We start from the raw sequence: 57671 nt of genomic DNA on the forward strand, positions 1-57671 counted from the left end.
AGTTATCGCTCCGGAAAGAAAGAATATTGTCCATTTTTACAATTCCCACATTCCTCTACTCGAATATTACAACGTTGAAAAACAGCTTAAACAAAGCTTTGGAAAACACGTTAATATTCCAAGTTCAAAAGGTGCTTATCTTGTCATAGAACATACAGAAGCCCTTCACGTCGTCGACGTCAACTCCGGAAACAATATTACAGCCGGAAATACAGCCAATAAGGAGCATGCCCTAAATGTAAACAAAATGGCATCCACAGAGATCGCAAGACAACTTCGTCTCCGCGATATGGGAGGGATTATCGTGATCGATTTTATCGACATGCCCAACCCTGAACACCGAAGAGATCTGTACGAACACCTTAAGGAAGAAATGAAACGTGACAAAGCGCGTCACAAAATTCTACCCCCGAGCAAGTTCGGATTGATACAAATTACCAGACAGAGAAACCGTCCGGAAAAACAGATCGAAACTAAAGAAGAAAACCCTAATAAAGACGGAGAAATTGTAGCTCCGATCGTTATTGTGGAAAGAATGGGAGAAACCCTGAGAACGATTATGCAAAAGGAAAAAGGAAAACTTTACCTGCACGTTCATCCTTTCGTGGAAGCGTTCCTTACTAAAGGAATCAACAGCATCCAGATGAAATGGTTTATAAAATACAAAAAATGGGTAACCATTATTCCAAGGGATTCTTTTAAATACTTAGAATATAGAATTTATAATGCCAACAAAGAAGAGCTGATTGGATATTCTAATTAATACAAAAAATTTAAACCTTCAGTTTACTGGAGGTTTTTTTATATATTTGCTAAATATTACAAATAGATTTTCTTTTTTTAATTTTCTACTTGTACTATTTAAACACAATAATTTCGAACACAATGAAAAAAAATTTATTTCTTGTGCTACTTTTTGTAGTACAGTCTGCTTTTGCACAGATCGTTTCTTATGACAACACCTTTGCTTCAAATGGGAAATACACCGTAACAGCAAGTATCAACACATCCTATCGGAAAAGAATTGTTCAGAATACGGACGGAAGCATCTATTTTACCTATGCCAGAGAAAATGCGTCTTTAAACAGCCCGGAATGTGTTATTTCAAAACTCACTCCTGCCGGAGCTCTGGATTCTTCCTTTGGAAACAATGGCGAAACTATCATCAGCAATTATTATGCAGGTGTAGACAGCTTTTTAACAAAACTGGCAGACGGTAAACTTCTTATTTATGGTTTTGACTCAGACGGAACCGTTATTGCCAGACTTCTTCCCAACGGACAGCCTGATACCAGCTTTGGTACTAATGGAATCGCAAAAATTTCAAACGTTTATACTGATTTTAACAGCTATGGATATGGACTGTACCTTCAAAATAATAAGATAATTATTTACGGTATGTCGTCTGACGGACCCGGGGATTTTTATAAAAGTATTTACAGATTAAATACGGACGGAAGTATTGACACGACTTTTGGGAACAATGGTTCTATACGTACTATGGGGAATTTTGTATTCTTAGACAGTCAGTTAAATATCATAAGCCTTATCAGTGATCATAGCCATCCGGGATCAAGTACTGCCTACCCCAACGGAGGGTTGGAAAAATACAACAGCAACGGGCAACCTCTTACAAGCTTTGGGAACAACGGAGTTTCAGTATTCACAACCAGCCCGGGGATGATCGGAAGTGCCATCATGGATAAAAATAATAATATTGTTTGTTATAATATGAACAATGAAATCTTCAGACTTAATTCTAATGGTCTCCATAATAGTTCATTTACATTCAACAGCAGCTCTTACCCTTTTACAATCAGCAGCTTATCTTTAGTAACCGAAAATAATAACAATTATTATATAGCAGGACAGACGGGTTCAATGGGGGAAACATTTTTTATCTCCAGACTCACTCAGACAGGAGCTGTAGATCCTGTTTTCAATTATTATTCGGAAGCCACAGCCACCTCAGACGGAATCGGTGAAATGATCATAAATAATGACAATATCATCGCAGAAAGAGGAACTCAGATTTTAAAATTCCTGTTAAGTAATCCTACTTTAGGAACAGCAAACAACCTCAAACTTACTCATGATATCGCATTTGAAAACCCCATACAACAAGATCTGGTTTACCAAACGAAAGAAAAAGTAACCAAAATTGAAATATATTCTGCTGATGGCAAATTTGTAAAAACAGTAAAAGAAAACAATTCCGCAGTTTCAGAATTATCAAAAGGATTATATTTTCTAAAAGTTAGTTTTGAAAATGGTAAAACCGTTCATAAAAAGGTACTGAAGAACTAATCCAAATGAGTCTTCATTCTTTATCAAAAAAGGATTTGCTTATCTTTAGCAGATACTTTTTTAATACCATTAAAGAAATGAGTAAAGAGCATCATTACAAAACGACAATTCAATGGACAGGCAACAAAGGTACGGGAACCAGCAATTACAGAAACTATGAAAGAAGCCATGAAATTCTGACCGATCAGAAAGTAAAAATTGAAGCTTCTTCAGATCCTGCGTTCCGGGGTGATAAAACCAAGCACAATCCTGAAGATCTTTTTTTATCTTCTGTTTCTTCCTGCCATATGCTCTGGTATCTTCATTTTTGTTCTGAAGCCGGTATTATCGTGACAGATTACATTGATCATGCAACCGGAATTATGGAAGAAAAAGCTAATGGCAGCGGTCATTTTACAGAAATCACCCTAAACCCTACCGTAACGGTAACAGAAGAATCAATGATCGAAAAAGCTAAAGAGCTTCATCACAAAGCCAATGAATTTTGTTTCATTGCCAACTCTGTTAACTTTCCTGTAAAACATATCCCTATTGTGTTAGTTAAATAATTTTAACATTAATTAAAAACATCAAAAAATACCATAAATAGACATCATACATTAAAATAACTCCAATTTTCATAAACAAAACTCCACAAAAAGGGATTTATTTAGCAAAAAACCAACAAAACAAGGTTTAAATTATCAATTAAATCAATAAATTTTGTTATTTTTTACATATTTATATAAAATGTAACGTTTTTTTTACTATTTTTATATAAATAAAACTAATCATGATGAAGCCTAGATTGACCATCTTTGATGAACCCATGTTATACACTGAAGGATTATCAAAACTTCTTACCCAGAGTAAGATTTTTAATTCAATAGACATTTGTAATTCTTACGAAAACCTTTCAACACAGCTCAATACATCACCTCCGGAGTTTCTGATGATAAGCTCAAATATGCTTATGCTGACGGAGCTTTGCAAATCTGTAGAAAGTATAACCTCTCAGAATAAAAACATCAAAATCATCATTATAGGAAACAGTTATGATGTTATCGATATCCGGAAGTTATTCAATAAGGGAATTAAAAGCTATCTTGATAAAAACAGCAGGTATGATGAATTCATGAGATCGATTCAGTCTTTGCTTTCCAATGAAATTTATATTTGTGATTATGCCAAAGAGAGGATGCTCAATTTTATCAGTCATGATCAGGGGCAGCACAAAATCCACATCAAAGATCCTCTCACCAAACGTGAAATGGAAATCTTAAAACTGATCTGCGACGGGCTCAGCAGTAAAGATATCTCTGAAAAACTTTTCATCAGCATTAATACTGTAGAAACCCACCGTAAAAGAATTCTTTTAAAACTTAATGTAAAAAACTCCGTAGGGGTCGTAAAATATGCACTTGAAAATCATATCATTGACTAAAGTAACCAACCTTAATTAATCGAAAATTCCAAACCTTAAAGGTTTGGAATTTTCTTATACCATGAAAAAAATCTGAAAATATTTTAATATTATTGATAAACAGTTAAATAAAAGTCAATGAATGATTTTTCACCATTGACTTTTACTGTTCATATAAAATCATTCATAATCCGGCATTTCACCGTTACTGAAAAGAGCAGCTCTCGAAAGATCAGTCAGAGAGCTGTTCAGATCAATCACCGTAACATTTCGCTGGGAAATATTATCATTTGAAGTATTCATGAAAATAACCTGTGCATTATTGGGCGAAAATCTTGGATCCAAATCATTTGTTCCTGCTGGCTTATCACTTTCCAAGGAAATGTCTGTATTGACATCATTCGTTAAGTTATACATAAAAATATGGGAATCCAGCTGGCGATAATTTCCGCTCCCATCCTGATAACCGGAAATATCACGGGTGTACAAAAGAAGCTGACCGTCAACAGAAAAATTAAGGCCTCCACTTGCCCCGGGAGAGCCTGTGAGAACATTTTTCAGCGTATTCCCTACCATATCAATAATGTAAATTTTTGTATTATAACCATTAAAATCATTGGTTTTAAGAGCAACTTTACTTCCGTCATAGCTCCAGTCACATTCAGAAATCATACTTCCGTCGGGAGTCGTATATACGAGATTCAAACCGCTTCCATCCTTATTGATACGATATAGTTTATTAAAATTTGAATACAGAAGCTCCTGACCGTTTGTACTCCATGCAAAATCCATCTCATAAGCATTAAAACCAGCCACCGGAACTGTTGTTACTTTAAAAGTATTGGAACCATCCGGATTAGCCGTATAAAGATGCGTACTTCCTCCTTCTGTTCTTAAAAAAGCAATCAGTCCTGCATTATTATTTTTTCGCGGCCGCCAGCTGTTATAGGATGAATTGGTGAATTGGAAATTATTTCCCAACTGATCGCTTGATAAGATCACAAAGTTTCCGTTTTGCTTTTGAACGTAATGATAACGGTTGGCAGGAACCGTATTGGTGGTAAATTTACTGATTGAGCTTAAAACTGGCGGGTGAATGCCGTCCGAAACAGACACCTGCCAGAAGTAACTTACACCAAACTTTAAATTTGAAAGCGTATAGTGTTTCGCCGTCAAATCATTAACCTGAATCACGTTAGTGTCAAGATTATTCTTAATTGTCAAACTATATTTCAAAACATCGATTGTATCTGCATCTGTGGCATTCCACGTCAGCTCAACATTTAATGGCTGATTCACCGCGTTATCAACCGGACTTAGCAACTGCGGTGTAGTAGGTGGAGAGTTTAATGATTCATCATCATCCATCTCAAATACAACGGTTACAACCTGATTCTGATTCTGTATATTAACCCCTTGGAAATTGGTAACATACCCTGATAATTCTGCTTTTACAGAATAATTTCCAACAGGCATTTCGCTTATTTCAAATGTACCATCGGTACCGCTGAACACAGTTTTTGTCGTGGGTGCTGTGAAGATCTTCACATTGGAAATAGGTTCATTTGTTCCTCTCTTCACCACTTTTCCTTTTAAAATTCCAGTCTGTGCCTGATCTACGAGATCTTCATCACAGGAAAATAGACATAGAGAAAAGATAAATATGCTGAGTATTTTTAGTAGAGTTTTCATAGTTTATGTTTTATTTGTTTCCGATATAAAAATTGATCCCCAATGCAAATCTGATCGCCTGATCTTTTCTTTTTCCGTTCACCATCCCTTCCCAGTCATCTTTAAAACCAAGATCATATTGTGAGGATACCCTGATGGCCATATTTTTGTCGATAACATACTCCAGTCCACCTCCGAACTGACCTTTATACTGCGGTTTCACTTCAGAATACAATGCTCCTGCACCACCATAAATAAACGGACTAAGCTTGTATTTAGGAAGAATAAGATATTCGAGATTAAGCTCTGGACCGTAATAATTACGCTTGATGATGTTTTCATTTTCAAGAGTAAAATAATTACCATTAACTTCAATATTGAAATTAGGATTTAGGAAGTATTTAAAACCTACTTTTCCCCCTATATTCATTTTGGGATTTACATAATCGTCTTTTATTTTTTGCGCTTCAACCTGCCCAAATACTGAAAATTTCTGTCTGTAATTATTGGGAAATTTATTGCCTATTACCCGGTTTTCATTATCGTTCTGTTCTTCATTATATTCTTTAAGTACGGCCTGGTAACCTGCCCCGTTATCTTCTACAGATTTACCCCATATTTTATCTCTGATCCCTTCTACAATTAATGATTTTACCGCTTTTTCAATCGCTTCAGTTACAGCAAGCTGAACAGGCTCATTTTGAGTCAGTCCAACCTCAGCTTCCAAAAGTCTTTCTGTATCAATATATCTGAAAAAACTTCCGTTAACGCTTGTTGAAAGAATGGTTTTTGAAGTATAAACAGTTTTAAGGATTTCCCCGTTTAAGGTAGATACAGCACGCAGATAAATCGTAATTCTGTCCTGGCGATACTGTGTAGATGCCCCGATTCCGAAATATCTCGCTCCAAGACCACCTGTCATAATATTGCTGTCATAGGAAATCACCCCGCCTTCCAAAAGAATTCCGGCGTATAAAAGTGGCGGCAGAGCCTGACTGTTTTTATCAGCTTCTTTTAAATATTCCTGTCTTGTGGAACGGATAATCTGTCTTTCATTCAGAAGATTGGCAATATTTTCTCTTTCAATCGGAATAAACCAGCGGCTGTCTTCAAGCGCTTTTATAAGTATCGTTGTCGTACCCTGCGGAACAGCAGTACTCCAGTTATTTCCGTTTTCAGAGGGTTTATATTGTCCTGTCTGATCCCTGAATTTATAAACTCCTATTACAATTTTTTCTTTGGGTAAAGGCAGATTTTTCAGTTCGGTAGTATAGGAGGTATTTTCTCCCATGGTCGATTTTTCCGGATTGGAAGGCAATCCGAACAGAGAGCTGCAGGCTTGTATAATACACAACAAGGCAGCACAGAAAAAGATTCTAGTGTAAGTGTAGACTCTCATGATAAGTTTGGTTTTTAGTTACTTTTTTTATTTCGGAATCACGATCTCGGACTGATCGCCTGTACTGGTATCCAAAATATTAATAAGAAGTCCCTTAGAGGTCGTGGTCACCTGTAAATAAAGTGATCCGAAAAGATAGTTTCCGGGTTGTATACTTCCCTCTCCGAATTGATCTTCAAACAATTTTCTTGACAATTCGCTAAGCACCTGTCGGTTTAAGCTTTGGCTGAAACTGTCTACGGAATTCAGATTATCCAGCAAATCACTGTAAGAATTTTTTTCATCAAACTGGTTTTGTGCATTTGCTGAACTTAAAAGCCATTGATAATTGAACGTATCTCCGCCAAAGGCAGGATTTATCGGCTTATAAACGAGCTGTTGAGATTTTCCGAAGAACATCCCTGCAGCGAGGCTCAGAATAATTAAAAAAGTTTTCATGGCGGACGTTTTTAATATATAAATTCATTTTTTATGAGATTTTTCCTGGCATTAAATTCTTTGATATATTTTAAACTGTTGACCAACTGCTCTTTCAGATAATCTTCACTGGGATTGGTCATAAAACTGTAGATCACTTTATCATCTATTTCTATTGTAATCTGTCCGGAATTCCCTCTAGTAGGAAGCTCCGTAATAGTGATCGCTGCATTGCTTTTATCAGGAAGCTGGCTATACTGTAAATAAAACAAATCATAAAAATCTTTTCCTATCTTACTTTTTGTTTCGTCTATCGTGAGACCTTTAAGCTCAAAAACCACATCTTCTTCCACCTTGCTCACCTTTTGTCTGAAGAGATCATGATTGATTTCCAGACTGTCTTTTGCCACAAGCTTTTGAGTTTCTTCATCCTTTACATAAAGAAAAACCTTTAAGGCATCTTTTTTTTCGTAATTAACATTGATCTCGGATAAAGCTTTTACTTCATTGGGATTGATAGAAAACTTTCCGCTTTGCTGATTGTTTGAGAGATTTCCGCTGTCTCCTTTTTTTATGGATACCAAAAGATAATTGAGCTCTTTATAGATAGACGTATTATTGGTAACAACAGCTTTTAGTTTGATCTGATTTTCGAGAATGCTGCTTTCAATTTTCGCAGATACTTTTTTATCTTCCTGTCCGTAACACAAGACAGACAGGAAGAATAAAATTGTACACAAATTCAAAGAGCATAATTTTTTCATTATTCCTGTTTTTAATAATTTCTCATGAAAATCGTTTTGTTATCTCCTTTCACTTTAATCTCCATACCATCTGATATGCTGTTGCTTCCTGTGATATCAATGATATTATTGTTACCTTGGGCGGCAACCGTTGCTTTTGTTTCTGTATCAGTAAATGAATTAATAAAATAAAGTGTGTTATAATCTCCCGCCTGCATTACTGAAATATTAGTTTTTGCATTAAGGGACAATTCAGTATTATTAAAATCACCTACCTGGATAACAGTAGAGAAAGAATCATTCTGATCAGGATTTTGTTGAGCTATAACAGAAAGAACTGTCTGGCTGTTCACCTTATCCCAGTCAACCTGCTGTGCATTGACAGACAGAGAAAAAACAAGTGTAAGAGCACTGTATCCCAGCTTAAACATGGCATTAATTTTACTTAAAGGTACATCAATAAAGGGCTGAAGAAAACACGTCTGGCAGGTAGAAATTAAAAATCACGGTTTTCAGGTACTCTTTTTTTTAAGACAAAAAAAAGGGGAAGCAAAAGCCTCTCCCTTTAGAATAAAAATTTATAGTTTACCTCTTAAGCGATTAGTTAGACTGAGTAATGGTCATCGAATTGCTGTTACCCATCTGAACTCCTAAATGCATATGAGCGTCACCACTTTGACTTACCCAGGTAAAGTTATCATTACCCATTTGTACATCAAGAGCAGTATTAGAATTTCCTACCTGAATTTGATACAACTGGTTATCTGATCCCATTTGTAATCCGGCAGCAGTGTTATCATTTCCGACCTGAGCTGCCACTGCAAGGTTATCATCTCCTAACTGTACGTGAGCCGCTACGTTGTCATTACCATCCTGATACTGAACAAGAGCATTTCCAGAGCCTACCTGTAAAGCAGTAGCTTCATTTCTTCGGCCAAGCTGTACCTGAGCTGCCCAGTTATCATCTCCTACCTGAATAGCGGTAGCACTATTTCTTCTACCATCCTGATACTGAATAATCGTATTGTCTACTCCTAGCTGTATAGCCGTAGCTTCATTTCTTCTTCCTATCTGCCATTGATCTACTTCATTAGTAAGACCGATCTGTAATGTCTGAGCTTCATTACGGTTACCCACCTGGCTTACTTCATTGGAGTTTCCTATTCCCAACTGATCTACATCTATTGAGTTTCTGTTTCCAATACTTTCGGCAGTATTGCTGTTTAAAATACCCACCTGATCGATATCAGCGGTATTACGATTCCCATCTTGTGTCAAAGAGTTCATGTTCAAAAGACCGGTTTGGTCTACAGTAGCAACATTTAAGTTTCCGGTTTGAGTAGTTACATCAATATTTGCTTGTGCAAATGTGAAACCCATGGCCATTAGTGTAAATACACCTGTAATAAAGTTTTTCATCTTAGTAAAAATTAATTGGTTAATAGTAAGACAAAGGTAGCTTCTGAAGGTACTTGAGAAACCACTGCAAAAGTGCAAATTTTAAAAATCATGGTTTGCAGTATCAAATGTCACTGTTTACCGTTTTTGTCGTATCACGGAAAATAATTACGTAGAAATACATAAAAACTTTACATAATTAATCCCATAACCCATTTGGTGAATTATGATTAATTAACATGCTGTGCTCTTCTTTTCTTCGGGATATATTACTAAATTTGAAGTATGAGTTTTGGAAAAGATTTATTACGAAAAATAAAAACCGCGGAACTGCCTGGTATAAATGCTCATGGAGTATTTTCACCACCGTCCCGTCCCGTATTTACTTATGATGAGGTTTTGGAAAAAAATCCAAAATTTGCTGCCGTGAACATTGTTTTGTACCTGAAAAATGATGAGTGGCATTTTCCGCTGATCCAAAGAACGATCAATGAACATGACAGACACAGCGGGCAAATCTCTTTGCCTGGTGGGAAGCGCGAAGAAATGGATAAAGATTTTGCTGAAACCGCAGTCCGCGAAACTTCAGAAGAAATCGGTATCGAAAAACATTATGTAAGAATTATCCGGGAGATGTCACCAATCTATATTCCCCCGAGCAACTTCTATGTGTATACTTATATTTCGTATACCAAAAAAAATCCTGAATTCATTTTACAGCAGAGTGAAGCCGTAGAAGTGATTGAGTTTCCGATTACGTCCTTCTTAAATCTTCCTGATCAACCTGAAATAATGGCACTTCCAAGTGCTGCCGGACATGAAGTACCGGTTATCAATTTCAACGGATATATTATCTGGGGAGCTACAGCAATGATTTTAAGTGAATTCAGCCAGTTGCTGAAAAAAATGTAACTTTGCACAATCGTGTTTAATTGAAAGATGGCGAAGAAAAATATTTTCACTGATGCATTCGGTACACCCTATTTTTTAAAAAGGGTAATCATTTTTATTTTAGGATTTGTTTCTTACAGAAGATTCAATGGCTTTAATAAATTGAAAATAACAGGTACTGAGCACCTTGTGGATCTTCCGGATTCCAATGTATTATTTGTATCAAACCATCAAACTTATTTTGCTGATGTTGCCGCAATGTACCATGCATTCTGTGCAGTTAACAACGGATATTTAAATACGATCAAAAACCCGATTTATCTACTGAATCCGAAGATTGATTTTTACTATGTGGCTGCTGAAGAAACCATGAATAAAGGTATTCTTCCAAAAATTTTTAAAATTGCAGGTGCTGTAACAGTAAAAAGAACCTGGAGAGCTGAAGGCAAAAATGTCAACAGAATGGTAGATCTTACTGAGGTTGATAATATTATGAAAGCCTTAGACAATGGCTGGGTAGCTACTTTCCCTCAAGGTACTACATCTGCTTTTGCCCAAGGAAGAAGAGGCACAGCGAAACTGGTAAAAAACCAGCGTCCGATTGTAATTCCCATTAAGATCAATGGGTTCCGAAGAGCATTTGATAAAAAAGGGCTTCGTGTAAAAGTAACGGGCGTAAAACCTACCATGGAGTTTAAACAGCCTCTCGATATCGATTACGATAAAGAAAACGCACATGAAATTTTGTTGAAAATTATGACTGCCATTGAGCAGACAGAAGATTTCAATTTATTACACAGTTATGATGAAGAACTTAAAGCTAAAAAATTAGAACAAAAGGACTCAGATAATTAAAGTAAAATATATGAAAAGAATAATAGGGATCTTATTCGCAATCATAGTATTAGTTTCATGCAATAGCCAAAAAGTATATTCAGATTTTGACGTAAGTTATTCTAAAAGCGGAGGTTATGCTCCTATTTATGAAAATTTACTGATAAAAGGTAACAATGCCCATTATTCTTTTGAAGGTCAGGGGAAAAAGTACAAACAGGATTTTAAAGTTTCTGATGAAGATTTAAAAAAAATAACAACTACTCTTTCTCAAAATAACTTCAGAAGAATACAGGAAGATCGTAAAAAGATCTATGATATTGTAGCGACCACGATCAATATAAAGACAGGTCCGAATGAAGGCAGTAAAACCGATGCCAGCTCGATCATGCCTAACTATAAAACGAACTGGAAAAACATCACCACTGTCTTTCAGGAGATCATTAATAATAATGTAAAAAACAGTAAATAAAGTTGAAGACCCATTTTATCGCTATCGGCGGAAGCGCGATGCATAATCTTGCGATTGCATTAAAAGACAAAGGATATCAGGTTACAGGTTCAGATGATGCTATTTTTGAACCTTCAAAATCAAGGTTGGAAAAAAAGGGAATTTTACCCGCAGAATTGGGCTGGTTTCCTGAAAAAATCACTTCCGATATTGATGCTGTCATTCTTGGAATGCATGCTCATCAGGACAATCCTGAGCTGGCAAGAGCAAAAGAACTGGGTTTAAAAATTTATTCCTATCCTGAATTTCTTTACGAACAGTCTAAAAATAAAACGAGAGTTGTGATCGCCGGTTCTCACGGAAAAACAACAATTACATCAATGATTCTTCATGTTCTGAATTTTCATCAGAAAGATGTTGATTTTATGGTGGGGGCTCAGCTGGAAGGCTTCGACTGTATGGTAAAACTGACGCAGGACAACGATTTTATGGTGCTGGAAGGTGACGAATATCTGTCTTCCCCTATTGATCTTCGTTCAAAGTTTTTATTGTATCAGCCCAATATCGCTTTAATAAGCGGCATCGCCTGGGATCATATCAATGTTTTCAAAACATTTGACGATTATATAGAACAGTTCAGAAGATTTGTTGCAAGCATTACTCCGGGCGGAATTCTGGTATACAATGAAGAAGATGCTGAAGTAGTGAAAGTTGTGGAGGCTGCTGAAAATTATTTCAGAAAAATCCCTTACAACACTCCCGAATATGAAATCATGAATGGAAAAGTTCATTTAAAAACAGAAATGGGTGATGTACCGCTTTCTGTTTTCGGAGCTCACAACCTGTTGAATCTGGAGGGAGCAAGACATATCTGCCAGCATTTGGGGATTATGGATGAAGATTTCTATGAAGCGATTATAAGTTTTAAAGGAGCTTCTAAGCGTCTTGAAAAAGTAGAAAGAGAAGATCAAGGAACACTTTATAAAGACTTTGCACATGCTCCAAGCAAAGTGAAAGCAGCTGTAAAAGCCTTTCAAGAGCAGTTTAAAAAAGATAAAAAATACGGTTTCCTGGAACTTCATACTTATTCAAGCTTAAATCCTGCATTTTTAGAACAGTACGATCATGCAATGGATGGCTTGGATGAAGCCATTGTCTTCTATTCTGAAGATGCCTTGAAGATCAAAAGAATGGAACCCATTTCTCCTGAGTTGATTAAAGAGAAATTCAAAAATGAAAACTTAAAAGTTTTTACCAGTGCTGAAGAACTTCACGCATACTGGGAACTATTGGACAAAACACAGGGAGTATTTCTGATGATGAGCTCTGGTAACTTTGGAGGTCTTGATTTAACAAAATAAATATTTACATAAAAATATAAGAGCTGTATTCATACGTGAATGCAGCTCTTTTTTATTGACTTCATTTTTCTGTGTGTATTTATTCCGTAGAATTTTCTCCGTTTGTTGGGATGCCGTTTTGATTCACTTTTTCTTGCTCCTGCGTACTTTTTTCATCTTCCGTACTCTCTGATGCCTCAGCAGAATGGAGTATATTTTGATAAATACTTTCTAAAGTTTCTGCAGAAGTTTCTTCTTTAGCACCTTCATCAGGGTGTGCAATGGGATCTGTAATTTCTGTTGGATTTTTAGAAATCATAACTTATTTTTTTGTGATTATTATATTTAAAGATAAACTTATTTTTTGATTTCTTGTATCCAAATTCATAAAAAAAGGAAGCTCTCATTAAAGCTTCCTTATAATATTTGTAAAAAATTCTGATTAAATATCTGCTACAGAATTCAACATTTTTTCTTCCCAAGCCGGATCTTTAGGATCAAAGAATAATCTTTTCCCAGTGTCTAAAGAACGAACCACATTCATTTCATCTTCTGTAAGCTCAAAATCAAAAACATTGAAATTTTCTTCAATTCTTGAGGGAGTTACAGATTTAGGTATTACACAGAACCCTTCCTGCAAGTGCCATCTCAGGATCACCTGAGCCACCGTTTTGTTATATTTGGAAGCAATATTTTTCAGCTCTGCATTATCCAGAAGCCCTGCATTTCCGTTTCCAAGCGGGCTCCATGGCTGAGTAATGATATTATTTTCTCTGTCGTATACCTGAAGCTCTTTTTGCTGGAAAATCGGATGTAGTTCTATTTGATTAATTACCGGAAGAACCGTAGAATTTGCTTTTAATTCCTCCATTTTCTCAACCGTAAAATTACAAACTCCTATTGCTTTTATTTTTCCTTCATTGTAAAGTTCTTCCAATGCCTTCCACGCTCCTGTAAAATCCGAATACGGCCAGTGAATCAAATACATATCCAGATAATCCAGCTGTAATCTGTCCAACGTTCTCTGAAAAGCACTTTTCGCTTTGTCATAGGTAGTATCCTGAACCCATAATTTTGAAGTGACAAACAAATCTTCTCTGTCTACTCCACTGTTTTTAATCGCATTTCCAACTGCTGTTTCATTTTGGTAAATAGAAGCCGTATCGATCATTCTGTACCCTGTTTCAATGGCTTTGATCACAGCATTTTCACATTCCTGTAAATTTTCCATCTGCCAAACTCCGAAACCTAAAGCCGGGATGTCAACTCCGTTATTTAAAGTAATCACAGGCTGCCCTGTGTATGTTTTTTGTTGCATACTATTTAGTTTAATTATTATTAAGGTTAAACAAATTTGCAACAAAATTTTGGAATTCCGGGCTACCAATTTTACTTAAAATTAAGTTTCATCTGAAGATTCCTAATTCAAGAAATTTACATTTTCATTTCCACAAAACTAAGGTCTAAAGTCTAGCTTCTAATTTCTATTTTTTACTTTTGTTCAAAATTTAAAATTATGCCACACCCAATCAGAATTGCTACTTCAGAAGATTATCCAAGAATCATGGAAATCTGGGAATCTGCTGTAAAAGCGACGCACGATTTTCTTGCTAAAGATGATTTCGATTATTTTAAAGAAATTATTCCGAGAGATTATTTGCCGAATCTGGAAGTATATTTAATTTCTGACAACAATAATCTGCAAGGTTTCGCATCTGTTGCTGAAGGAAATTTAGAAATGCTTTTCATTCATAATGATGCGCGTGGAAAAGGTTTGGGTAAAGAACTATATCAATTTATGAAAGAGAAAACGAATCTAATAAAAGTTGATGTAAATGAACAAAATCCACAAGCCATTGGCTTTTACGAAAAGCTAGGATTCAAACAGGTCGGAAGATCTGAAAAAGATGGTTCAGGAAAAAATTATCCGATTATTCATATGAGTTTATAGATGGAAAATTTCATTTTTTATAAGATAAGATCAAAATCGGAAATCCCTTATGAATTACTTTTATTAGCGGATGAGACGAAAGAGGCAATTGACAAATATATTTTTGAATCTGATATTTACATTTTGAATGATGGGCATCAGGATATTGCTGTCTTAGCTTTATACCCGATAGATGAAACCCAATTGGAAGTAAAAAATATAGCCGTTATTGAAGCTCACCGAAGCCAGGGAATCGGAAGTATTTTAATTGATAAAGCCAAAGAAATTGCTAGACAAAATCATTATACTCGTTTAATCGTCGGAACTTCAGATACCGGGTTTCAGCAAATAAAGTTTTATGAAAAGAATGATTTTATAAAAAGTGGAGTCAGTAAAAACTTTTTTGTAGAAAATTACCCATTCCCTATTTTTGAAAACGGCTTACAGATGCAAGACATGATCATCCTTACTCATCATCTTTCTGAATAAGCCTTTGATATGATCGATTTCTTCCTGATACATTGTTTTTTTCCGGCATCCGAAATATAATGTATTTTCTAATTTTTGTTCTCCTTCCCAAATTAATTTCACGTCACCGTTTTCGATTTCATTTTTGCATAAAAAATCAGGAACGACCGCCAATCCTGTTCCGCCCTTCAGACAACGGATAATAGAGTTTAGATTCGGAACAATATAATTCGGTCGGAAATTCGGTTTATGTCCAAAATTCAAAATCCAGAATTGAAAAAGGTGCTCCATATCTCCGGTTGTTCCGTACCATTTTTCCTGTTTCAGCCATTCTTCGATATGTTCGGTACTTTTTGTATTCGCTACTTTATTGAAACTTTCCGTATCGACATCTTTTCCGCCAACCAGAATAATTTGTTCAGAAGAAAACGCTTCATGCAAAATATTAGGTGAAGTCCCTTTTTTAGGAGTAATAATTAAATCTAAAATCCCTTTATCCAGTTGATCCAGCATTTCAGGATATTCTCCGAAACTGATAATTAAATTAAAAGGTAAGGTTGAAACATACTGCTCCAAAGTCGTCTGAAAAGTTTCAAAACACATTCCCACGCTTATGGTTGGAGTATGTTTTTCTGTAGATTTCTGGAAGTTTTTCTCTACATCTTCCAATTTGGTCAATGGTTCAGAAATCGCGTTGAATAAAACCTTTCCTCTTTCAGTAGGAATCATTTTCCTTCCTGTCCTGTCAAATAATTTATATCCGACATAGGCTTCCAGAGAACTAAGATGCAGACTGACTCCCGGCTGCGAAATAAACAGAGAATCAGCAGCTCCCGTTAAAGTTCCTGTTTTATAAATCGCTTTAAAAGTTCGGTACCATTCTAAATTGACCATGATTTTACTTATTAATATTCTGATACAAATTTACAAAATAATCAGATTACTAATAATTTTTCATTCCTCAGAAAAGAGGCATAATAATCAGGAATTTCACTTTTCTCGATTTCAAGGGCAACTTTTTCAATTGGATAATTTAGCTGAACAATTTCAGGAATAATTTTTTCTTCATTTAAAGTCAGAATAACATAAGAAGCTAATCTGTTTTTTTCACGTGAACGCCCGACAGAACCTCCGTTAATCGCCCATTTACCATCAAAATGTTTTGTAAAAGACATGTGAGTGTGTCCCATAATAATTACATCTGACTGAGATTCTTCCAGCATATTTTGAAAAACCTCATCTGTTTCATCTTCATACAGATAAGTATCATTGCTTTCCAGGCTGGAATGAACCAGTTGAATATCCCAGTGTTTACTACCCACCTTATAGTTTAATTTTAAGTGAAATGGCAATTCTGATAAAAATGCTTTATTTTCCTCTGTGATATGTTTTTTTGAATGATCAATGGCAATAAACCTGGCTTCGGTTTCTTCTTGTGAATGCTTACTTAGAGGAATAACAGGAATATCAAAAGCAATTCTTTCATCATGATTTCCCATGAGACAGGGAATATTCAGGCTCTTTATTTTTCCAATGACTTCATTTCCCCAGGGTGCAAAATCCACAAGATCTCCTAAACAAAATTTCTGCTGTATTCCTCTATTCTCGATATCATTCAATACTGTTTCCAATGCTGGGAGATTCCCGTGCACATCACTAAAAACTGCAATCTTTATCATTTATCCTTCAATTTTAATAACAAAGTTAGGAGACAGAAAATTATTCTGTTTGAATGGGAATATGATTTTGAACATAAAACAGAAATTTAATATAGGCTGCAAGAAGGAAGCAAGAAGTCGAGGTTACAGCAATGAAATTTATAAATAATAATTTTTTTACGAAATTTCGCCATCTTAATAACAATTGAAACAAACTTCCTTGCTGCTGCTTTCAAAACTAAAAGATAATTTTAACTTAATTTCAAATCGAAGCGCTCCTCCACAAGCAATTGCCCCCACTGTAAAGATTCTACAGATTTTGTTTTTGTAAAACCTGCTTTTTCGTACATCGTAATAGCTTTCTTCTGCACGTCGGTTGTTAATAAATATAGATTTTTATATTTTCTTTCTTGACAATATTTCAATGCATTATTTAACAGTTTTTTACCGATACCTGTTCCCCGAAACATCGGTAATGTAAGAAACCATCTCAATTGAGCCTCTTCATCAGATCGTTGTAATATAGCTATACATCCTACAATTTGCTGATTGTACTCAGCCAACCAGATTTTATCATTTTCGGGAGAATAGTTGTCTAGAAATTCAGAAAAAGTTTTTATCACATATTTTTCAAAATCCTGGCTGTATCCGGATTCTTCACTGTAAAGTTTACCGTGAAGATAAATCAAATAACCAATATCTCCAGGTTTTAAACCTTCCCTAAATTCAATATTTTCCGCAAGGCTAGATTTATTATAGTCTGCAACCAATAACTTTTTAATACTTCGCATGGAATTTTTAAGCAATTCTTTTTCATCAGAATTTAGTTTCTGTACGATTTCTTCAATCTGTTTATCCGATTTTAACTGTAATATTTCCAATAAGCGGCTGCCACTTTCTGTAAGCTTAATATAAAAAGCCCTCCGGTCTTTTTCAGATTGAATTTTTTCTATGATTTCATCTTTTAAGAATAATTTTAAAACACGGCTTACATAGCCTTTATCAAGGTTTAAAGACTCTCCAAGCTGTTGGGAAGTTATAGGTGAATGCTCTCCGATCTCATACAACAGTCTTACTTCTGCCAAAGTATAACGGCTATCCAAAAAGTTGCTTTTAAGCATTCCGATATGTGCAGTATAGAATCTGTTAAAACCTCTAATTTGTTGAATTATATTTTCCATATAACAAAAGTAACAATTAGTTGACTTAGTCAACTAATTTAAATTCAGTTTTAACATCTATCATTTTTATAATACTTAACTATAATTTACATTATTTTTATTATACAAACTACCACCATAACTTTGCATCATAAAATTTAAACAATCATACAACAATGAAAAAAGTATTAATCATTAACGGTGGACAAAACTTCGGGCATTCCGGAGGAAAATATAATCAAACAATCGCAGACAATACTCTGGAAGCTCTGAAAGAATTCGGAAACGTAGAAATTAAAATAACCAATGTAGGAGATGGCTATGATAAAAATGAAGAGGTTGAAAAATTTGTCTGGGCCGATTACATTATTTATCACACTCCAATCTGGTGGTTTCAGCTTCCGAATGGCTTAAAAAAATATATTGATGAAGTTTTCACGGCAGGACACGCTAAAGGAATTTATATGAGTGACGGAAGAACTGCTGAAAATCCAAAAATTAATTATGGAACTGGAGGAATGCTTGGTGGAAGAAAATATATGGTAACAACAAGCTGGAATGCCCCGGAAACTGCATTTACGCTGCCCGGAGAATTTTTTAATGAAACAAGTGTAGATAATGGACCATTATTCGGGTTCCATAGAATGAATGCCTTCGTTTCATTAGAAAAAATGGAAAGTTTTCATTTCCACGATGTCGAAAAAAATGCAAATATTGACCGTGATATGAAACTTTACAGAGAGCATCTTACTACAGTTTTCGAAAAAGAATTAAAACCAGAATTAGCCTAATGAAAATTTATCTTACTGCAATTATAAAAACCAAAGAAGAACACAGAACCGAAGTACTGGAGGTTCTTCAGAATATGGTTAAGGAAACTCAAAAAGAGGAAGCCAACGAATTATACGCCCTTCATCAAGGAATTGAAGACAAGAATCAATTTGTATTTTATGAAATATGGAAAAGTGAAGAGGGATTAGCTTTACATAATCAGCAATCATATATTCAGGCTTTTGGAGGTTTGGCTGATGAAAAATTACAGGAAAAACCACAGATTTATTTAACTGAAATTATCTAATAATTTTCTTCAATTACAATTGATTCAAAAATGAAAAAAATAGCATTTTTAATTTTAGCCATTTTCACCATTGGATTTGTTCAGGCGCAAACCAAAAAATCTAAAGATATGAAGAAGAAAATTCTATTTGTCGTGACCAGCCATGATCAAAAAGGAGATACAGGCGAAAAAACCGGATATTATCTTGGTGAGGTTTCGCATCCCTGGGAAGTTCTTCATAATGCCGATTTTGAAATAGATTTTGTAAGTCCGAAAGGAGGTACTCCTCCGGTTGACGGGTTCGACCTGAAAGACCCGGTCAACAAAAAATTCTGGGAAAATAAGACGTATAAAAACAAAATTGACCATTCCTTAAAGCCTTCTCAGATCAATCCGGATGATTATTCAGCCATTTTCTATGCAGGAGGTCACGGTGCGATGTGGGATTTTGCAGATAATTCTGAATTGGCTGCTATTGCTTCAAAAATTTATGAAAACGGAGGAATTGTTGCCGGTGTTTGCCATGGCCCAGCAGGTTTGGTTAATATTAAACTGAATAACGGCAAATATTTAGTCGATGGTAAAAAAATAAGTGCTTTCACCAATGAAGAAGAATCTGAAGTAAAATTGACAAATGTCGTCCCTTTCCTTCTGGAAGACCAACTGAAAGAAAGAGGAGCAGAATTTGAAAAATCTGGACTTTGGCAGAATCATGTCGTGACAGATCAAAAAGTCATTACCGGACAAAATCCTCAGTCTGCAAAAAGTGTTGGTGAGGCTATTCTAAAAGAATTAAATAAATAAAACAAAAATGGAATATAGAAAATTAGGAAACACTGATTTAGAACTTTCAGTGATTACTCACGGAGCGTTTGCAATCGGCGGAAATATGTGGGGTGGAAATGAAAAAAAAGACTCTATAGATTCTATTCATGCATCTATTGACAATGGGGTCACTTCTATTGATACCGCTCCGTTCTACGGTTTTGGACTGAGTGAAGAAATGATCGGAGAAGCCATTAAAGGGAAAGACCGTTCAAAAATCCAGTTACTGACAAAATTCGGTTTGGTTTGGGATGGCAGCAATAAAGGAAAAGGTGAATTTTTCTTTGATGCAGAAGAGGATGGTGTAAAAATTACTGTTTACAAATTAGCTTCAAAAGAGAATATCATCAAAGAAGTTGAAGAAAGTTTAAAAAGATTGGGCACAGATTACATAGACCTTTTACAACTTCACTGGCCGGATGCCACAACACCGATAAGCGAAACAATGGAAGCGTTGGAATTATTAATTCAACAGGGAAAAATAAGAACTGCCGGAGTAAGCAATTATTCTGTTGAGCAAATGGCAGAAGCAGAACAGACCCTAGAATTAGCAAGTAATCAGGTTTCTTACAGCATGCTGAATCGTGCCATTGAAAATGATCTCGTACCTTATTCTTTAGAAAACAATTCCGGCATTATCGTTTACAGTCCCATGGAAAGAGGATTGTTGACCGGAAAATATTTTAAACAAGATCAATTAAAAGAAGCAGATCACAGAAATGGATATTTTTCTCAGTTTGATCTAAATAAAGTAAAAAATTTCTTAGATAAAATCGAACCGATCGCTCAGGAAAAAGGGGCTACTCTTTCACAACTGGTATTGCGATGGACAACTTTACAGCCTGCGATTACTGTAGTTTTAGCTGGAGCCCGAAATGCACAGCAGGCGATTGAAAATGCAAAAGCGATGTCGTTTGATTTATCTGCAAAAGAATTAAGTTTTATCAATGCTGAATTAGCTAAACTTTGATAAGTATCTAATTTTTGTGAACGTAATGACGTAATATCAGGTTTAAAATAAAAGAGCTTCCCAAAAATTTGAGAAGCTCTTTTCGTAGATAACTTTAAAATAGATTGTTGTTTATTTCGCGATCGGTAAATGTGTACTGATTCCGATTCTGTTCCATGCATTGATTGTAATAATGGCCATAATAATCTGCGCAATGGTAGCTTCGTCAAAAAGCTGCTTTGCTTTATAATATGTTTCTTCAGTCAGTCCTTTTTGACTGATCAGTGTGATTTCCTCAGTCATTTCCAGCAATACCTGTTCTTCTTTTGTGAACAATTCTTTCGCTTCTCTCCAGGCATTTAAAAGAAAAATTCTTTGTGGCGTTTCTCCATATTTTAGGGCGTCTTTAGTATGCATATCAAGGCAGAAGGCACATCCGTTGATCTGGGAAGCTCTTATTTTGATCAGTTCTTTTTGAATATGGTTTAAAGAAATCGTCTGAAGGTATCCTTCCAATCCTAACATTGCTTTATAGGCAGCCTTATCGGTTGTTGCCATATCAAATCTTGTACTCATAATATTTTATATTTTTAGTTGAATGATTTATTATTTATCTGTCAGCTTTCTATTGTCCATTGCAAACGAGTATTTCTCCTGATTTGCCAATAAAAATGCGGCTGCACTACCCACCCAAACCGAATAGTCCAGAGGAGCCTTAACGCCTAATGCCAGAGTCATCGATAAAGCAAAGATGAGTAATAAAAATCCTGCTCCAAACGCTCCGATTTTAGTTTTAAACCCTAGAATCAGCATCAACGGAAAAAGAATTTCTAAAAATGTCGCGGCATAAGCAGAAAACACACTTAAACTTTCAGGAAGAAAAAAAGTAAGCTGCCTGGTATATTTTTCAAAATTCTCCCAGTTTCCCCAAGCAGAATTTTTGCCCCAAAATCCGAATCGGTCAGCGACAGCAGAAAGCATCGTTACTGAGATTGCCAATCTTAAAAATAACTGTGGAAATTGAATATTTTTGCCTGTCATTGCATTTGTTTTTATGAACAGGACAAAGTTGCGATTTCTAAATTGTAAAAATCTTAAACTGGTTTAAGAACGTAATTTCGCTCTTATTTCACTCAGATATTCCGGGGTAAAACCAAGGAAAGATGCGATCAGATACTGAGGAATTCTCTGTATAAACCAAGGATATAGCGTGCTGAAGTGGATATAGTATTCTTCCTTCGTCATTTCATAAATAAAACGGATCCTTTTCTCAGCTGCTGCGTAAGCTGTTTGATAGACCATTCTGAAGTAACGCTCCATAACAGGATGTTTTTGCAGTAAAAGTTCCTGAGACGGAAAATCAATCGCCAAAAGGCTGGAATTTTCCACAGACTGAATATTAAAACTCGATTTCATCTGCTTTTCGAAAGCAAAAGTATCCGTCATCCACCAATTTTCTATAGCAAATTCGGTAGTCTGCTCTACTCCTTTTTCGTTGATAAAAAACTTTCTCAGACAACCTTCCAAAACAAAGTATTTGAATTGACAGATATTACCTTCAAGCATTAGATTTTCTTTCTTTTTAACTTTTAAAACCTGAAAAAAAGAAAGAATAGAAACAAACTCCTCATCGTTTATTGTAATAAATTTATCTAAATGTGCCTTGAAAGTTTCCATTTTTGAAATTGTGTAACCAAACTTAACTTTATTTTTTTAGTTTTACAATGACAAAACATTAAATCATGGAAATTGTAGCAAAAATTTTAATCGCAGTTGTTGCCATCGAACATCTTTATATTCTCTGGATGGAAATGTTTGCATGGGAAACGAAAGGAAAAGAGGTTTTCAAAGCAGCCTTACCTGCAGAAATGTTTAAACCTACAAAAGGATTAGCAGCCAATCAAGGACTTTATAACGGCTTTCTTGCCGCCGGACTTATTTGGTCTTTTCTAATTGAAAATCTGCAATGGCAAACTAATATTGCTTTATTTTTCTTAGGATGTGTTGCTGTAGCAGGAATTTATGGTGCAATTTCAGCCACTAAGAAAATATTTTTCGTTCAGGCACTTCCTGCTATTTTAGCAATCATAGCTGTTTTGTTGAAATAATTCAGATTTAATTTTACTCAATATCGTTTAATTAATATCGTAATTAGAAATGCTTATTATTCCCTTTTCCAAAGAATAATATTTTTTTTAACGCAGAGAATATATTTTAGATCCTGTATTATTTTAGAAGGCAAAATAAGACTTCATCAAATCAACTTTTTGATTCTTCTTTACTCACTCAAATTATATTTAATAAAAATAAAACTTTGCGTTAAAAAAATAAGTAGTGTTTTTCAAAACTTTCAAATCAAATTCAAACATAATTCATGTTTTTATTTACAAACTTTCTTGATTTTTAAATAAAAATTAACCTAAAAAGAGTATTTATCTTAACTATTGATATCCAATATTTTACATCCAAAAAAATCCATTTAATATTAAATTCGTAAATTTGCACCGCTGATAAGAAATGAAAGCATTGCTTTTTTATATTGGCCTGCATTTTGATAAAATGTAGAAATTCAAGTTGTTCAGTACAAATACCTGTAATTATCTTTTAGAGATAATTTATTTTTGAAATCTATTTAAAAGATTAATTTCTTTTTTCATGATACGCTCTTCATCAAGAGTACCATCTATATGAATATTTAAATATAACATGAGGCTTTGGGTCTTTGGTTTATTTTTATTTTCATGTATCATTTTTTCATTGAAACCCAATGCAGGCTGTGCTTTTCGACATTACAGAACAATGTAGATTATACGTTTAATCCACATTATTTAATAATGAGTAAATTTATGTCACTAACTAACAAAAAACGCTGAATATGGATAAAATTGAAAACAGAAAAGTAAAACTTAAAGTAGAAGACCTGACCATTGTCTTTGGAAAACACAAAGAAAAAGCACTGGAACTTCTAGACAAAGGCTTTTCCAAAAAAGAGATTCTTGAAAAAACAGGCTGTACCGTAGGGATCAATAAGGCCAATTTTGAAATCTATGAAGGTGAATTCTTCGTTATTATGGGTTTATCAGGAAGTGGAAAATCGACTTTACTTCGCTGTCTTAACAGATTGAATGAGCCTACTTCAGGAAAAGTATACATCAATGATGATAATATTACCGATAAAAATAATAAAGATCTGCTTGAAGTAAGAAGAACAGAGATGAGCATGGTATTTCAGAAATTTGGACTACTTCCCCATCATACCGTATTAAGTAATGCTGCTTTCGGCTTGGAAATACGAGGTGAAGATAAAACTTCCCGTGAAGAAAAAGCGCAGAAAGCATTAGATATTGTCGGATTAAATGGCTTCGAAAATCAGTTTCCTTCTCAACTTTCCGGAGGAATGCAGCAAAGAGTGGGTCTGGCAAGAGCGTTAGCCAATGATCCTGAAGTATTGCTGATGGATGAAGCTTTCTCTGCACTTGACCCTCTGATAAAATCTGAAATGCAGGATCAGATGCTCGAACTGCAGGATACGCTACAAAAAACCATCGTTTTCATTACCCATGATTTGGATGAAGCCATCAAAATTGGCGATCGTATCGTGATTATGAAAGACGGGGTGATCGAACAAATAGGAACAGCTGAAGATATTTTAACTAATCCGGCAAGCGATTATGTAAAAGCTTTCGTAGAAAAAGTAGACCGTAAAACCATTATCACGGCAAAATCTCTGATGTTTGATAAACCGACTGTCGTTCGTTTCAGAAAAGACGGTCCTGAAGGTGCTTTAAGAAAAATGAGGACTACAGGATTGGAAAATTTACCCGTGGTTGATTTTCAGAATAAATTTCTTGGTTTTGTAACCCTCAGTGATATCATGATGATTGCCCGAAGAAAAGAACCTACTGTAGAATCTGTCATCAACAGTAATGTGCCTTCTGTATATCCGGAAGCTACCGTTGAAGAAATGTTACCGCTGATTTCCGGAAGCAAATCTTCCATTGCTGTTGTAGATCAAAACAATAAATTTTTAGGGCTTATCAGCCAGTTATCCCTTGTAATAGAAGCTACAAAATTTAACGAAGAAGAAATTATTGAATTAAAAGAAATCGCAAACAACCAATAAGATGAATAAAATTATAGATATAGGTCAATATGTAGAAACTGCTATTAATTGGCTCACAGAACACGGAAAACCTTTATTTGATGTTATAAAAAATGTAGGAAACTCCTCGATCATGGGACTTGAATGGGTTTTGGTAAATACTCCTTTTTATGTTATAATTCTCCTTTTTACATTATTAGCCTGGTGGAAAGCCGGAAAAGGCACTGCTATTATGACCGTAACCGGACTTACATTAATATTTTTGATGGGATTCTGGAGAGAAACCATGGAAACGCTGTCGCTTATTTTTGTATCAACGCTTACCGCACTTGTATTATCGGTTCCGTTAGGAATCTGGGCTGCAAAAAATAAATTTGCCGCGAAAATTATTCGTCCGATGCTCGATTTAATGCAAACCATGCCTGCCTTCGTTTATTTAATTCCTGCCGTTTTATTTTTCAGTATCGGTAAAGTTCCGGGAGCTTTTGCTACCATTATTTTTGCCATGCCGCCAGCGGTAAGATTAACAACATTAGGAATTGAAGCGGTCCCGAAAGATATTGTCGAAGCAGCAAGGGCCTTTGGAGCCACCAACCGTCAGATTTTATTTAAAGTAGAACTTCCTTTAGCCACCCAAACTATTCTGGCAGGAGTAAACCAAACCATATTATTATCATTATCAATGGTGGTAATTGCGGGGATGATTGCCGCAGGAGGCCTGGGAGAAAAAGTATTGGAAGGAATTAATAATCTTGATATCGGGTTAGGATTTGAAAGTGGTTTATCTGTTGTGATCTTAGCCATTATTCTCGACCGGATTACTCAGGGATTTGTAAAGAAAAAACAATAATATGAAGAAAATAAAATACCTGATCTTTGCCGCTTTAATTGCCGTTTTAGGAGTATTTAATTCATGTGAAAAACTAAAAAATTCTAAATACATCACCATCGGAATGGTAGACGGCTGGGCCGAAGATGTGGCCATGACCCATGTTGCCAAAGCTATTTTGGATGAGCAGGGATATCATGTCATTATTCAGAAAGCATCCACAGATATGATTCTGGCGTCGATGAATAATGAAGATACCGACCTTTTTATGGGCGTTTGGCTACCTTACACGCACGCTGCAAAAGTGGCAAGATTCCCGGAATTAATTAATCTTGGAACCAATTATGATACCGGCCGTATTGGCTTGGTTGTTCCGGACTATGTTCCCGTTAAATCCATTGAAGAACTGAATCAGCACAAAGATCAATTCAATCACAGGATTATTGGGATTGAAAAAGGAGCCGGAATGACGACTGCTACAGATAAAACCATTGTTGAATATAAACTGGATTATAAACAGATTAATTCATCTACCATTGCCATGATCACTGAGCTCCAAAATGCGATCAAACGTAAAGAATGGATTGTAGTCGCCGGATGGCAACCGCATTGGATGTTCGGAAAGATGAAACTTAAATTTTTGGAAGACCCGAAGAAAACATTTGGTGAAGCCGAACAAATAAAAACGTACAGCAGAAAAAGCTTTGGAAAAGATCATCCCGAATTGGCGAAATTCTTTTCTAAAGTACATTTCGACGATGCCCATATGACGGATCTTCTAACTAAAATGGAAGACAGCAAAGATAAAGAAACTACCGCAAAAAAATGGGTAGAAGACCATCCTGAGCTGGTAAAATTATGGCTGGATAAAAATTAATGGAATCAATTCGTATAAAAATCCTCTGCTCTTCTTGAGTTTGAGGATTTTTTATTGAATTAAACTTAAGCGGATGTCATTGAACATTTAATTTTCTCTCTGTGAATCAATCCCCAATTTACTAATGTTTCTGTCACCGGAAATACAGATTTCCCATATTCTGTCACCGCATACGTCACTGTAATTGGCTTGGTATCCTGAATGGTTCTTGTAATTAATAAATTCATTTCCAGCTCTTTAAGCTCTTTACTCAGCATTTTTGCAGAAATTCCTTCAATTCCTCTTTCAAGCTTTTTAAAATGAATCTGCTGATCCGTTCTGTTTGTTAAATAACGTAAAATCATCAGCTTCCACTTTCCACCCAACACATCCAGACTGTCGCGCATCGCAAACAATTCTTCATTGCAGGTTGCATGTCTTTCTATGCCGTTTTCTATAATATTTGCCATCAATAGTTACTTTAAAGTTACTAGTTACCAATAGTTAACTAGTAGCAAATATAAACTATTCTGTTTTTACCTTTGTTTCAAATGAATGATATGAAAGCAGTGATTTTAAATGAAAACTTTCAATTAAAAGATGGATTTACCGATACATCTCATCCAAAAGAAAATGAAGTTTTAGTACAGATTAAAGCCAGCGGTTTCAATCCTATCGATTATCAGATGCTCGAAAATGAATTGGAAAGAAAACTCATCAGTTCCCCCATTTTAGGACGTGAATTTTCCGGAATTGTAGTTGAAAAAGGAACCAAAGCAACCCAATTCAATATTGGAGATGAAGTTTTTTGTGGAAGCGGTTCTATGGGAAGTAACGGAACGTATGCTGAATTTATAGCAGTTCCGGAAGCGATTGTAGCTTTAAAACCTAACCACATTTCTTTCGAACAGGCTGCTGCCATTCCTTCTGTGGGATTAACAGCTCTTCAGGTTTTCAACCGATTAACTCTTGATAAAAAAAGTACAATTCTAATCACCGGAGCGGCGGGAGGTGTGGGTTCTTTTTTAATTAAACTTTTAACAGCCTATCATTTTCAGAATATTATTGCAACGGTTGGAAATGAAGAGAACCGGCAACTTTTAGTTAAAATCGGATTGAAAAATCATCAAATCATCAATTATAAAGAGAAAGATTTGGTTGAAAATATTTTAAAAGCCAATGATCATCAATCTTTTGACATAGGAATTGATTTGGTTGGAAATAAGATGTCCGAAATTACCGCCGAAGTTCTGAAAATAAATGGAACCTATGTTGACGTTACCGCTTTAACGACAAAAGAATCGCGGGAAATACTTTTCAATAAAGGAAATATCATCATGAATATTTCAAATTACGCATACAGCATGACCAAAAGTTATGATTACTACAAAAATAATTTAAATGAAATCTCAAGATTGATTGAAAACGAAATCATCAGTCCGCCAAATTACAAAACAATAGGAAATCTATCTCTAGAAACAGTTTTGAAAGCACATTATATATTAAAAAATAATCAAACTAAAGGAAATAAATTAATAATGACTCATGAATAAAATACCAAGAAGAATTGTCACAGGAATCAAAGACGGAAAATCGACCATCGTTGAAGACGGAATTGTACAAAATGCCGTAGAGCACTTTCCAAATCTCATTATTTCCGACGTTTGGAATACCCAGCAAATGCCCGCAAACTTAAATTATGAAACCCAGATTCCCAACACAGGCTTTCCGCAAACCCCTAAAAACGGAACCTATTTTCGATATGTTTCTATTCCGCCAGATAAAGAGTTGGGTGTTGAAGTAAAAATTGGAGAACCTCATCCGATGATGCATCAGACACAGACTTTAGACTATATTATTATTCTTTCCGGAGAACTGTATTTAATCATGGAAGAAGGAGAAACGTTGCTAAAACCCGGAGACATTGTAATCCAAAGAGGCACTAATCACGCCTGGAGCAACCGTTCGGATGAGCCTTGTATTCAACTGGCCGTTTTAATTGATGCTGAAGGAAATTAAAAAATCGAAAAATTAGAGATTTAGAAATTATCATTTTCTATAGATCATAAAGCAGAAATTTCCAACAGTTTCTGCTTTAATTTTTCAGGCTTAAATTGTCCTTCATGATAATCAATTAAATTCTGGTTTTCATCCAAGATAATCCACAGCGGATAAACCGGCTGATTTTTATTTTTCGATAAAGCCAAAATCAACTCATGAATTCCGGAATTTCCATTCGGCAGATAATTGAATTCTTTCCCTTGAAAATAAATTTTATCTTTTGTTTTTTCTGCTTCAAAATTGATGAAATAAAATTTCTCATTAATTAATGAAACCAAATCCCGGTCCTTATTTAATTGAAAAAATTCAATCTTACATACAGAGCACCAGCTTGTATAAATATGAATAATAGTAGGTTTAGGATCGTTCTTTTGCTGAATTTCAAGGTCAGAAAAAGTGCCTGTCTTTATCTGTGAAAGATAAAAACAAGGCACCAACATTAAAAATAAAAATATTATTAAAACTTTCATTTATTTTATAAATATATTTTTATCACAAAAGAGACAAAAGATTTCAAACTTTTTAAATGCATTAAAAGTTAACAAAGCATTAAGTTTGAAATTTTATATTTTGTAAACTTTTGACAATCTATTTTTTTATTCTTTCTTTTGCATCTTTTGCTGTAAAAACATTACTTTAAAGTATATTTTACACCCAAAAACCCTCGGATTCTCTGCATCGGAGCATATCCGTACGTAGTATCAAAAGTATAATGGTAAGGATTGTTAACGGGGTCATCAACATTTTTATCAAAAGGATCAAACGGTCTCATCAAAGGATCTTTCGGGGTAAAATTGAAAAGATTTTTAATTCCGCAATATACTTCAAGTCCTGATTTGAAACTTTTAGAAACCTGAATATTGGCCAACGTGTAAAATGGTGAATACTCAGGTCGGTAATCATTCGGCAATACAGGCAATCGCATCGGCCCGTAAAATTGACCTGTAAAATCTATGGTCAGATTATTCTGAAATTTGTAGGTTAAATTATAAGTTCCACTCCATTTTGGAGCGTGAAGCTGCTGAACTTTTCCATCTTCACCATCAAATTTCTGATAAACATCCAAATAGGTGACTCCTAAATTTACACTTAAAGGAAAGTTGAAATTATAATCCAAATTCAGAGAAGCACCTCTTGAAATCCCATAACCATGAAGATTATCGTAAATAATTTTTTCAGGATCCGTATCAAAATCACCGACAATTTTATTGCTGAAATACGTGTAAAATACTGAAGCATCCAAATTAATTAACTTATCACCAACAGGTATTTTCCATACATAATTTAAATTTCCGTTGATTGATTTTTCAGGTTTTAAATCTGATTTAATCACCACATCACGCGATCCTGTTAAAGCGGCATGATCTTCCGTGAATAAATTTACGACTCTGAAACCTGTTCCAAAATTAAACCGCAGCGTATGATAAGGATTGGGAGAATACTTCCATGCAAAACGTGGAGAATGCACCGCATGATGTATTTTATCATAATCAAATCTATATCCCAGCAATAATGTATTTTTTTCATTAATCTCCCACTGATCCTGAATAAATGCCCCAAAAATAGGCGACTTCATTGGCTCATTAACAAGTCCGTCACTCGATAAAGTTCCCGGTGTATTGTCGTCATAATATGTTTTTTTGAAAGTCAGTCCCACAATCAAATCATGGCTTCCCAGTTTTTTATCCCAATATGTCTGAGTAAAAGCGACTTTTTGAGTTGCTTCAAAAGGATTGCTTCCATAAAATGAATTCTGATCATGAAAATTATACGAAAACTGAGTGATTATATTTTCTTTCATAGGCCATTGATATACCCCGAAAACCTCTACTCTATTAGTATAAATGCTTTCACCATAGACCTCATCACTTCCGCGATATGATTTATTCCACTGCATTTCGCCACCAAAGCGGTCTTCATACAGATATCTTAATGCAAAACTTGCCAGTCGGTTTTCCTTTCTCTGAAAATTCCATTTATTAAAAATCGAAATTCTGTTTTGCAAGGCAGCATCTGTAAAATTATCTTTGTTCTGATCTATCCTTTTTTCATAATTGAAATAATTCAAACTTAATAATGAAGCGACATTTTTTCCGAAATTAAATTTTGTTGACAGGTCTACATTATTTTCGCTCCAGGTGCTGGTCATTACATCTACACTTAATCTTGGGGCAGTCAGCGCATTTTTAGTGATAATATTGATCACACCACCCATTGCTTCAGATCCATAAATTGAAGAAGCGGGACCTTTCACTACTTCAATTCTGTCAACCAGACTGTTGGGAATCCCACTCAATCCATAAACTGTCGAAAGCGAACTTACTATCGGCATTCCGTCAATCAAAATCATTGTATAAGGACCTTCCAAACCATTGATATGAATATCTCCGGTGTTACAAACTGAGCAATTCAGCTGAGGTTTGACCCCATTTACCATAGCTATGGCTTCAAAAATATTCGGTGTAGGGTTTTTCTGGAAAAACTTTTGGCTGTAAATCTCTACAGCCACCGGACTTTTTGATTTGCTAATTGGCTTAATGGTACCGGTAACTACCACATCATCGATATCTTTTGTGCTTATGTTGTCTTTTAAGATTTTAACCGAATCCTTTTTTACAGGTTGGTTTAAACGCAAACTATCAGCTTCTTGCGAAAAACAATACCCGGAAAAAAAGATGGCAGAAAATAATATTCGCTTCATGAAATTAAAATTGTTAGACAAAACTAACAATTATTTTTAGAATAGCAAAACTTAGCGAAAAAATGTTTTTAATTTGAATTCGTGAAAAAATATTAAATTTGAGAGTCAACATATAAAAGTAAAATGAGATATCATCAGTCGGGAAATATCCCACAAAAAAGGCATACGATTTTCAAATCTCCTGAAGATAAATTTTACTATGAACAGCTTTTCGGAACAGAGGGTTTTCATGGGATTTCTTCTTTATTGTATCACATTCACCGCCCCACTCAGATCAAGTCTATTGGTGAGCCTAAAGATGTGAGCCCGAAAATTGCCATTGATAAGAATGTAACACCTAGAATGTTTAAAGGAATGAATGTCACTCCTGAAGATGATTTTATGTACAGCCGTAAATTTTTAATGGTAAACAATGACTTGAAAATGGGATTGTCAAAGCCTAGAAAATCAATGGATTATTTTTACAAAAATGCTGAATGTGACGAACTTTTATACGCTCACAGCGGAAGCGGAATATTAAAAACCTTTGTAGGAAATCTGGAATTTTCTGTTGGTGATTATTTAATTATTCCAAGAGGAACAATTTATCAGGTCGAATTACATTCTGATGATACCGTTTTCTTTGTGGTAGAAAGTCATTCTCCGATTTATACACCAAAGAGATACAGAAATGAGTTTGGGCAATTATTGGAACATTCGCCATTCTGCGAAAGAGACATCATCGCTCCTACTTTTGTTGAGCCAAAGGATGAAAAAGGAGAATTCTTAATTAAGGTAAAAAAGGAGAATCAAATCACCGATTTTATCTACGCAACGCATCCATTCGATGTTGTAGGCTGGGACGGGTATTTTTATCCTTATAAATTCAATATCAAAAATTTTGAACCCATTACAGGAAGAATTCACCAACCTCCTCCGGTGCATCAGACTTTTGAGGCACATAACTTTGTGGTTTGTTCGTTCTGTGCAAGAATGTATGACTATCATCCACAGGCGATTCCGGCACCTTATAATCACTCCAACATAGATTCTGATGAAGTTTTATTCTATACTGAAGGTGATTTTATGAGCCGTAACCACATTGATTTAATGGACTTCACGCTTCACCCGGGAGGAATCGTTCACGGGCCTCATCCAGGAGCTATGGAAAGAAGTATCGGGAAAAAATTCACTGAAGAATATGCGGTAATGGTCGATCCTTTCCGTCCTTTAAAAATCACAGAAGAAGCATTGAAAGTTGAAGATCCGTCTTACAAAACTTCATGGCTGGAGGAATAATGATATTCAAAAAATAACCTAGCGGTTTTAAAAACTGACCAGGATTTAAATATAAAAAAGGACTAATTGCTAAGCATTTAGTCCTTTTATTTTAAAATCTGCTTGATATAAATGTAAGCAGTTTAATTACATCGAAAATTAATTTTAGATTTTTATCTGAAGCTTTTTCTCACTTTTGCTAGGCGCTGTTTTTATTAGTTTACAGCTGCGGCGGCGAAGCCGCCGCAGCTGTAAACTAATAAAACTTAAATATGTCTTTCAATCGGCCTTATGATTGCAGCCAGCTACTTAAAGACTTCCAGAATATGACAAATGTTTTAAAAAAAGCAGGTCAGTTTTATGGTAAATAAACGCAATATGAAGTATCTTTAAGAGATTAAAATTTAAAACTTTAATATGCATAATTATATTAGCGCAGAAGAAGCCATTTATACGATCAAAAGTGGAAACCGCGTGTTTTTTCATGGAAGTGCATGTACTCCGAATTACTTAATTGATGAATTGGCGAGGCAATCTCACCGACTGGATAATGTAGAAATGGTTTCTATTACCCAACAGGGAAATGTAGAAATCGCAAAACCCGAATACCAGGACAAATTCTTTGTGAATTCATTATTCGTTTCTACACCCGTGCGTGATGCCGTAAACTCGGACAGAGGAGATTTTGTTCCTGTCTTTTTAAGTGAGATTCCTATTTTATTCAGGAAAAATATTTTGCCGCTGGATGTAGCGCTAATTACCGTTTCTCCTCCGGACAAACATGGTTTCTGTACATTGGGAACTTCGGTAGATGTAGCAAGATCTGCTGTTGATACAGCAAAAATAATTGTTGCCATCGTTAATCCTTTGATGCCCCGAACTCATGGTGACGGTATGCTTCATATCAGCAAAATTCATAAACTGGTTTGGCATGAAGAAGAGCTTCCGACAGTAGATTATGGAGCAAAAGTAGGTCCTGAGGAAATGGAAGTAGGAAAGAATGTAGCTGAATTAATTGAAGACAGATCTACCCTTCAGATGGGAATCGGAACTATTCCTGATGCTGTTTTAAAATGTTTAGGAAATCACAAGGATCTTGGGGTTCACACCGAAATGTTAAGTGACGGGGTGGTTGATTTGATTCAGAATGATGTCATCAATAACAAATATAAAGGATATCATAACAACAAGACCATTACAAGTTTCTGCTTTGGAACGAGAAAATTATATGATTATGTAGATGACAATACTGTTTTTGCATTCAATGATGTAAGTGCTGTCAATTTTCCTATCAATATCATGAGAAATAAAAAAATGGTCGCCATCAATTCTGCCATTGAAATTGATTTGACAGGTCAGGTGTGCGCTGATTCTATCGGAACAATGCAATACAGCGGAATTGGTGGTCAGATGGACTTTATGAGAGGCGCTGCATTAAGCGAAGACGGAAAACCAATTATCGCCATCACTTCTAGAACGAAAAGAGGAGTTTCCAGAATCGTTCCTTTTCTTAAACAGGGAGCCGGGGTAGTAACAACAAGAGGACATATTCACTGGGTGGTTACAGAATACGGAACAGCTTATTTATATGGAAAAAATCTTCGACAGAGAGCTCAGGAATTAATCAGTATTGCGCATCCTGATGACAGAGAAATGCTTGAGAGAGCAGCTTATGAGAGATTCAAGCATTAGTCATAAGATTATTTTTCGCCATTACTTAATATGAACTTAAAAAAACGTAAATTTAACTTAACATAAAAAAATCGCAAATATAGCTTAAGGTTTTGGCAATATTTTTGATAAAACCTTTTAAACATTGGAAATTGAAGACTATATATAATTCTATAAGAGAGGAGGTTGTAAAACATTCTAAAGTGAAAAATTCTGTTTTGGGGAATGTTAAGGAGTGGAAAAGAAGCCATTATATAATTCTTTCCGAAATCATAAAAGATGAATTGTCTGAAGCTGAAGAATTAAAAGGCGGAAAAAAATTTGAGATAGGAAATACAATTTCACATGTTACCTTACAGCGGTTTTTTGAAAATGATTATCAGGATAAAACGCACAATGATCTGAGGTTTCTAAAGACACTCGATAAGATCTGCATATTTTTAGGGTATAAAGATCTTAATGCATACATCCAATTTGTAAAAGAAAAGATGAAAGTGACTGAAGAAAATGACCATCAGTTTTTTTTACAGATTGTCTATGATTACTGTGCGCTGGCTTTCGAATTTTATAAAGAATTCCCGAACCACAAGACGGACTTATTAAAAGATCTTGTCTTTAATGATTCGCCTTTTTTAGAGAGAGCATCACAATTCAGTAAAGAACTGTGCGACAGAGATTTTCATTTAGTTACAAAAAATAACCGTTCCAATTATGAAGTTTTTGATATTCATATGGTAACAGATGAGCCCGAAAAAAAGATCTTAGAATCTCAGGAATTCTGGAATCTTTTATTTAAAGTCGGAGAATCCGGTGAAGAACATTTTGTCAATCAGTTAAACACTCAGATTTACTTTCTACGAAAAATCGATAACGTCTGGAAGATCTGGGATAATTATAATCCTGATGCAGGAAGATTGAACAAAAAAGTTGAAATTATATAAGAAAGCCGTAGAATATTCTACGGCTTTCTTGTTTCGAAATACTTTTTTCTCACTTGTCTTTGATACAAATATATAGATAATTAAACACCGCATAGTGAACTTAAGCATACTTAAATGAACTCTTCTTTATCTTGAGATAATCGATAACTAACGATTGTTTGGTTATATTTTTCGTATTTGTAAGAAATTCGTAATTTGCATACCCAGAATATAAAAGTAAAAATAGAAAATATGTCAACACTTACATTTGCCGAAAAAATTGCTCAAGCAGAGAATTTTTTACCTATTAACGGTACAGATTATATTGAGTTTTATGTAGGAAATGCAAAACAGGCTGCACACTATTACAAAACCGCTTTCGGTTTTCAGTCTGTAGCATATGCAGGTCCTGAAACAGGAGTGAGAGATCGTGCATCTTATGTTCTTCAACAAGGAAAAATAAGATTGATTTTAACTACAGGTCTTAAGTCTGATTCACCGATCAATGAGCACGTAAAAAAACACGGTGATGGAGTGAAGATTTTGGCACTTTGGGTAGATGATGCTTACAAAGCTTTTGAAGAAACTACAAAAAGAGGTGGAAAACCTTATTTAGAGCCTGTAACACTTACCGATGAGCATGGTGAAGTAAGAATGTCCGGAATTTATACGTACGGAGAAACAGTACACATGTTTGTAGAAAGAAAAAACTATACAGGTCCGTTCATGCCAGGTTATGAAAAGTGGGAAAGCGCTTATCAGCCGGAAGAAGCAGGATTATTATACGTGGATCACTGTGTAGGAAACGTAGATTGGGACAGAATGATTCCAACTGTAGAATGGTACGAAAAAGTAATGGGCTTTGTAAATATTCTTTCTTTTGATGATAAACAGATCAATACAGAATATTCTGCTTTGATGTCTAAAGTAATGTCAAACGGAAACGGATTTGCAAAATTCCCGATCAATGAGCCTGCAGAAGGTAAAAAGAAATCTCAGGTTGAAGAATATCTTGATTTCTACGAAGGTGAAGGTGTACAACATATCGCTGTGGCAACAAAAGATATTATCCACACAGTAACCGAACTTAAAAAACGTGGTGTAGAATTCCTTTCTGCTCCGCCAGAGGCATATTATGATATGGTTCCAGAGAGAGTGGGCCATATTGATGAAGATCTTAAGAAACTTCAGGATTTAGGTATACTTATTGATCATGATGAAGAAGGATACTTATTACAGATCTTTACGAAGCCTGTAGAAGACCGTCCTACTCTATTCTTCGAAATTATTGAAAGACACGGTGCACAGAGTTTCGGTGCCGGTAACTTCAAAGCATTGTTCGAAGCATTGGAAAGAGAGCAGGAAAGAAGAGGAAATCTTTAATTTTAACAACAATACAGAGTTTTGTCAGGATGAAAAATCTTGACAAAACTTTTTTTATGAAACACATTATTATGAAAAAAATTATTATCGGAATTTCATTTTTTGGAGCGACATTGGGTTTAAAAGCGCAATACGGAACATTAAATGATATCCTTACCAGACTTGAAGAAAGAAAAGGAGTTAATCAGAATCTGGAAAATGTAAACATTGATAACAAAAAATTTGTTTACATAAAAGACGAAGCAGATCATACAGAAAGAGATTTTATTGTCATTAAAGGAAACAAAGTCACTTATGTGGAAGTTTTTGATGATAAAGCTACCGGAGAAACAAGTTCTAATGTCTTTTCGGGTGATATTATAAGAAATAAAAAAAATATCTTTTCTTTGAGAGCAGATGTGCTTGAAAATAAAAAAGTGCCAATTCCGGTTACTAAGACTTTATTGCTGACCAAGCAGGATGATATTTTATACCTTATCGATATCAACACAAGAGCCAGATGGATCGATGAAGCCTCTTATTCAAAGGTGAAAAAAAAATAAATATTACGGATTTGTCATTGCGGTAAGCAAAACAGTCTCCTGAACACAAATACTCAGCTTTTTTCAGAATATCACCAATAATCTATTCGTGTATGCAGAAAAATTAGTGAATAGTCGTGTTTCGAGAAGTCCGAAATATTTGAAAAGTAAATTGTAACGGATTATTTTAATTCAAATTAAATTCTAAACTTATGAAATCATTTGTAGAGTATTCCTCAAATTCGGATTTTTCAATACATAATATCCCGTTCGGAGTAGCGGTTTTCAACAAAGAATATATCGGATGTTGTACAAGAATCGGAGATCAGGTCGTTGATCTTGCGACCTTATATGATCTTGGATATTTTGAAGAAATAGAAGGTCTTGATGACAATATTTTTGAAGCCTACACTCTAAACGAGTTTATCGAACTTGGAAAGCCTGTAACGAATGCTGTTCGTTTAAAAATTCAGGAATTATTACAGGAAGGCTCCACATTGTCAAAGGATGAAAAAACAATCGAAGATGCATTCTACGATTTAGACAAAGTGAAAATGATGATGCCTGTGCACATTCCGAACTATACCGATTTTTACAGCAGTATCGAACACGCGACTAATGTCGGAAAAATGTTCAGAGATCCTGCCAATGCATTGCTTCCCAACTGGAAACATCTTCCTGTAGGTTACCATGGCAGAGCTTCATCAATTGTGGTATCAGGTACTGAAATCAACCGCCCGAAAGGTCAGACAAAACCAGCAGATGTAGAAAAACCTATTTTCGGACCTTCTAAACAATTGGATTTTGAATTGGAAATGGCTTTTATCATCAACAAAAATACAGAGATGGGCGAAAGTATTTCTACAAAAGATGCGGAAGACGCAATTTTCGGAATGGTCGTTTTCAATGACTGGTCTGCAAGAGATATCCAATCTTGGGAATATGTTCCACTGGGGCCATTCCTTGCTAAAAACTTCGGTTCATCAGTTTCTCCATGGGTGGTAACTTTAGAAGCACTGGAGCCATTCAGAACAGCTTCTCCTACTCAGGATCCGGAAGTTTTAGATTATCTGAAATTTGAAGGAGATAAAAATTACGATATCAATCTTGAAGTATATTTACAGCCTGAAAATGGGGAAGAAAACCTTATTTCAGAAAGTAACTACAAGTTTATGTACTGGAATATGACCCAACAATTGGCTCATCACACGGTAAACGGCTGTAACGTTGAAGTTGGAGATATCTATGCAAGCGGAACTATTTCCGGAAGTGATCCAAAATCTTTCGGCTCAATGCTTGAGTTAACCTGGAGAGGTCAGAACCCAATACAATTAAGCAACGGACAGGAAAGAAAATTCATCGATGACAACGATACAGTAACAATGAAAGCCTGGGCTGAAAAAGATGGAGTAAGAGTTGGGTTTGGTGAAGTAAGTGGAAAAATTATTCCAACGAAATAATTATAATTTTAAATTAAACAAATAACTGAGATGCTTTGACTTCGCTCAGCATGACATTTCTAATATTAACTGAGATAAGCGCAATGTTTTAACAGTCTATTTTTAGCGATGATGTCATGCAGAGCTTGTCGAAGCATCTTTTTTCAATTTATATTTTTTAGTATTCAACAAACATGAAAACAGTAATCCCCTCCGAAATAACTTCCGTACAATTACAAACCATTATGCAGACTGCCGTTTCACCGCGTCCGATTGCTTTGGCTTCAACCGTCGATAAAAATGGTAATATCAATTTATCGCCTTTCAGTTTTTTCAATATGTTCAGTACCGTTCCTCCGATTTTGATTTTTTCACCATCAAGGAGAGTTCGTGATAATACCACGAAGCACACGCTGGAAAATGTTTTGGAAACTTCAGAAGTAGTCATAGGAACAGTAAATTTTCCGATCGTGCAGCAAATTTCATTGGCGTCAACAGAGTATGAAGGTGGCGTAAATGAATTCATAAAATCTGGCCTTACAATGAAAGATGCAGATCTTGTTAAGCCTAAATTAATTGAAGAGTGCCCTGTAAACTTTGAGTGTAAAGTTTTAGAAGTAAAATCTTTAGGAGATCAGGGCGGAGCAGGAAATCTGGTCATTTGTGAAGTTCAGAAAATCCATATCAGAGAAGAATATTTAAACGCAGAAGGAAATCTTGATCAGAAAAAACTGGATATGGTAGCCCGTTTAGGAGGAAACTGGTATTCGAGAAGCAACGAAAACAACCTTTTTGAAGTACCTAAACCTTTGGTAACAAAAGGAATTGGTTTTGATCTTCTGCCGGATGCTATAAAGTATAGCAAAGTTTTTACCGGAAATGATTTGGGAATGCTGGCCAATGTAGAAGTCTTACCATCAGAAAACTGTCACGAAGATGAAAATATTCATCAGGATGCTCAGAAACTACTGCTTGAAAGTAAAATTGAAGAAGCCTGGAAGGTTTTAACTAAATAATTTTGGATGGAAGTCAGAAGTGGGAAGATGGAAGTTTTCAAACTGTGAAAATATCCGGAACAATTGTAGCCTCCGCCTTCCCACTTCCTTCTTCCAGTCTTTATTCATTCACAATTTTATCGTTGATAAATTCAATTGATTTTTCTACCACTTTACTCAGGTCACCAGGTAAATTCTCTTCTTCCCAAGGTTCTTTCGCGCCAAAAGTATGATTCGCATTTTCGATTAAAAACAATTCCGAATTTGGATGCAAAATATGAAGATGTTCTGCGTTTTTCACCCCTACACTTTCATCATTTGTACCATGAATAATTAAAAAGTGAGCTTTTGCCATTTCAGTTGCTCTTTCGACATCAAAACGGTGTTCATTTTTTTCAAAGTCTTCAAAAAACTGATAATAATGAGGCATTTCCTGTTTTGTCCGTCCGTTTACAACATAATAAACACCGGCTTTCTTCCAATTCTCGAAAGCTTCATTTTTAGGAAAACGTTCCAGAGAATCAACACTTGCTAAGGTAATCAATCCGTTAATTCTTTCATCTTCATAAGTATTAACAATAGAAATCCCTCCTCCTCTGCTGTGTCCGATTAAAATAATTTTCTGGTCATCAACCTTAGCATCTTTAACGAAATAGTTGATCACTGCCAGCAAATCAGAAAGTTCTTTAGAATAATTATTATTTCCGAAAGCTTCCAGATCAGCAAAATTGTGAGGATCCTCAACAGTTGTTCCATTGTGGGAAAAATTAAACTTTACAAAGAAAAATCCTGCTTCTGCAAATTTTTCGGCCATTAGATTCCATGCTCCCCAGTCCTTGTAACCTTTATAGCCATGAACAAAAACGATCAACGGTAACTTTTTTTCTGTTTCAGGGTAAAATGCGTCCGCCAAAAAATTTCTGGTTTCCGGATTTGAAATGATAATATTTTGCTTTTTTGTGATTTTCATATTTTATACTTAATTATATTTTTCAAACCTCTGTATACTTTGTCATTCCATGAGAATTTCTGTGATGACAATTCACAGCAGAATCCCAAAATTATCTGTAAAGGTTTTTATTAATTTAATCAAATTTGATTTTTCACTTAAAAATATTAAAAATACAGATAAACACAAAGTAAAATCTTATTTTTGCTGTATGTTGGATTTAAGAACAATAACCGTCATGCGTTACATTTTGCCACTTCGTGAAGGAGGTTCGCTTCCGGCTTTGGCAGAGGCTGATGATGATTTTAAATATGTTTTAAAATTTCGTGGTGCAGGTCACGGAGTTAAAATGTTGATTTCTGAATTATTAGGTGGAAAAATAACGGAAGCTTTGGGATTAAAAATTCCTGAACTTGTTTTTATCAACCTAGATGTAGATTTTGGAAGAGCCGAAGCTGATGAAGAGATTCAGGATTTATTAAAAAATTCCGAAGGTCTGAATTTGGGACTGCACTATCTTTCCGGCTCAATAACTTATGATCCCAGCATTACCATTGACCCTCTTCTGGCGTCAAAAATCGTTTGGCTTGATGCGTTTATCACCAATATTGACCGTACCTTTAAGAACACCAATATGCTGATGTGGAATAAAGAATTGTGGATCATAGACAATGGTGCTTCTTTTTATTTCCATCATTCCTGGCAAAATTTTGATACGGCTGCTAAAACGCCGTTCAAATATGTAAAAGACCATGTTTTGCTTCCACAGGCGAAAATGCTGGATGAAGCAGATCACTTTGCAAAAAAAGTTTTAAACGAAGAGCTTTTCAGAGAAATCGTCAATTTGATTCCTGAAGATTGGTTGCACTGGAATGATGCTGATGAAACCCCGGAAGAAATCCGTGAGATCTATTTCAACTTCCTTAAGACAAGGTTAGAAAATTCTGAAATCTTTTTAAACGAAGCCAAAAATGCAAGAGGATAAAATATACGAATATGCTGTAATACGCCTGGTGCCGAAAGTTGAAAGAGAAGAGTTTTTCAACATAGGATTGGTGATGTTTTCTAAAAAGGAAAAATTCATCAAAGTGGAATTTTATTTATGTCCGGATAAATTTAAGTTGATGCACAGCAAGCTGGATTATGATGACATTATTCAAAACCTGGAAAGTTTCAAAAAAATAGCCGAAGGAACTAAAGATGGCGGACCGATTGCGCAATTTGAAATTCCTGAACGTTTCCGCTGGCTGACAGCTGTAAGAAGCTCAGTCGTTCAGACTTCCAGACCTCATCCTGGAAAATCCAAAGATCTTGAAAAGACTTTTGGTAAACTTTTTGAGGAGTTAGTAAAATAACAACACTTCAAAAAATATTCTATGAAATCAATGAATCACAATATAATTTACAGGTTTTCTATAAACCTGTTTTTTGTGTTTTTTCTGGGCTTATTTAATTTCGGATTTTCTCAAAACCAAATTGAGTCGAAAACTCCAAAGAGTATACTTCTTCCGGAAAAAACCTCTTTTTCAGAAAATGTAGTTTATAAAACCGATGACAAAGGAAACTCTTTACATCTAGATATTTACAAACCTAAAAATACATCTTCTGAAAAGCTGCCTGTAGTCATTTATGTACATGGTGGCGGCTGGGTTGGCGGCGATAAAATCATTCATGCAGATACCTATATTGAAAATACGATTCTGAAACTGGTTGAAAAAAACTATGCTGTCATCAGTATAGATTATACTCTGGTAAGCAAAGACGTTCATTTTCCGGCTCCAGTCAATGACACCAAAGATGCAGTAAGATGGGTAAGAAAGAATGCTGATCAGTATCATTTTGACCCTAATAACATTGGGTTATTCGGAGCATCTGCCGGTTCTCATCTATCAATGCTTGCTGCTTATACCCAGGATAATGAATTTGTAGGAGCTCCGGAACTTTCCGGCTATTCTGCAAAAGTAAATTATGTTGTCAATAATTTCGGACCGACAGATTTAAACAAACTTTTGCTTACCCGAATCGGAAGATTTCCGGTATTTATTGTCGGGCTATTTTCTAAAAAAATTGTTAGCCTGAGAGAAAATCTGATTCGCGGAATGTCCGGCTATGAAATTAAAGATGACAAGAGAAAAGTAGTAGATTATTTTAAAACGATCTCTCCGATCACTTATGTTGACCATGCAGTTCCAACGCTTATTTTACAGGGAAATAAAGATAAGATTGTCCCTTTAAAACAATCCAAAAAACTTCAGAAAGCACTTCAGAATGAGAATATGAAAAACTCATTAACTGTTGTGGAAGGTGGAAATCACGGTTTCAGAACCACAGATAAGGCTTATCTTGATCAGCTTGTTGATGAAATGGTAGATTTTATTGTTGCACAGAAAAAATAATCAATTGTCTGGCTCTTCGTACAGCTGGCTTCCCCAAAACTGAACATCTCTTTCTACCAGATTCGAATGGTAAAAGATCTCTTTTACCTCTTCTATAATTTTGGAAACAGCATTAGGATCCGAAGTTCTGATTCTTGTTTCATGGTTGTCCTTTACGCCACTACCCGTAAAATTAAGAGAACCCATATAAGCAATTTCATCATCAATAATGTAAATCTTACTATGAATGAATGTTTTATTGAAAGAATTTCCACTATTCGGAGAAACAAATACTTTAAAAGGAAAAAGCTGTTTGTAGGTATAATGATAAACTTTTGTTCTTTTTATTTTTTTAACGACAGAATCCCTTACAAAAAACATTAAAGCAATAAGAATAAAACCATATGCAAATTTAAAATTGTTTAAAAGATATATTAAAGGAATCAAAACAACTCCAAGTCCGATCATTGCAAAAAGCAAGGTTCCTGATAAACTGACAAGACTGTCTCGTGTTTCCTTTGCCTTTTCATCTACATGTTTATGCTGAATAATCAACTTATGAATATTTTTGTCATAACCGTAAAAATCTTCGATTTCATCACTTGTAATAAGCCTGATATTGATCCCTCTGGAATGAAGATCAATTAATTCTTTGATCAAAAAAGGAGAAAGATAAGGAGATACAATTTTCACATTTCTCTTTGCATTTCTTATATCCTGCATCAGCTTTGCGCCTGCACTTTTCCCTATATAAATATCACAGATTGCATTATTATAAAATACTCCCATTGTTCGAACTCAATTTAATTTTCATCAAAAGTTTAAAATAAAAAACTTTGCAAAAGTAAATCCTGCAAAGCGATAATCAATACTGTTTTATAAATAACTGAGAATCTTTTTATTTTTTCAGCTTTTCCACTCTTTTAATTTCATTCAGAAGCAAAGGAAATGCGGGTTGAGCCATTCCTCCATGATCAAAACCATCCAGTTCATACAAAGTTGTTTGCTTATGCCCTTTTAATTTCATCATTCTTGCCATGTAGGCATTTTCTTCATACCTTCCGAATAATTCTTTTTCACGATCACCTGCTATCAGTAATAATGGAGGAGCATCGGCACGGATAAAATGAAGGGGTGCAAAATCATCAATTCTTGCATCCAGTTCGTCAATTCCTTTTTCTTTTCTGGCTGTAAAATGAGAAATCATCTGTCCGCTGAAAGGGATAATTCCGGCAAGTTTATCAGCATCAATTCCATAGATATTCAGATAAGATTTGTTGAGGCCAACCATAGCTGCAAGATAACCACCTGCAGAATGTCCTGAAATAAAAATCAAATCTTCACTTCCACCGTATTTTTTTATATTTTTAAAAGCCCAGGCCGTAGCAGCCGCAGCATCTTCAATATATTTGGGTGCGTTTACTTTTGGTGAAAGCCTGTAATTAACACCAATTACTGCAATTCCTTTATTTTTCAGAGCTTCAGGTATTTCTTTTTGCCCGCCTGTCAAACCACCGCCGTGAAACCAGATTACCGTAGGAAAATTCTTTACATCTTTGGGCACATACAGATCAAGAACACATCTTTCATTAATGTAAACATCCGATCTATTTGTTTTTTCATCATAATAATGAATGTTGTTAACTGTATTATAATTCTGAGAAAATACGTTAAGGGAAAATAATGTAAGTGTCAAACAGGTAAGAATCCGAAGCATAATGAATAGTTTTAAGGTTTAAATATACAAATTTACTATTGTCTCATTTTGATAAATATTTAAATTTTATCTGATCATCCTAGAAGTAAATTTATTTTTTAAATCATTTATAAATATTTTAATTACAATTTATAATCACAAACAAAATACATTTATTAACTATTTAATATTCAACCATAACTGATTATATTTATTAAACAAAATATCAGTATGATGAAATTAAATTTGTTAGAAGAAACCCGCTTCGAAAAACTTCCGGTTTCCGTATTTGAAAATCCTCAAACTGCATCCATTGCCGTTGCTAATCGTATCGCTGACATCATTAAAAAAAAGCAATCCGAAAATCAGCCTGCCGTACTCGGTCTTGCTACAGGAGTTACACCTATTGCGGTATATGCAGAGCTCGTAAGACTCCATAAACAGGAAGGATTGAGTTTTCATAATGTCATCACATTTAATCTCGATGAATATTACCCTATGCAGCCCAATGCTGCGCAGAGTTATGTCACCTTTATGAAAGAAAATCTTTTCGATCATATTAATATCGAAAAAAGCAATATCTATATTCCTAACGGCACCATTGCTCTGGAAGGCATTCCCGCTTTCTGTTTAGAATATGAAAAGAAAATTGAAAGCCTGGGCGGACTGGACATACAAATTCTGGGGATAGGCCGGACGGGACATATCGGATTTAATGAGCCCGGTTCCGCTCCCAATTCAGGAACACGACTGGTGACTTTAGATGATCTTACCCGAAGAGATGCTGCGAAAGACTTTGGAGGCAAAAGTTTTGTTCCTACGAAAGCCGTTACCATGGGGATAGGTACTATTTTCAAGGCCCGGGAAATTATTCTGATGGCATGGAGCGGTAAGAAAGCATCTATTATAAAAAAGGCTGTTGAAGGTGAAATTTCAGGAGAAGTTCCTGCAACCTACCTGCAATTGTCCAATAATGTTGAATTTATCCTTGATGATCCTGCCGCTTCCGAACTTACCCGATTCAACACACCCTGGCTGGTAAAAGACTGTATATGGACTGACGAGTTGATTCATAAAGCCGTTATCTGGCTGGCCAATACGCTTCGAAAGCCCGTTTTAAAACTCACCGAAGATGATTACAACAATAACGGAATGGCACAGTTGGCCACAGAAAAAGGTCCTGTCTATAATATTAACATCAAAATTTTCAATAAACTGCAACATACTATCACAGGCTGGCCGGGAGGAAAACCTAATGCTGATGACTCCCAGCGTCCCGAAAGAGCAGAACCTGCAAAAAAGAGAGTCCTTATCTTTTCTCCGCATCCTGATGACGATGTTATTTCTATGGGAGGAACTTTTATCCGGCTGGTAGATCAGAAACATGATGTACATGTTGCCTATCAGACTTCCGGAAATACTGCAGTCTGGGATGATGATGCACTTCGTTTTATAGAATTCAATGTTGATTTTTCGAAAAAAATGGGCATAGGCAGTACCGAAATGCAGGCACTTTATCAAAAGATGAGAACCTTTATTGATCATAAAAAACCCAACGACGTAGATTCTCCTGAAATACAGTCCGTAAAGGGATTGATCAGAAAAGGAGAAGCTATAGCAGGAGCCCGTTATTGCGGACTGAGCGATGATCATATTCATTTTCAGTCGCTTCCATTTTATGAAACCGGCAAAAAGCAGAAAAATCCGGTCACCGAAAAAGACATTCAGTTAACGATTGAATTATTACAAAAAATTAAACCTCATCAGATTTTTTCAGCGGGAGATTTTGAAGATCCCCACGGCACCCATATTATTTGTTTTACGATCATTCTGGAAGCAATGAAACAGTTACGCAAAACAGAAAGCTGGGCAAAAGACTGTTGGTTATGGATGTATCGTGGCGCCTGGCATGAATTCGAAACTCATGAAATCGAAATGGCAGTTCCGATAAGCCCACAGGAGCTCGAAAGAAAAAAACAAGCCATCTTTAAGCACCAAAGCCAGAAAGACAAAGCCGTTTTTCCGGGCGATGATTCCCGTGAGTTTTGGCAGCGTGCAGAAGACCGGAATCGTGAAACAGCGAAAGCATATGACCAGTTAGGTCTTGCCGAGTATGAAGCAATGGAAGCTTTTGTGAGATGGAAGTTTTAGTTTTCTTATAATTTTTTATTCCCACAGATCTCGCAGATTTGCACAGATATTTATGTCTATTTTATTATTATTTTAAAAAAAAATTATGCGCAATCATCCGTGCAAATCTGCGAGATCTGTGGGGAAATATTTTCGAGATAGCTTCGTCGCTTTACTCCTTCGCAATGACGGTTTATATTTTCGTCAGTTTAGCGTATTTTAAAATTAAGTTCTTTTCACCTTCATGCATGAAAATGACTTTGGCTTTAATATTTTGAGGATCCGTACCATCAAGGAATGTGACTTCTCCGATCCCGAAACGGTCGTGTCTCACCTTATCTCCCACTTCAATATCCTGTGATGAGGCACCACTTGGATTAATAATTTTTGCGGTAGCGACAGGTTTAAGCTTGCGAGGCTCAGCAATAGGTTTTGAGCCTTCTGCTCTTTCGATGGTCTTTTTTTCTACTCTTTTAAAGCTTTTCATCTCCGAAGGATGCTCATCAAAAATATTGGATTTCACTCCGGAATTGTTAATGAAACGCTTTTCAATAGCCGGATTCACAAATTCTATATATTGATCATCAATTTCACTTAAGAATCTTGAAGGTTCTGCATCTGTAATTTTACCCCATTGGAAACGCGAAACTGCATATGAGAAAAATGCCTGTTTTTCTGCTCTCGTTAAAGCTACATAGAACAATCTTCTTTCTTCTTCCAGATCTTCTCTCGTTGCCGAACTCATAAAGCTTGGAAAAAGATTTTCTTCCAGACCAACCAGGTGAACCACCGGAAACTCCAGTCCTTTTGAAAGGTGAATGGTCATTAATGAAACCATCTCCTCTTCATCATCATCCTTATTCTGCGTATCTGCAGAAAGAGCGATATTTTCAAGGAAGTTCGGTAAGCTAGGATCTCCGTCTTCAAGCTGCATCTGCTCTTCAATAAATCCCTGCATAGAATTCATCAATTCCTGAATATTTTCTACACGGGAAATCCCTTCCGGAGTCTGATCATCTTTTAAAAACTTGATTAATCCACTGCGCTTTGCCACTTCCATCGCAACATCATAAGCCGTTTCTGTTTTAAGCAATACCTTAAATGCTTTGATCATGGACCAGAAATCATTCAGTTTATTTAAAACACCATTATTCAGTCCTAACTGCGGAGCATACATCGGCAGACTGTCTAAAACTTTCGACACAGAAATATTGTGAGCATCAGCAAAAACAATGACTTTATTCTGAGTGGTTTCTCCTATTCCTCTGGCAGGATAGTTAATAATCCTCATTAATGCTTCAGAATCATTCTCATTGATCAAAAGACGCAGATAAGCAATTAAATCCTTAACTTCTTTTCTTTGGTAGAAAGACAGACCTCCGTATACTTTGTACGGAATATTTTTACGTCTCAAAGCATCTTCAAAAGCACGCGTTTGAGAATTTGTCCGGTATAAAATAGCGAAATCGCTGTATTTTCTCTGTTCCCTGTTTCTGGTTTCCCAGATATTTCCCGCCACGAAATTCGCTTCATCAGCATCAGAAAGTGAGCGGTAGACTTTTATCTTCTCCCCTTCTTCATTTTCACTGAAAACATTTTTCTTAAACTGTTGTAAGTTTTTAGCAATTACAACATTCGCTGCGTTTACGATATTTTGTGTAGAACGGTAATTTTGTTCCAACGAAACTGTAATAGCATCGGGATAATCTTTTTTGAAATTTAATATGTTGTAAATATTGGCACCACGGAAAGAGTAAATAGACTGTGCATCATCACCTACCACACAGATATTTTCAAACTTTGAAGCCAGAGCTTTGACAATCAGATACTGAGAATGGTTGGTATCCTGGTACTCATCCACCAGAATATATCTGAATCTGTCCTGATATTTTGCCAGCACCTCAGGAAAACGGGTTAATAACTCATTGGTTTTCAAAAGCAAATCATCAAAATCCATGGCTCCGTTTCTGAAACATGCCTCAACATATTTCTGATAAATCTGTCCGATGAATTTCATGTTCGCTTTTTCATCAGCTTCCATTAATTCCGGATTGTTGTAATATGCCTTTACCGTGATCAGATTATTTTTATAGGTCGAAATTCTGGACTGAACTTTTTTAGGTTTATATAAATCTGCATCAATGTTCATGTCTTTGATCACCTTTCTGATAACATTCAGGGCATCCTGCTGATCATAGATTGTAAAGTTCGAAGGATAACCGAGATTATGAGCTTCCCCTCTCAGAATTCTCGCAAATACCGAGTGAAAAGTCCCCATCCAAAGGCTTCTTGCATTACTTTGTCCTACCACCTTTGCAATACGTTCTTTCATTTCTTTCGCCGCTTTGTTGGTAAAAGTTAACGCCAGAATATTGAAAGGGTCTACTCCATTGGTGATCAAATGCGCAATACGCATTGTCAACACACGTGTTTTTCCCGAACCCGCCCCTGCAAGCACCATTAATGGTCCCTGTAATGTGGTAACGGCTTCAAATTGTGATTCATTAAGTCCTTTCAGATAATCCTCCATGCTGCAAAAAATTTTGGGAACACAAAATTAGTGTATTATATGGAGAATTCAAATTTTAGATTGATGCTGAATATTTTTTAAAAATCACCGATTACCTTCTAAGTTTTATATTATTCAAAAACGCGGCTGAAAAACCACTTTCCGTCATTGAAGCGATAATACTTAGTCAAAGCTCTTCTATCACCTTGTTTATCATCAGAAAAAGTAAGCTGTACCAAATATTCTATGTCAGAATCATTGTAAAACTGAGGAAGTACAGCAATAGAAAAACTTGCATAGTCTAACCCTGTCATATTATTACCTTTTTGAGTAATCGCCAATTCCCTGACCGGTTTTTGAGGTGCTGTATAGTAAATATTCCCGATTTTTCCGTTATCATTGAATCTGCCTTTATAGAAAGGAGTTATTTTATTAGTTAGAAAATAATTTTCATGATCATTTTCCTCAAAATGAGAATATCCGTCTGTACCATAAGATATGAGAGGAATGATCGTTTTATTGCCTAATTTTTTCCTGATTTTATTAAAATTATCTTTATTCCAAAGCTTCACGAATACGTCATTGTTATTATTTTTTTCAAAATGTTTACAATCGTAATAAGGATCATTTCCGCATTCCGCACCTACGGTACCAATGATTTTTTTGATAAAAATATATTTTTTGGGCTGAGCTAAAAATGTTTTAAAATCCTGTTCTTCAAATAACAGATCAATAAGTCCTGAAAAATCTGTTTTACTAAGTTCCTCTACAGTTTTTTCATAACATACTTTTTCTGTTGCATAAATTTTTTCACATTCTTTGCCATTCTTATTGGGGTTTGTCGGATAAGGATCATCTTTATCTAAAACTCCGTCACCATCTGTATCCGGCCATGGGCAGCCATTATTTTCCATAGGACCTGCGACTTCCGGGCAGCTATCATCTTTATCAATGACGTCATCTTTATCCATGTCTGGCCAGGGGCAACCGTTATTTTCTTCCGGACCGGCTTTCTCAGGGCATTTATCCTGGTAAAATGGTATTTTATCTTCATCATAATCCGAAAGACATTTCTTTTTACTGAATTCTTTTCTACATTTTTTTAAAACTTCATTTTGTAAATTTTCCTGTGCCTGACAGGCAATTGAAAGCAAAAACAGAGGCAAAAAGAAAGAATATTTCATATTTTGGATCATGTATCATTGATCTGACAAAAGTCGGAAAAAAAACTTCGGGAAATTGTAACAATTAAAGTATTTTTGGAACTAATTGACAAAACAATTTCTACTTTATGAAAAAGCGACTTCTTTCTGTTGCTGCAGCGGCTTTCTTCGGAATGGCTCTGAATGCACAACAAATTAAATTCGAAGAATATGACTTACCAAATGGTCTTCACGTAATCCTTCATCAAGATAATTCTGCACCGGTAGTTACAACAGGAGTAATGTACCATGTAGGTGCTAAAGATGAAGTAAAAGGAAGAACCGGTTTTGCTCACTTCTTCGAGCACCTTTTATTTGAGGGAACACCAAACATCAAAAGAGGTGACTGGTTCAAGATCGTTTCATCAAACGGAGGGCAAAACAACGCTAACACGACCAATGACAGAACGTATTACTATGAAACTTTCCCATCCAATAACGAGCAACTGGGACTTTGGATGGAAGCAGAAAGATTACGTCACGCTGTTATCAACCAAGTAGGTGTAGATACACAGAGAGAGGTTGTAAAAGAAGAAAAAAGACTGAGAATGGATAACCAGCCTTATGGAAATCTTTTCACAACAATTCAGAAAAATCTTTTCACAAATCACCCATACAATTGGCCTACAATCGGGTCTATGGAAGATTTAAATGCTGCAAAACTAGAAGAGTTTCAGGCATTTTATAAAAAATTCTATGTTCCGAACAATGCTACTTTAGTGGTTGCAGGAGATATCAAACCTGAGCAGACTAAAAAATGGATTCAGGAATATTACGGAGGAATTCCAAAAGGAACGGTAACTCCTAAAGACTTCCCGAAAGATGCGCCAATTACTCAGGAAAAAGAAGTAACCGCTACGGACCCGAACATTCAGCTTCCTGCTTATGTTTTCGCCTACAGAACTCCGGGAAATAAAGAAAAAGATGCTTATATTTTAGATATGCTTTCTTCTTATTTAAGCAATGGTAAATCTTCAGTTTTATATAAAAAATTGGTTGATCAGGAGAAAAAAGCACTTCAGGTAGCTGCTTTCAACCAGGGTCTTGAAGATTACGGTATTTTTGCATTCTTTGCAATTCCAATGGGACAAACTACTAAAGCAACTTTACAGGCTGACATTGATGCAGAGATCAAAAAACTTCAGACCAGTTTAATTTCTGAAGAAGACTATCAGAAACTTCAGAACCAGTATGAAAACCAATTTGTAAATGCGAATTCAAGCATTCAGGGAATTGCTGCTTCATTGGCAACAAATCACGTATTGATGGGTGATACCAATCTTATCAATAAAGAAATTGACATCTACAGATCTGTAACAAGACAGGATCTTCAGAACGCTGCTAAAAAGTACCTGAATTCTAATCAAAGAGTAATCATTAATTACGTACCTGAAAAAAAATAATTCTAAAAACAGATACAAGATAATAGACTTTAATACATTATCAATTGTTAAAAAAGAATTATTAAAAATTAAATTTTTACAAATGAAAAAGCAATTAACATATATAGCTGCAGCGTTTTTATTCGCAGGAACGATTTCAGCACAAAAAATAGATCTTAATGCAATGCCAAAACCGGGACCTACTCCGGCTATTAATATTGCTAAGCCAAAAACTTTCCAACTGAGCAATGGTCTTACAGTAATGGTGGTTGAAAACAACAAATTACCAAGAGTAAATGCCAACCTTTCTATGGACAGACCTCCTTATTATGAAGGAGCAGTTTCTGGGGTAAGCTCTATCATGGCAGAACAGTTCGAAAACGGAACAACGAACATGAGCAAGGATGATTTCAATAAAAAAGTTGATTATCTTGGAGCTAATTTAAGCTTCTCATCCAATGGTGCTTTTGCCAATTCTCTTTCAAAATATTTTCCTGAAGTTTTAGGCTTGATGGCCGATGCTATCATCAACCCTAAGTTCTCTGCTGAAGAAATTCAGAGTTCTAAAGAAAGAACAATTGAAGCATTGAAATCTGATGAGAAGAATGCTTCTTCTATCGCATCAAGAGTTTCTAATGCTTTGATGTACGGAAAAAACACGTCAAGAGGAGAATTTGAAACCGTAGAATCGGTTAACAAAATCCAATTATCTGACGTACAAAATGTATACAAAAAATATTATGCTCCGGACAATGCTTATTTAGTAATCGTTGGAGATGTAAAATTTGATCAGGTAAAATCATTAGTTGAAAAAGCTTTCAACGGATGGAAAAAAGCCAATACTCCGATTTCTCAATTGGAACCTGCTTCCAATGTTGCTAAAACGGAAATTAATGTGGTAGACGTTCCTTCTGCCGTACAGTCGGTTGTTTCTTTAAATAACCTGAATACGCTTAAGATGAAAGATGCCAACTACTTCCCTGCAACAATAGCCAACTACATCTTAGGTGGAGGTGGTGAAGCAAGACTTTTCATGAATCTTCGTGAAAAAAACGGTTTCACATATGGCGCCTATTCCAGTATGAGTGCAAGCAAATATTCTCCGGAATTTTCTGCTGAAGCAAGTGTAAGAAATGAAGTAACAGATAAGGCCGTTAAGGAATTCATGAATGAACTTAATGCAATTTCTACAGTAAAACCTGAAGAATTGGCCAACGCTAAAGCGAAGCTGAAAGGTTCTTTCATCATGTCTTTAGAAAAACCGGAAACAATTGCAAGATTTGCATTAAACCAAAAAGTTCAGGATCTTCCTGCTGATTTTTATACCAATTACTTAAAATCTATTGATAAAGTAACAGCAGCAGATGTTACCAATGCTGTAAAAGCTACTATTTTACCAAATCAAAGCAGAATTTTCATTGCCGGAAAAGCGTCTGATATTTCTGAAGGTTTAGAGAAATTGGGTTACCCTGTAAAGTATTTTGATAAAGATGCTAATCCTGTTGCTAAACCTGCAGCTCAAAAAGTTGACGCAAGCGTAACAATCGGATCTGTTGCTGACAAATACATCAATGCTATCGGAGGAGCTGCTGCCGTTCAGAAAATCACTTCTATCTCTACTGATGCCACTACAAAAGTGCAGGGAATGGATATGAGTATGAAAATGGTTCAGGCAAAAGGCGGAAAAATGTCTATGAACATCAGCATGATGGGAAATACCGTTCAGAAAATCGTTTTTGACGGTAAAGAAGGCTATATGGAAGCTCAGGGACAGAAAAATCCTTTAAGCGACAAGCAAAAAGCTGAAATGTCTAAAGATACTGAGCTTTTCCCGGAATTAACTTTCGCAAAATCTGCTGAATACAAATTAGCAGGAATCGAAAAATATAACAATGAAGACTCTTATGTAGTAAAAGGAGCAAAAGAAACGTACTATTACAGTGTAAAAACTGGTCTTAAAACCGGAGAAGTAAAAACTGGAGAAGGCGGTTCTATCCCTACAAGCTATGCAGATTACAAAGAGGTTTCAGGAGTGAAATTACCATTCACTATCATTCAGAATATGGGTGGAATGGATATTAACCTGGCTGTAAAATCTTACGTGGTTAATCAGGCTAAAGATTCAGATTTCAAATAAGAATATCTCTATTTCATAGAAAAAACGGCAACAATTGTTGTCGTTTTTATTTTTATTAACATTTGCACACATCTTTTTTTGCTATTCGGTAAAAAAAGATTAAATTTGCCCATTCAAAAAGATATCAAATTAATGGATACAATATTTATATTATTGATGGTTCTTATTATGATTGCTAGCGTTTTACTGGTAATCGTTGTTATGGCTCAAAACCCGAAAGGTGGAGGTCTTTCAAGTACATTCGGAGGTGCGTCTTCTGCGCAATTTGGAGTACAAAGAACCAATGACTTTATGGAAAAAGCAACATGGAGTCTGGGTGCAGTCATTATTGTTCTTATTCTTATAAGTGTTGTTATTACAGGTAAGCCATCATTGGCAGCTCCGGCTCAAAAACAACCTGTACAGAAAGAAGCTCCGGCAAAACAGTCATCTGCTCCGGCTCAAGCTCCGGCAACACCAGCTAAATAAGTAAATACATTTTTACATATAAGAAAAGCAACTCAATTGAGTTGCTTTTTTATTTTGTTTAATTTTTTCTGAATGAATTCCAATAGGAATGCTGATCTTCAAAAAACAGACAGTGAATAAAAGAATCAAGGGACATCATCTGAAGAACCTGATGATCCAATTCCTGAAAATCAGATTTAAAAAAATCAGTATCCAGCTGAATATTTTCCCGATCTAGAATTAAAATATTGTCCGGACTGTAAAAAGGATAATTTCTGATATCCGTATTGGTTGTAATTAATTTTCTTCCGGCAGCCAAAACCTCAAAGGTCCTTATCGTTAAACCATTCTGAAAAGGTTTATTAATATCCAGTACCGACTTTGTTTTTTGATAAAATGAAATAATCTGCTGATGATTTAGTTTCTCAAAGCTTAGTTTTTTACTGTCAAACTGTTCCAGGCTTTTATCTACTATTTTCTTTAATCTAAAAGCAATTTTCCCCATTGCATAATAATAAAAGAAGGTTTTTAATCTCAGTTTATCAGCGATAGATTTCACTTTTTCCCCTACAATATAACGATCGGTGTGTGCGCTTCCTATAAAAACAATATCATAGTCGAATGAAGAAACCTGTTGATTCAGATTTTTGTATTCGTCTACGTAAAATAAAGGTCGGAAACTTAAATTATATGCAACAGAATCTTCATACTCAAATGTAAATTTTCTATCGAAATACTTTAGGTGTGAAATCAGCGTGGGATATTCCGTAAGCGGATCAAAATTATAATAGATCATTTCCATATCAGGTCGATCCTGCTTGATCTTTTCAAGAAAAAAAGTGGGAATAGCCTCTCCTTTAATGAGCAGAAAATAATCATATGGCTTATTTCCTATTTCATTTAAAATTCTCTTATAATATGAACTGATTTTTGACTGATAGAGCTTTTTATTGAAACGAATGATTCCCTTAGAAAAATTCGAATTGGAGGGTCTTTCATCATAGAAATCGACCTCAGCACCCATTTCACAAAGCCTGTTGGCAATTGCTCTTTCATATTTAAAAAAGCTAACTGACAGAAAAAGTATTTTTTTCCCTTTTAAACTCATTATTTCAAAAGGCCTTTAATTTTCATCTCCTCCAGTGATTCTTTAAACTTCACATCCTGAATATTTTGTTGTAATACCCAACTTGTAAATTTGCACATGCCCTCTTCAAAAGATATCTGTGGCTGAAAATTCAGTTTTGTCTTGATCTTACTGATATCAGCAAAATTATGCCTGATATCCCCTAAGCGGAACTGACCTGAAACATTAATTTCAAAATCTATACTATAAAACTTTCTAAGACTTTCCGCAACAGTCGTAACTGCCGTGGAAACCCCTGTTCCAATATTAAATACCTCACCATTCGCAGCATCATTTTCAATACATTTTATCGTTGCTTCAACGGCATCATCAACATGAATAAAATCCCGCGACTCTTTACCGTCTTCAAAAACATTGATATCATTTCCATTAAGGATCTGCGATGAAAAAATAGACAAAATTCCGGTGTATGGATTAAGCAGCGACTGCCCTTCTCCATATACATTCTGAAAACGTAAAGCCACCGGTGCAACACCCATCGACGAACAGGCTGTCATGACCATTTGCTCCTGGGTATATTTGGTAATTCCGTAAATAGAAGTCGGATGAATTTTCGATTCTTCGTCCGTAGGAAGTGCAGTAAGCGTCTGTCCGTCCGGATAGATAATCTCAAACTTACCGTCTCGCATCGTTTCTACATTTCGGGGCTTAGGATAGATCAATCCCAATTCCGGATGCAGGTATTTCCCTTCACCGTAAACAGCTCTGGAAGAAGCGATAATCACTTTTTTAACTTTATGCGGCTGGTTAACCAAAATATCCAGCATAATAGCTGTTCCGGAGACATTTACTTCTGTATATTTTTCAATCTGATACATCGACTGACCGGTCCCTGTTTCTGCCGCAAAGTGTACAACGACATCCTGATCTTCAAGTGCTTTTTCCCAGTCTCCAAAATTGGCAACATCACCTTTGATGAAGTTTACTTTTCCTAAAACACTTCTGTATAAAGGAGAATCAGATTCAGGATCTTCTCCGTGAATCTGTGAAGAAAGATTATCTAATATTGTTACTTCATAGCCTTTCTGTTTAAGTTCCAGAGAAAGCTTACTTCCTATAAAACCTGCTCCACCCGTTATTAGAATCTTCTTCATAGTATTAGTTTATTTTTTCCCATTTCTGAGTTTCAAAATTATATGTTTTTACAATTTTTGCAGGAGCTCCTACAATCACACAATAGTCAGGAAATTCACCTCTTACTACAGAATTTGCGCCTACAATACATTGTTTGCCGAGTATAGTTCCTGCCATGATCGCCGATCCCATACCAATATAACAGTTCTCTCCTATGATTGTGTCTTTGATCAGGTATTCCTGTTTTACCACGTGTTTATTAATTTCTTCATAATCGTGATCAATATTGGTAATAAAAACATTTGCCAATATCAGAGAACTTTTACCAATGATGAGATTTCCGGCGGATGTAATGTGTACATTTTGTGAAATCACCACATCATCCTGAATATGTATATTTCCCGACCGATGAACTTCCATTCTCAGATGCGGAAAAATTCTTACTTTTTTTCCTATAAAAACTTTTCTGATTCCCATTAAAAACAATGGTCTGCCCAAATATGACGGAAAACCGAATTTTCCAAAAAAAGGCGCATATAACACCGCTCTTAATGCCCAAAAGATTTTATAGATCATAGTTTCGTTTTAAAAATGCGAATAAAATATTTCACTTTCGAAAATATAAAAAACAAAATATACTCAAAATAATTAATTCTATTCATTTTATACATTTCCAATATATTCTTCTGAATTCCTTTTTCCATTTCAGGAATATTTGCAGAGAGTCCTGAAGCCCCGAAAGATCTTTTTCCTCCACCTGTAAATACCAGTTCTTCCCCCAGAATATACATTGCGTTGTTTTTAGAAATTTTCATCCAGTAATTGGCATCTTCAGAATATCTTTGATTTTCATCGAAAAAACCTGTATTTTCAACGATTTTTCTTTTAAACAAAGCCGTTGAAGTTTGGCCATCTACTCTTATCAGTAATTTTTTAAGGCTAATGGGTGCCAGATTATGCTCATTCGCGACATACGGAAACCAGATTT

General features: G+C 35.4%; 59 protein-coding genes and 1 pseudogene (2 of these 60 cut by a window edge). 34 read left to right on the plus strand and 26 right to left on the minus strand.

The genetic code is table 11. From position 1 onward, the window contains the following. From M2373_RS05655 to M2373_RS05670, 4 genes are all read left to right on the plus strand, one after another. Nucleotides 1-763, plus strand: partial view of a ribonuclease E/G gene (locus M2373_RS05655; RefSeq protein ID WP_259108507.1) — the 3' portion only. Its footprint begins 797 nt before the window's first position; only the last 763 of its 1560 coding nucleotides appear in the window; its start codon lies beyond the left edge, outside the window; the stop codon is at nucleotides 761-763. Nucleotides 764-885: 122 nt separating this feature from the next. Next, on the plus strand, nucleotides 886-2307 hold the full coding sequence (locus M2373_RS05660; protein ID WP_259108509.1) for a T9SS type A sorting domain-containing protein: 1422 nt from the start codon (nucleotides 886-888) through the stop codon (nucleotides 2305-2307). Nucleotides 2308-2384: 77 nt separating this feature from the next. Then, a complete protein-coding gene (locus M2373_RS05665) occupies nucleotides 2385-2855 on the plus strand; it encodes an OsmC family protein (RefSeq protein WP_259108511.1) in 471 nt (156 codons plus the stop codon). A 224-nt stretch (nucleotides 2856-3079) separates the two neighbouring features. After that, nucleotides 3080-3730: a response regulator transcription factor gene (locus M2373_RS05670; protein WP_259108513.1), complete on the plus strand. Its 651-nt coding sequence runs from the start codon at nucleotides 3080-3082 to the stop codon at nucleotides 3728-3730. A 159-nt stretch (nucleotides 3731-3889) separates the two neighbouring features. On the opposite strand, the gene M2373_RS05675 is transcribed toward M2373_RS05670, so the two are convergent. From M2373_RS05675 to M2373_RS05700, 6 genes are all read right to left on the minus strand, one after another. After that, nucleotides 3890-5401 (minus strand): carboxypeptidase-like regulatory domain-containing protein, encoded by a 1512-nt coding sequence (locus tag M2373_RS05675; protein WP_259108515.1) that lies wholly within the window; start codon nucleotides 5399-5401, stop codon nucleotides 3890-3892. Nucleotides 5402-5411: 10 nt separating this feature from the next. Next, nucleotides 5412-6779, minus strand: coding sequence for a CsgG/HfaB family protein (locus M2373_RS05680; protein ID WP_259108517.1), 1368 nt, complete (start codon nucleotides 6777-6779; stop codon nucleotides 5412-5414). A 27-nt stretch (nucleotides 6780-6806) separates the two neighbouring features. Continuing rightward, on the minus strand, nucleotides 6807-7217 hold the full coding sequence (locus M2373_RS05685; RefSeq protein WP_259108518.1) for a curli production assembly/transport component CsgF: 411 nt from the start codon (nucleotides 7215-7217) through the stop codon (nucleotides 6807-6809). Nucleotides 7218-7228: 11 nt separating this feature from the next. Continuing rightward, complete coding sequence (locus M2373_RS05690; protein ID WP_259108520.1) at nucleotides 7229-7960, minus strand: curli production assembly/transport protein CsgE; 732 nt, start codon at nucleotides 7958-7960, stop codon at nucleotides 7229-7231. Nucleotides 7961-7971: 11 nt separating this feature from the next. Continuing rightward, nucleotides 7972-8370, minus strand: a complete 399-nt coding sequence (locus M2373_RS05695; protein WP_259108522.1) for a hypothetical protein — start codon at nucleotides 8368-8370, stop codon at nucleotides 7972-7974. Between the two features lie 169 nt (nucleotides 8371-8539). Next, the gene (locus M2373_RS05700) at nucleotides 8540-9358 is read right to left on the minus strand and encodes a hypothetical protein (RefSeq protein WP_259108524.1); all 819 of its coding nucleotides are present in this window, start codon (nucleotides 9356-9358) and stop codon (nucleotides 8540-8542) included. 264 nt (nucleotides 9359-9622) lie between these two features. On the opposite strand from M2373_RS05700, the gene M2373_RS05705 reads away from it, so the two are divergent. Genes M2373_RS05705 through murC form a run of 4 tightly spaced genes read left to right on the plus strand, consistent with a single transcriptional unit; the run spans nucleotide 9623 to nucleotide 12874 of the window. Then, on the plus strand, nucleotides 9623-10249 hold the full coding sequence (locus tag M2373_RS05705; protein WP_259108526.1) for a CoA pyrophosphatase: 627 nt from the start codon (nucleotides 9623-9625) through the stop codon (nucleotides 10247-10249). 27 nt (nucleotides 10250-10276) lie between these two features. Continuing rightward, entirely contained in the window at nucleotides 10277-11083 is an 807-nt protein-coding gene (locus M2373_RS05710; RefSeq protein WP_259108528.1) for a 1-acyl-sn-glycerol-3-phosphate acyltransferase, read from the plus strand. A 10-nt stretch (nucleotides 11084-11093) separates the two neighbouring features. After that, on the plus strand, nucleotides 11094-11534 hold the full coding sequence (locus tag M2373_RS05715) for a hypothetical protein (RefSeq protein ID WP_259108529.1): 441 nt from the start codon (nucleotides 11094-11096) through the stop codon (nucleotides 11532-11534). Between the two features lie 2 nt (nucleotides 11535-11536). Next, complete coding sequence (gene murC, locus M2373_RS05720) at nucleotides 11537-12874, plus strand: UDP-N-acetylmuramate--L-alanine ligase (RefSeq protein ID WP_259108530.1); 1338 nt, start codon at nucleotides 11537-11539, stop codon at nucleotides 12872-12874. Nucleotides 12875-12953: 79 nt separating this feature from the next. On the opposite strand, the gene M2373_RS05725 is transcribed toward murC, so the two are convergent. Next, a complete protein-coding gene (locus M2373_RS05725) occupies nucleotides 12954-13172 on the minus strand; it encodes a hypothetical protein (RefSeq protein WP_259108531.1) in 219 nt (72 codons plus the stop codon). A 123-nt stretch (nucleotides 13173-13295) separates the two neighbouring features. Further along, on the minus strand, nucleotides 13296-14171 hold the full coding sequence (locus M2373_RS05730; protein WP_259108532.1) for an aldo/keto reductase: 876 nt from the start codon (nucleotides 14169-14171) through the stop codon (nucleotides 13296-13298). Nucleotides 14172-14369: 198 nt separating this feature from the next. Between M2373_RS05730 and M2373_RS05735 the strand changes: the two genes are divergently transcribed. Together M2373_RS05735 and M2373_RS05740 are read left to right on the plus strand one after the other, a co-directional pair. Then, entirely contained in the window at nucleotides 14370-14804 is a 435-nt protein-coding gene (locus tag M2373_RS05735) for a GNAT family N-acetyltransferase (protein WP_259108533.1), read from the plus strand. Beyond that, nucleotides 14805-15272 (plus strand): N-acetyltransferase, encoded by a 468-nt coding sequence (locus M2373_RS05740; RefSeq protein WP_259108534.1) that lies wholly within the window; start codon nucleotides 14805-14807, stop codon nucleotides 15270-15272. It begins immediately after the preceding gene. On the opposite strand, the gene M2373_RS05745 is transcribed toward M2373_RS05740, so the two are convergent. The 3 genes from M2373_RS05745 to M2373_RS05755 form a co-directional block, all read right to left on the minus strand. Further along, nucleotides 15225-16145: a LysR family transcriptional regulator gene (locus tag M2373_RS05745; RefSeq protein ID WP_259108535.1), complete on the minus strand. Its 921-nt coding sequence runs from the start codon at nucleotides 16143-16145 to the stop codon at nucleotides 15225-15227. The two genes, M2373_RS05740 and M2373_RS05745, sit on opposite strands and share 48 nt — an antisense overlap. Before the next feature lie 41 nt (nucleotides 16146-16186). After that, a complete protein-coding gene (locus M2373_RS05750) occupies nucleotides 16187-16930 on the minus strand; it encodes a metallophosphoesterase (RefSeq protein ID WP_259108536.1) in 744 nt (247 codons plus the stop codon). A gap of 230 nt (nucleotides 16931-17160) precedes the next feature. After that, on the minus strand, nucleotides 17161-18090 hold the full coding sequence (locus M2373_RS05755; protein ID WP_259108538.1) for a bifunctional helix-turn-helix transcriptional regulator/GNAT family N-acetyltransferase: 930 nt from the start codon (nucleotides 18088-18090) through the stop codon (nucleotides 17161-17163). A gap of 155 nt (nucleotides 18091-18245) precedes the next feature. Between M2373_RS05755 and M2373_RS05760 the strand changes: the two genes are divergently transcribed. Genes M2373_RS05760 through M2373_RS05775 form a run of 4 tightly spaced genes read left to right on the plus strand, consistent with a single transcriptional unit; the run spans nucleotide 18246 to nucleotide 20921 of the window. Continuing rightward, a complete protein-coding gene (locus M2373_RS05760; protein ID WP_259108540.1) occupies nucleotides 18246-18860 on the plus strand; it encodes an NAD(P)H-dependent oxidoreductase in 615 nt (204 codons plus the stop codon). Next, nucleotides 18860-19147 carry a putative quinol monooxygenase gene (locus M2373_RS05765; RefSeq protein WP_259108542.1) on the plus strand — a complete coding sequence of 96 codons (288 nt, stop codon included), beginning with the start codon at nucleotides 18860-18862 and terminating at the stop codon, nucleotides 19145-19147. The genes M2373_RS05760 and M2373_RS05765 overlap by 1 nt, the downstream gene beginning before the upstream one ends. A gap of 30 nt (nucleotides 19148-19177) precedes the next feature. After that, the gene (locus M2373_RS05770) at nucleotides 19178-19930 is read left to right on the plus strand and encodes a type 1 glutamine amidotransferase domain-containing protein (RefSeq protein ID WP_259108545.1); all 753 of its coding nucleotides are present in this window, start codon (nucleotides 19178-19180) and stop codon (nucleotides 19928-19930) included. Between the two features lie 7 nt (nucleotides 19931-19937). Then, complete coding sequence (locus tag M2373_RS05775; RefSeq protein ID WP_259108547.1) at nucleotides 19938-20921, plus strand: aldo/keto reductase; 984 nt, start codon at nucleotides 19938-19940, stop codon at nucleotides 20919-20921. Nucleotides 20922-21032: 111 nt separating this feature from the next. On the opposite strand, the gene M2373_RS05780 is transcribed toward M2373_RS05775, so the two are convergent. The 3 genes from M2373_RS05780 to M2373_RS05790 all read right to left on the minus strand — a co-directional run bounded on the left by M2373_RS05780 (nucleotide 21033) and on the right by M2373_RS05790 (nucleotide 22577). Further along, nucleotides 21033-21476 (minus strand): carboxymuconolactone decarboxylase family protein, encoded by a 444-nt coding sequence (locus M2373_RS05780; protein ID WP_259108549.1) that lies wholly within the window; start codon nucleotides 21474-21476, stop codon nucleotides 21033-21035. A 30-nt stretch (nucleotides 21477-21506) separates the two neighbouring features. Next, nucleotides 21507-21941, minus strand: coding sequence for a DoxX family protein (locus tag M2373_RS05785; protein WP_259108550.1), 435 nt, complete (start codon nucleotides 21939-21941; stop codon nucleotides 21507-21509). 63 nt (nucleotides 21942-22004) lie between these two features. Continuing rightward, nucleotides 22005-22577 (minus strand): Crp/Fnr family transcriptional regulator, encoded by a 573-nt coding sequence (locus tag M2373_RS05790; RefSeq protein WP_259108551.1) that lies wholly within the window; start codon nucleotides 22575-22577, stop codon nucleotides 22005-22007. 65 nt (nucleotides 22578-22642) lie between these two features. Between M2373_RS05790 and M2373_RS05795 the strand changes: the two genes are divergently transcribed. From M2373_RS05795 to M2373_RS05810, 4 genes are all read left to right on the plus strand, one after another. After that, on the plus strand, nucleotides 22643-23008 hold the full coding sequence (locus M2373_RS05795) for a DUF1304 domain-containing protein (RefSeq protein WP_259108552.1): 366 nt from the start codon (nucleotides 22643-22645) through the stop codon (nucleotides 23006-23008). A 767-nt stretch (nucleotides 23009-23775) separates the two neighbouring features. Then, nucleotides 23776-25023 (plus strand): glycine betaine/L-proline ABC transporter ATP-binding protein, encoded by a 1248-nt coding sequence (locus tag M2373_RS05800; protein WP_259108553.1) that lies wholly within the window; start codon nucleotides 23776-23778, stop codon nucleotides 25021-25023. 1 nt (nucleotide 25024) lies between these two features. After that, a complete protein-coding gene (locus M2373_RS05805) occupies nucleotides 25025-25852 on the plus strand; it encodes a proline/glycine betaine ABC transporter permease (protein WP_259108554.1) in 828 nt (275 codons plus the stop codon). A 1-nt stretch (nucleotide 25853) separates the two neighbouring features. Continuing rightward, entirely contained in the window at nucleotides 25854-26708 is an 855-nt protein-coding gene (locus M2373_RS05810) for a glycine betaine ABC transporter substrate-binding protein (protein ID WP_259108555.1), read from the plus strand. 65 nt (nucleotides 26709-26773) lie between these two features. On the opposite strand, the gene M2373_RS05815 is transcribed toward M2373_RS05810, so the two are convergent. Next, complete coding sequence (locus M2373_RS05815) at nucleotides 26774-27157, minus strand: helix-turn-helix domain-containing protein (RefSeq protein WP_259108557.1); 384 nt, start codon at nucleotides 27155-27157, stop codon at nucleotides 26774-26776. Nucleotides 27158-27247: 90 nt separating this feature from the next. On the opposite strand from M2373_RS05815, the gene M2373_RS05820 reads away from it, so the two are divergent. Next, entirely contained in the window at nucleotides 27248-28240 is a 993-nt protein-coding gene (locus M2373_RS05820; protein ID WP_259108560.1) for an NADP-dependent oxidoreductase, read from the plus strand. After that, nucleotides 28233-28706 carry a cupin domain-containing protein gene (locus M2373_RS05825; protein WP_259108562.1) on the plus strand — a complete coding sequence of 158 codons (474 nt, stop codon included), beginning with the start codon at nucleotides 28233-28235 and terminating at the stop codon, nucleotides 28704-28706. The genes M2373_RS05820 and M2373_RS05825 overlap by 8 nt, the downstream gene beginning before the upstream one ends. Nucleotides 28707-28750: 44 nt before the next feature. Here M2373_RS05825 and M2373_RS05830 read toward each other — a convergent pair whose 3' ends face one another. Then, nucleotides 28751-29218, minus strand: a complete 468-nt coding sequence (locus M2373_RS05830; protein WP_259108564.1) for a thiol:disulfide interchange protein — start codon at nucleotides 29216-29218, stop codon at nucleotides 28751-28753. Nucleotides 29219-29379: 161 nt separating this feature from the next. Then, on the minus strand, nucleotides 29380-31449 hold the full coding sequence (locus M2373_RS05835) for a TonB-dependent siderophore receptor (RefSeq protein WP_259108566.1): 2070 nt from the start codon (nucleotides 31447-31449) through the stop codon (nucleotides 29380-29382). 123 nt (nucleotides 31450-31572) lie between these two features. On the opposite strand from M2373_RS05835, the gene M2373_RS05840 reads away from it, so the two are divergent. From M2373_RS05840 to M2373_RS05870, 7 genes are all read left to right on the plus strand, one after another. Continuing rightward, the gene (locus tag M2373_RS05840) at nucleotides 31573-32727 is read left to right on the plus strand and encodes a homogentisate 1,2-dioxygenase (RefSeq protein WP_259108567.1); all 1155 of its coding nucleotides are present in this window, start codon (nucleotides 31573-31575) and stop codon (nucleotides 32725-32727) included. Nucleotides 32728-33123: 396 nt separating this feature from the next. Further along, complete coding sequence (locus tag M2373_RS05845) at nucleotides 33124-34398, plus strand: acetyl-CoA hydrolase/transferase family protein (protein ID WP_259108568.1); 1275 nt, start codon at nucleotides 33124-33126, stop codon at nucleotides 34396-34398. A 131-nt stretch (nucleotides 34399-34529) separates the two neighbouring features. Then, nucleotides 34530-35318, plus strand: a complete 789-nt coding sequence (locus tag M2373_RS05850; protein WP_259108569.1) for a hypothetical protein — start codon at nucleotides 34530-34532, stop codon at nucleotides 35316-35318. 231 nt (nucleotides 35319-35549) lie between these two features. Beyond that, nucleotides 35550-36680: a 4-hydroxyphenylpyruvate dioxygenase gene (gene hppD / locus M2373_RS05855; RefSeq protein WP_259108570.1), complete on the plus strand. Its 1131-nt coding sequence runs from the start codon at nucleotides 35550-35552 to the stop codon at nucleotides 36678-36680. A 71-nt stretch (nucleotides 36681-36751) separates the two neighbouring features. After that, a complete protein-coding gene (locus M2373_RS05860; protein ID WP_259108571.1) occupies nucleotides 36752-37222 on the plus strand; it encodes a hypothetical protein in 471 nt (156 codons plus the stop codon). A gap of 191 nt (nucleotides 37223-37413) precedes the next feature. Further along, nucleotides 37414-38661 (plus strand): fumarylacetoacetase, encoded by a 1248-nt coding sequence (gene fahA, locus M2373_RS05865; RefSeq protein ID WP_259108572.1) that lies wholly within the window; start codon nucleotides 37414-37416, stop codon nucleotides 38659-38661. Between the two features lie 173 nt (nucleotides 38662-38834). Next, nucleotides 38835-39656, plus strand: coding sequence for a flavin reductase family protein (locus M2373_RS05870; RefSeq protein ID WP_259108573.1), 822 nt, complete (start codon nucleotides 38835-38837; stop codon nucleotides 39654-39656). A gap of 100 nt (nucleotides 39657-39756) precedes the next feature. On the opposite strand, the gene M2373_RS05875 is transcribed toward M2373_RS05870, so the two are convergent. Further along, nucleotides 39757-40605, minus strand: coding sequence for a S9 family peptidase (locus tag M2373_RS05875; RefSeq protein WP_259108574.1), 849 nt, complete (start codon nucleotides 40603-40605; stop codon nucleotides 39757-39759). A gap of 190 nt (nucleotides 40606-40795) precedes the next feature. Here M2373_RS05875 and M2373_RS05880 point away from each other — a divergent pair, with 190 nt between their 5' ends. Genes M2373_RS05880 through M2373_RS05890 form a run of 3 tightly spaced genes read left to right on the plus strand, consistent with a single transcriptional unit; the run spans nucleotide 40796 to nucleotide 42980 of the window. Further along, the gene (locus M2373_RS05880) at nucleotides 40796-41569 is read left to right on the plus strand and encodes a HipA family kinase (RefSeq protein ID WP_259108575.1); all 774 of its coding nucleotides are present in this window, start codon (nucleotides 40796-40798) and stop codon (nucleotides 41567-41569) included. Next, nucleotides 41556-41939 carry a DUF3037 domain-containing protein gene (locus tag M2373_RS05885; protein WP_259108577.1) on the plus strand — a complete coding sequence of 128 codons (384 nt, stop codon included), beginning with the start codon at nucleotides 41556-41558 and terminating at the stop codon, nucleotides 41937-41939. The genes M2373_RS05880 and M2373_RS05885 overlap by 14 nt, the downstream gene beginning before the upstream one ends. Nucleotides 41940-41969: 30 nt before the next feature. Further along, entirely contained in the window at nucleotides 41970-42980 is a 1011-nt protein-coding gene (locus M2373_RS05890; protein WP_259108579.1) for an alpha/beta hydrolase, read from the plus strand. On the opposite strand, the gene M2373_RS05895 is transcribed toward M2373_RS05890, so the two are convergent. Beyond that, nucleotides 42981-43748 carry a phospholipase D family protein gene (locus tag M2373_RS05895; protein ID WP_259108581.1) on the minus strand — a complete coding sequence of 256 codons (768 nt, stop codon included), beginning with the start codon at nucleotides 43746-43748 and terminating at the stop codon, nucleotides 42981-42983. Between the two features lie 109 nt (nucleotides 43749-43857). Continuing rightward, entirely contained in the window at nucleotides 43858-44676 is an 819-nt protein-coding gene (locus M2373_RS05900) for an alpha/beta hydrolase (RefSeq protein WP_259108582.1), read from the minus strand. 210 nt (nucleotides 44677-44886) lie between these two features. Between M2373_RS05900 and nagB the strand changes: the two genes are divergently transcribed. Continuing rightward, a complete protein-coding gene (gene nagB / locus M2373_RS05905; RefSeq protein WP_259108583.1) occupies nucleotides 44887-46806 on the plus strand; it encodes a glucosamine-6-phosphate deaminase in 1920 nt (639 codons plus the stop codon). Nucleotides 46807-46978: 172 nt separating this feature from the next. Here nagB and M2373_RS05910 read toward each other — a convergent pair whose 3' ends face one another. Both M2373_RS05910 and M2373_RS05915 read right to left on the minus strand, forming a co-directional pair. Beyond that, nucleotides 46979-49315: an ATP-dependent helicase gene (locus M2373_RS05910; RefSeq protein ID WP_259108584.1), complete on the minus strand. Its 2337-nt coding sequence runs from the start codon at nucleotides 49313-49315 to the stop codon at nucleotides 46979-46981. Between the two features lie 812 nt (nucleotides 49316-50127). Beyond that, a pseudogene (locus M2373_RS05915) lies at nucleotides 50128-50355 on the minus strand (thrombospondin type 3 repeat-containing protein); the annotation flags it as partial. A gap of 230 nt (nucleotides 50356-50585) precedes the next feature. On the opposite strand from M2373_RS05915, the gene M2373_RS05920 reads away from it, so the two are divergent. The 3 genes from M2373_RS05920 to secG all read left to right on the plus strand — a co-directional run bounded on the left by M2373_RS05920 (nucleotide 50586) and on the right by secG (nucleotide 54483). Beyond that, nucleotides 50586-51899, plus strand: coding sequence for a pitrilysin family protein (locus M2373_RS05920; RefSeq protein WP_259108585.1), 1314 nt, complete (start codon nucleotides 50586-50588; stop codon nucleotides 51897-51899). 82 nt (nucleotides 51900-51981) lie between these two features. After that, nucleotides 51982-54015 (plus strand): pitrilysin family protein, encoded by a 2034-nt coding sequence (locus M2373_RS05925; protein WP_259108586.1) that lies wholly within the window; start codon nucleotides 51982-51984, stop codon nucleotides 54013-54015. A 132-nt stretch (nucleotides 54016-54147) separates the two neighbouring features. Continuing rightward, nucleotides 54148-54483: a preprotein translocase subunit SecG gene (gene secG, locus M2373_RS05930; RefSeq protein ID WP_259108587.1), complete on the plus strand. Its 336-nt coding sequence runs from the start codon at nucleotides 54148-54150 to the stop codon at nucleotides 54481-54483. A 58-nt stretch (nucleotides 54484-54541) separates the two neighbouring features. On the opposite strand, the gene M2373_RS05935 is transcribed toward secG, so the two are convergent. The 4 genes in view from M2373_RS05935 to M2373_RS05950 are tightly spaced (at most 4 nt apart) and all read right to left on the minus strand, a layout consistent with a single transcriptional unit that may run on beyond the window. After that, nucleotides 54542-55570: a hypothetical protein gene (locus tag M2373_RS05935; RefSeq protein ID WP_259108588.1), complete on the minus strand. Its 1029-nt coding sequence runs from the start codon at nucleotides 55568-55570 to the stop codon at nucleotides 54542-54544. Continuing rightward, nucleotides 55570-56703: an NAD-dependent epimerase/dehydratase family protein gene (locus tag M2373_RS05940; protein ID WP_259108590.1), complete on the minus strand. Its 1134-nt coding sequence runs from the start codon at nucleotides 56701-56703 to the stop codon at nucleotides 55570-55572. The genes M2373_RS05935 and M2373_RS05940 overlap by 1 nt, the downstream gene beginning before the upstream one ends. Before the next feature lie 4 nt (nucleotides 56704-56707). Continuing rightward, entirely contained in the window at nucleotides 56708-57259 is a 552-nt protein-coding gene (locus M2373_RS05945; RefSeq protein ID WP_259108592.1) for an acyltransferase, read from the minus strand. Further along, nucleotides 57256-57671, minus strand: partial view of a glycosyltransferase family 2 protein gene (locus M2373_RS05950; protein ID WP_259108594.1) — the 3' portion only. Its footprint extends 376 nt past the window's final position; 416 of the gene's 792 nt are visible here — the last part of the coding sequence; its start codon lies off the right edge, out of view; the stop codon is at nucleotides 57256-57258. The genes M2373_RS05945 and M2373_RS05950 overlap by 4 nt, the downstream gene beginning before the upstream one ends.

Source organism: Chryseobacterium sp. JUb7 (assembly GCF_024806495.1).
In the GTDB taxonomy this organism is placed as follows: domain Bacteria; phylum Bacteroidota; class Bacteroidia; order Flavobacteriales; family Weeksellaceae; genus Chryseobacterium.

What these genes read in the sequence shown, in the direction of transcription:
- M2373_RS05680 (WP_259108517.1), bottom strand. Translation starts at nt 6,779, where the DNA reads ATGAGAGTCTACACTTACACTAGAATCTTTTTCTGTGCTGCCTTGTTG.
- M2373_RS05925 (WP_259108586.1), top strand. Translation starts at nt 51,982, where the DNA reads ATGAAAAAGCAATTAACATATATAGCTGCAGCGTTTTTATTCGCAGGA.
- M2373_RS05820 (WP_259108560.1), top strand. Translation starts at nt 27,248, where the DNA reads ATGAAAGCAGTGATTTTAAATGAAAACTTTCAATTAAAAGATGGATTT.
- M2373_RS05835 (WP_259108566.1), bottom strand. Translation starts at nt 31,449, where the DNA reads ATGAAGCGAATATTATTTTCTGCCATCTTTTTTTCCGGGTATTGTTTT.
- M2373_RS05755 (WP_259108538.1), bottom strand. Translation starts at nt 18,090, where the DNA reads ATGGAAAATATAATTCAACAAATTAGAGGTTTTAACAGATTCTATACT.
- M2373_RS05815 (WP_259108557.1), bottom strand. Translation starts at nt 27,157, where the DNA reads ATGGCAAATATTATAGAAAACGGCATAGAAAGACATGCAACCTGCAAT.
- M2373_RS05845 (WP_259108568.1), top strand. Translation starts at nt 33,124, where the DNA reads ATGCATAATTATATTAGCGCAGAAGAAGCCATTTATACGATCAAAAGT.
- M2373_RS05740 (WP_259108534.1), top strand. Translation starts at nt 14,805, where the DNA reads ATGGAAAATTTCATTTTTTATAAGATAAGATCAAAATCGGAAATCCCT.
- M2373_RS05860 (WP_259108571.1), top strand. Translation starts at nt 36,752, where the DNA reads ATGAAAAAAATTATTATCGGAATTTCATTTTTTGGAGCGACATTGGGT.
- M2373_RS05780 (WP_259108549.1), bottom strand. Translation starts at nt 21,476, where the DNA reads ATGAGTACAAGATTTGATATGGCAACAACCGATAAGGCTGCCTATAAA.
- M2373_RS05935 (WP_259108588.1), bottom strand. Translation starts at nt 55,570, where the DNA reads ATGAGTTTAAAAGGGAAAAAAATACTTTTTCTGTCAGTTAGCTTTTTT.
- nagB (WP_259108583.1), top strand. Translation starts at nt 44,887, where the DNA reads ATGATGAAATTAAATTTGTTAGAAGAAACCCGCTTCGAAAAACTTCCG.
- hppD (WP_259108570.1), top strand. Translation starts at nt 35,550, where the DNA reads ATGTCAACACTTACATTTGCCGAAAAAATTGCTCAAGCAGAGAATTTT.
- M2373_RS05710 (WP_259108528.1), top strand. Translation starts at nt 10,277, where the DNA reads ATGGCGAAGAAAAATATTTTCACTGATGCATTCGGTACACCCTATTTT.
- M2373_RS05725 (WP_259108531.1), bottom strand. Translation starts at nt 13,172, where the DNA reads ATGATTTCTAAAAATCCAACAGAAATTACAGATCCCATTGCACACCCT.
- M2373_RS05670 (WP_259108513.1), top strand. Translation starts at nt 3,080, where the DNA reads ATGATGAAGCCTAGATTGACCATCTTTGATGAACCCATGTTATACACT.
- M2373_RS05730 (WP_259108532.1), bottom strand. Translation starts at nt 14,171, where the DNA reads ATGCAACAAAAAACATACACAGGGCAGCCTGTGATTACTTTAAATAAC.
- M2373_RS05945 (WP_259108592.1), bottom strand. Translation starts at nt 57,259, where the DNA reads ATGATCTATAAAATCTTTTGGGCATTAAGAGCGGTGTTATATGCGCCT.
- M2373_RS05810 (WP_259108555.1), top strand. Translation starts at nt 25,854, where the DNA reads ATGAAGAAAATAAAATACCTGATCTTTGCCGCTTTAATTGCCGTTTTA.
- M2373_RS05675 (WP_259108515.1), bottom strand. Translation starts at nt 5,401, where the DNA reads ATGAAAACTCTACTAAAAATACTCAGCATATTTATCTTTTCTCTATGT.
- M2373_RS05690 (WP_259108520.1), bottom strand. Translation starts at nt 7,960, where the DNA reads ATGAAAAAATTATGCTCTTTGAATTTGTGTACAATTTTATTCTTCCTG.
- M2373_RS05800 (WP_259108553.1), top strand. Translation starts at nt 23,776, where the DNA reads ATGGATAAAATTGAAAACAGAAAAGTAAAACTTAAAGTAGAAGACCTG.
- M2373_RS05940 (WP_259108590.1), bottom strand. Translation starts at nt 56,703, where the DNA reads ATGAAGAAGATTCTAATAACGGGTGGAGCAGGTTTTATAGGAAGTAAG.
- M2373_RS05770 (WP_259108545.1), top strand. Translation starts at nt 19,178, where the DNA reads ATGAAAAAAATAGCATTTTTAATTTTAGCCATTTTCACCATTGGATTT.
- fahA (WP_259108572.1), top strand. Translation starts at nt 37,414, where the DNA reads ATGAAATCATTTGTAGAGTATTCCTCAAATTCGGATTTTTCAATACAT.
- M2373_RS05805 (WP_259108554.1), top strand. Translation starts at nt 25,025, where the DNA reads ATGAATAAAATTATAGATATAGGTCAATATGTAGAAACTGCTATTAAT.
- M2373_RS05750 (WP_259108536.1), bottom strand. Translation starts at nt 16,930, where the DNA reads ATGATAAAGATTGCAGTTTTTAGTGATGTGCACGGGAATCTCCCAGCA.
- M2373_RS05920 (WP_259108585.1), top strand. Translation starts at nt 50,586, where the DNA reads ATGAAAAAGCGACTTCTTTCTGTTGCTGCAGCGGCTTTCTTCGGAATG.
- M2373_RS05795 (WP_259108552.1), top strand. Translation starts at nt 22,643, where the DNA reads ATGGAAATTGTAGCAAAAATTTTAATCGCAGTTGTTGCCATCGAACAT.
- M2373_RS05875 (WP_259108574.1), bottom strand. Translation starts at nt 40,605, where the DNA reads ATGAAAATCACAAAAAAGCAAAATATTATCATTTCAAATCCGGAAACC.
- M2373_RS05660 (WP_259108509.1), top strand. Translation starts at nt 886, where the DNA reads ATGAAAAAAAATTTATTTCTTGTGCTACTTTTTGTAGTACAGTCTGCT.
- M2373_RS05700 (WP_259108524.1), bottom strand. Translation starts at nt 9,358, where the DNA reads ATGAAAAACTTTATTACAGGTGTATTTACACTAATGGCCATGGGTTTC.
- M2373_RS05910 (WP_259108584.1), bottom strand. Translation starts at nt 49,315, where the DNA reads ATGGAGGATTATCTGAAAGGACTTAATGAATCACAATTTGAAGCCGTT.
- M2373_RS05890 (WP_259108579.1), top strand. Translation starts at nt 41,970, where the DNA reads ATGAATCACAATATAATTTACAGGTTTTCTATAAACCTGTTTTTTGTG.
- M2373_RS05880 (WP_259108575.1), top strand. Translation starts at nt 40,796, where the DNA reads ATGTTGGATTTAAGAACAATAACCGTCATGCGTTACATTTTGCCACTT.
- M2373_RS05765 (WP_259108542.1), top strand. Translation starts at nt 18,860, where the DNA reads ATGAAAATTTATCTTACTGCAATTATAAAAACCAAAGAAGAACACAGA.
- M2373_RS05830 (WP_259108564.1), bottom strand. Translation starts at nt 29,218, where the DNA reads ATGAAAGTTTTAATAATATTTTTATTTTTAATGTTGGTGCCTTGTTTT.
- M2373_RS05705 (WP_259108526.1), top strand. Translation starts at nt 9,623, where the DNA reads ATGAGTTTTGGAAAAGATTTATTACGAAAAATAAAAACCGCGGAACTG.
- M2373_RS05665 (WP_259108511.1), top strand. Translation starts at nt 2,385, where the DNA reads ATGAGTAAAGAGCATCATTACAAAACGACAATTCAATGGACAGGCAAC.
- M2373_RS05885 (WP_259108577.1), top strand. Translation starts at nt 41,556, where the DNA reads ATGCAAGAGGATAAAATATACGAATATGCTGTAATACGCCTGGTGCCG.
- M2373_RS05695 (WP_259108522.1), bottom strand. Translation starts at nt 8,370, where the DNA reads ATGTTTAAGCTGGGATACAGTGCTCTTACACTTGTTTTTTCTCTGTCT.
- M2373_RS05825 (WP_259108562.1), top strand. Translation starts at nt 28,233, where the DNA reads ATGAATAAAATACCAAGAAGAATTGTCACAGGAATCAAAGACGGAAAA.
- M2373_RS05775 (WP_259108547.1), top strand. Translation starts at nt 19,938, where the DNA reads ATGGAATATAGAAAATTAGGAAACACTGATTTAGAACTTTCAGTGATT.
- secG (WP_259108587.1), top strand. Translation starts at nt 54,148, where the DNA reads ATGGATACAATATTTATATTATTGATGGTTCTTATTATGATTGCTAGC.
- M2373_RS05685 (WP_259108518.1), bottom strand. Translation starts at nt 7,217, where the DNA reads ATGAAAACTTTTTTAATTATTCTGAGCCTCGCTGCAGGGATGTTCTTC.
- M2373_RS05745 (WP_259108535.1), bottom strand. Translation starts at nt 16,145, where the DNA reads ATGGTCAATTTAGAATGGTACCGAACTTTTAAAGCGATTTATAAAACA.
- M2373_RS05760 (WP_259108540.1), top strand. Translation starts at nt 18,246, where the DNA reads ATGAAAAAAGTATTAATCATTAACGGTGGACAAAACTTCGGGCATTCC.
- M2373_RS05790 (WP_259108551.1), bottom strand. Translation starts at nt 22,577, where the DNA reads ATGGAAACTTTCAAGGCACATTTAGATAAATTTATTACAATAAACGAT.
- M2373_RS05785 (WP_259108550.1), bottom strand. Translation starts at nt 21,941, where the DNA reads ATGACAGGCAAAAATATTCAATTTCCACAGTTATTTTTAAGATTGGCA.
- M2373_RS05870 (WP_259108573.1), top strand. Translation starts at nt 38,835, where the DNA reads ATGAAAACAGTAATCCCCTCCGAAATAACTTCCGTACAATTACAAACC.
- M2373_RS05735 (WP_259108533.1), top strand. Translation starts at nt 14,370, where the DNA reads ATGCCACACCCAATCAGAATTGCTACTTCAGAAGATTATCCAAGAATC.
- M2373_RS05900 (WP_259108582.1), bottom strand. Translation starts at nt 44,676, where the DNA reads ATGCTTCGGATTCTTACCTGTTTGACACTTACATTATTTTCCCTTAAC.
- M2373_RS05895 (WP_259108581.1), bottom strand. Translation starts at nt 43,748, where the DNA reads ATGGGAGTATTTTATAATAATGCAATCTGTGATATTTATATAGGGAAA.
- M2373_RS05715 (WP_259108529.1), top strand. Translation starts at nt 11,094, where the DNA reads ATGAAAAGAATAATAGGGATCTTATTCGCAATCATAGTATTAGTTTCA.
- M2373_RS05840 (WP_259108567.1), top strand. Translation starts at nt 31,573, where the DNA reads ATGAGATATCATCAGTCGGGAAATATCCCACAAAAAAGGCATACGATT.